56 protein-coding genes and 1 riboswitch (2 of these 57 only partly in view) are annotated in these 57,671 nt (G+C 38.9%); of the genes, 43 read left to right on the top strand and 13 right to left on the bottom strand.

From position 1 onward, the window contains the following. Positions 1-122: the final stretch of an MFS transporter gene (locus BN6559_RS08560; RefSeq protein WP_110954328.1), read on the top strand. The gene continues 1,168 nt to the left of window position 1, outside the view; the window shows 122 of its 1,290 coding nt (coding positions 1,169-1,290); its start codon lies off the left edge, out of view; it ends in the stop codon at positions 120-122. Positions 123-403: 281 nt separating this feature from the next. On the opposite strand, the gene BN6559_RS08555 is transcribed toward BN6559_RS08560, so the two are convergent. Then, a complete protein-coding gene (locus tag BN6559_RS08555; protein WP_110954327.1) occupies positions 404-1,468 on the bottom strand; it encodes a hypothetical protein in 1,065 nt (354 codons plus the stop codon). Positions 1,469-1,639: 171 nt separating this feature from the next. Between BN6559_RS08555 and BN6559_RS08550 the strand changes: the two genes are divergently transcribed. Further along, on the top strand, positions 1,640-1,831 hold the full coding sequence (locus tag BN6559_RS08550) for a hypothetical protein (RefSeq protein WP_110954326.1): 192 nt from the start codon (positions 1,640-1,642) through the stop codon (positions 1,829-1,831). A 46-nt stretch (positions 1,832-1,877) separates the two neighbouring features. Here the strand turns inward: BN6559_RS08550 and BN6559_RS08545 are convergent, their stop codons facing one another. The 3 genes from BN6559_RS08545 to BN6559_RS08535 all read right to left on the bottom strand — a co-directional run bounded on the left by BN6559_RS08545 (position 1,878) and on the right by BN6559_RS08535 (position 4,318). Next, positions 1,878-2,375 (bottom strand): nucleoside recognition domain-containing protein, encoded by a 498-nt coding sequence (locus BN6559_RS08545; RefSeq protein ID WP_110954325.1) that lies wholly within the window; start codon positions 2,373-2,375, stop codon positions 1,878-1,880. Continuing rightward, on the bottom strand, positions 2,375-3,037 hold the full coding sequence (locus BN6559_RS08540) for a nucleoside recognition domain-containing protein (RefSeq protein WP_110954324.1): 663 nt from the start codon (positions 3,035-3,037) through the stop codon (positions 2,375-2,377). The genes BN6559_RS08545 and BN6559_RS08540 overlap by 1 nt, the downstream gene beginning before the upstream one ends. Before the next feature lie 108 nt (positions 3,038-3,145). Continuing rightward, entirely contained in the window at positions 3,146-4,318 is a 1,173-nt protein-coding gene (locus tag BN6559_RS08535) for a M20 family metallopeptidase (protein WP_110954323.1), read from the bottom strand. 295 nt (positions 4,319-4,613) lie between these two features. On the opposite strand from BN6559_RS08535, the gene BN6559_RS08530 reads away from it, so the two are divergent. The 15 genes from BN6559_RS08530 (at position 4,614) to BN6559_RS08460 (ending at position 20,478) form a co-directional block, all read left to right on the top strand. After that, the gene (locus BN6559_RS08530) at positions 4,614-5,288 is read left to right on the top strand and encodes a GntR family transcriptional regulator (RefSeq protein ID WP_110954322.1); all 675 of its coding nucleotides are present in this window, start codon (positions 4,614-4,616) and stop codon (positions 5,286-5,288) included. 18 nt (positions 5,289-5,306) lie between these two features. Next, a complete protein-coding gene (locus BN6559_RS08525) occupies positions 5,307-7,670 on the top strand; it encodes a glycyl radical protein (protein WP_199883863.1) in 2,364 nt (787 codons plus the stop codon). Then, positions 7,657-8,556, top strand: coding sequence for a glycyl-radical enzyme activating protein (locus BN6559_RS08520; RefSeq protein ID WP_110954320.1), 900 nt, complete (start codon positions 7,657-7,659; stop codon positions 8,554-8,556). Before BN6559_RS08525 ends, BN6559_RS08520 begins: the two co-directional genes overlap by 14 nt. A gap of 183 nt (positions 8,557-8,739) precedes the next feature. After that, complete coding sequence (locus tag BN6559_RS08515) at positions 8,740-9,123, top strand: CidA/LrgA family protein (protein WP_110954319.1); 384 nt, start codon at positions 8,740-8,742, stop codon at positions 9,121-9,123. After that, positions 9,107-9,805 (top strand): LrgB family protein, encoded by a 699-nt coding sequence (locus BN6559_RS08510; RefSeq protein ID WP_110954318.1) that lies wholly within the window; start codon positions 9,107-9,109, stop codon positions 9,803-9,805. The genes BN6559_RS08515 and BN6559_RS08510 overlap by 17 nt, the downstream gene beginning before the upstream one ends. Before the next feature lie 3 nt (positions 9,806-9,808). Continuing rightward, on the top strand, positions 9,809-10,594 hold the full coding sequence (locus BN6559_RS08505) for a sulfite exporter TauE/SafE family protein (RefSeq protein ID WP_199883862.1): 786 nt from the start codon (positions 9,809-9,811) through the stop codon (positions 10,592-10,594). Between the two features lie 698 nt (positions 10,595-11,292). Next, positions 11,293-12,249 (top strand): phosphoglycerate dehydrogenase, encoded by a 957-nt coding sequence (locus BN6559_RS08500; RefSeq protein ID WP_110954317.1) that lies wholly within the window; start codon positions 11,293-11,295, stop codon positions 12,247-12,249. Positions 12,250-12,266: 17 nt separating this feature from the next. Next, positions 12,267-12,914 carry a bifunctional 4-hydroxy-2-oxoglutarate aldolase/2-dehydro-3-deoxy-phosphogluconate aldolase gene (locus BN6559_RS08495; protein WP_110954316.1) on the top strand — a complete coding sequence of 216 codons (648 nt, stop codon included), beginning with the start codon at positions 12,267-12,269 and terminating at the stop codon, positions 12,912-12,914. Between the two features lie 28 nt (positions 12,915-12,942). After that, complete coding sequence (locus BN6559_RS08490; protein WP_110954315.1) at positions 12,943-13,380, top strand: PTS sugar transporter subunit IIA; 438 nt, start codon at positions 12,943-12,945, stop codon at positions 13,378-13,380. A 21-nt stretch (positions 13,381-13,401) separates the two neighbouring features. Then, the gene (locus tag BN6559_RS08485; protein WP_110954314.1) at positions 13,402-13,884 is read left to right on the top strand and encodes a PTS system mannose/fructose/N-acetylgalactosamine-transporter subunit IIB; all 483 of its coding nucleotides are present in this window, start codon (positions 13,402-13,404) and stop codon (positions 13,882-13,884) included. Between the two features lie 87 nt (positions 13,885-13,971). Beyond that, positions 13,972-14,742, top strand: a complete 771-nt coding sequence (locus BN6559_RS08480; RefSeq protein ID WP_110954313.1) for a PTS mannose/fructose/sorbose/N-acetylgalactosamine transporter subunit IIC — start codon at positions 13,972-13,974, stop codon at positions 14,740-14,742. Continuing rightward, the gene (locus BN6559_RS08475; RefSeq protein WP_110954312.1) at positions 14,742-15,572 is read left to right on the top strand and encodes a PTS system mannose/fructose/sorbose family transporter subunit IID; all 831 of its coding nucleotides are present in this window, start codon (positions 14,742-14,744) and stop codon (positions 15,570-15,572) included. The genes BN6559_RS08480 and BN6559_RS08475 overlap by 1 nt, the downstream gene beginning before the upstream one ends. Before the next feature lie 99 nt (positions 15,573-15,671). After that, the gene (locus BN6559_RS08470) at positions 15,672-16,730 is read left to right on the top strand and encodes an Ldh family oxidoreductase (RefSeq protein WP_110954311.1); all 1,059 of its coding nucleotides are present in this window, start codon (positions 15,672-15,674) and stop codon (positions 16,728-16,730) included. Between the two features lie 93 nt (positions 16,731-16,823). Then, positions 16,824-19,637: a sigma-54-dependent transcriptional regulator gene (locus BN6559_RS08465; protein WP_199883861.1), complete on the top strand. Its 2,814-nt coding sequence runs from the start codon at positions 16,824-16,826 to the stop codon at positions 19,635-19,637. Positions 19,638-19,662: 25 nt separating this feature from the next. Continuing rightward, the gene (locus tag BN6559_RS08460) at positions 19,663-20,478 is read left to right on the top strand and encodes a Cof-type HAD-IIB family hydrolase (RefSeq protein ID WP_110954310.1); all 816 of its coding nucleotides are present in this window, start codon (positions 19,663-19,665) and stop codon (positions 20,476-20,478) included. 12 nt (positions 20,479-20,490) lie between these two features. Here BN6559_RS08460 and BN6559_RS08455 read toward each other — a convergent pair whose 3' ends face one another. The 4 genes from BN6559_RS08455 to BN6559_RS08440 all read right to left on the bottom strand — a co-directional run bounded on the left by BN6559_RS08455 (position 20,491) and on the right by BN6559_RS08440 (position 23,583). Next, positions 20,491-21,393, bottom strand: coding sequence for a DMT family transporter (locus BN6559_RS08455; RefSeq protein WP_110954309.1), 903 nt, complete (start codon positions 21,391-21,393; stop codon positions 20,491-20,493). A gap of 123 nt (positions 21,394-21,516) precedes the next feature. Beyond that, on the bottom strand, positions 21,517-22,158 hold the full coding sequence (locus BN6559_RS08450) for an HAD family hydrolase (RefSeq protein WP_110954308.1): 642 nt from the start codon (positions 22,156-22,158) through the stop codon (positions 21,517-21,519). Positions 22,159-22,178: 20 nt separating this feature from the next. Further along, entirely contained in the window at positions 22,179-22,817 is a 639-nt protein-coding gene (locus tag BN6559_RS08445; protein WP_110954307.1) for an HAD family hydrolase, read from the bottom strand. 229 nt (positions 22,818-23,046) lie between these two features. Further along, complete coding sequence (locus tag BN6559_RS08440) at positions 23,047-23,583, bottom strand: flavin reductase family protein (protein ID WP_110954306.1); 537 nt, start codon at positions 23,581-23,583, stop codon at positions 23,047-23,049. Positions 23,584-23,687: 104 nt separating this feature from the next. On the opposite strand from BN6559_RS08440, the gene BN6559_RS08435 reads away from it, so the two are divergent. Then, entirely contained in the window at positions 23,688-24,023 is a 336-nt protein-coding gene (locus tag BN6559_RS08435) for a winged helix-turn-helix transcriptional regulator (RefSeq protein ID WP_110954305.1), read from the top strand. A 4-nt stretch (positions 24,024-24,027) separates the two neighbouring features. Here the strand turns inward: BN6559_RS08435 and BN6559_RS08430 are convergent, their stop codons facing one another. After that, positions 24,028-24,957, bottom strand: coding sequence for a DMT family transporter (locus BN6559_RS08430; RefSeq protein ID WP_110954304.1), 930 nt, complete (start codon positions 24,955-24,957; stop codon positions 24,028-24,030). A 357-nt stretch (positions 24,958-25,314) separates the two neighbouring features. On the opposite strand from BN6559_RS08430, the gene BN6559_RS08425 reads away from it, so the two are divergent. Continuing rightward, entirely contained in the window at positions 25,315-25,947 is a 633-nt protein-coding gene (locus tag BN6559_RS08425; RefSeq protein WP_110954303.1) for a flavin reductase, read from the top strand. Positions 25,948-25,987: 40 nt separating this feature from the next. Here BN6559_RS08425 and BN6559_RS08420 read toward each other — a convergent pair whose 3' ends face one another. After that, a complete protein-coding gene (locus BN6559_RS08420; RefSeq protein WP_110954302.1) occupies positions 25,988-26,404 on the bottom strand; it encodes a nitrous oxide-stimulated promoter family protein in 417 nt (138 codons plus the stop codon). A 169-nt stretch (positions 26,405-26,573) separates the two neighbouring features. Continuing rightward, a riboswitch (SAM riboswitch) is annotated at positions 26,574-26,675 on the top strand. A gap of 140 nt (positions 26,676-26,815) precedes the next feature. Between BN6559_RS08420 and BN6559_RS08415 the strand changes: the two genes are divergently transcribed. The 16 genes from BN6559_RS08415 (at position 26,816) to rsmI (ending at position 44,824) form a co-directional block, all read left to right on the top strand. Beyond that, the gene (locus BN6559_RS08415) at positions 26,816-27,586 is read left to right on the top strand and encodes a MetQ/NlpA family ABC transporter substrate-binding protein (protein WP_456060954.1); all 771 of its coding nucleotides are present in this window, start codon (positions 26,816-26,818) and stop codon (positions 27,584-27,586) included. Positions 27,587-27,611: 25 nt separating this feature from the next. Further along, positions 27,612-28,649, top strand: a complete 1,038-nt coding sequence (locus BN6559_RS08410) for a methionine ABC transporter ATP-binding protein (protein WP_110954300.1) — start codon at positions 27,612-27,614, stop codon at positions 28,647-28,649. Continuing rightward, complete coding sequence (locus tag BN6559_RS08405) at positions 28,639-29,292, top strand: methionine ABC transporter permease (protein ID WP_110954299.1); 654 nt, start codon at positions 28,639-28,641, stop codon at positions 29,290-29,292. The genes BN6559_RS08410 and BN6559_RS08405 overlap by 11 nt, the downstream gene beginning before the upstream one ends. Before the next feature lie 151 nt (positions 29,293-29,443). Continuing rightward, on the top strand, positions 29,444-30,274 hold the full coding sequence (locus BN6559_RS08400; protein ID WP_110954298.1) for a MetQ/NlpA family ABC transporter substrate-binding protein: 831 nt from the start codon (positions 29,444-29,446) through the stop codon (positions 30,272-30,274). A 385-nt stretch (positions 30,275-30,659) separates the two neighbouring features. Next, positions 30,660-31,841, top strand: a complete 1,182-nt coding sequence (locus BN6559_RS19725; RefSeq protein WP_324609407.1) for a methyl-accepting chemotaxis protein — start codon at positions 30,660-30,662, stop codon at positions 31,839-31,841. A gap of 241 nt (positions 31,842-32,082) precedes the next feature. Beyond that, positions 32,083-35,037, top strand: a complete 2,955-nt coding sequence (locus BN6559_RS08390; RefSeq protein ID WP_199883859.1) for a sigma 54-interacting transcriptional regulator — start codon at positions 32,083-32,085, stop codon at positions 35,035-35,037. Between the two features lie 58 nt (positions 35,038-35,095). Then, complete coding sequence (locus BN6559_RS08385) at positions 35,096-35,476, top strand: hypothetical protein (RefSeq protein WP_110954296.1); 381 nt, start codon at positions 35,096-35,098, stop codon at positions 35,474-35,476. Positions 35,477-35,680: 204 nt separating this feature from the next. After that, positions 35,681-36,820: a type III PLP-dependent enzyme gene (locus tag BN6559_RS08380; protein ID WP_110954295.1), complete on the top strand. Its 1,140-nt coding sequence runs from the start codon at positions 35,681-35,683 to the stop codon at positions 36,818-36,820. A gap of 364 nt (positions 36,821-37,184) precedes the next feature. Then, positions 37,185-38,336 carry a sensor histidine kinase gene (locus BN6559_RS08375; RefSeq protein ID WP_199883858.1) on the top strand — a complete coding sequence of 384 codons (1,152 nt, stop codon included), beginning with the start codon at positions 37,185-37,187 and terminating at the stop codon, positions 38,334-38,336. Between the two features lie 11 nt (positions 38,337-38,347). Continuing rightward, positions 38,348-39,808 carry an aminotransferase class I/II-fold pyridoxal phosphate-dependent enzyme gene (locus tag BN6559_RS08370; RefSeq protein ID WP_110954293.1) on the top strand — a complete coding sequence of 487 codons (1,461 nt, stop codon included), beginning with the start codon at positions 38,348-38,350 and terminating at the stop codon, positions 39,806-39,808. 42 nt (positions 39,809-39,850) lie between these two features. Next, entirely contained in the window at positions 39,851-40,438 is a 588-nt protein-coding gene (locus BN6559_RS08365) for a nucleoside/nucleotide kinase family protein (RefSeq protein ID WP_110954292.1), read from the top strand. A gap of 343 nt (positions 40,439-40,781) precedes the next feature. Continuing rightward, positions 40,782-41,228 (top strand): YaaR family protein, encoded by a 447-nt coding sequence (locus BN6559_RS08360; RefSeq protein ID WP_110954291.1) that lies wholly within the window; start codon positions 40,782-40,784, stop codon positions 41,226-41,228. Beyond that, positions 41,228-42,214, top strand: a complete 987-nt coding sequence (gene holB, locus BN6559_RS08355) for a DNA polymerase III subunit delta' (protein ID WP_110954290.1) — start codon at positions 41,228-41,230, stop codon at positions 42,212-42,214. The genes BN6559_RS08360 and holB overlap by 1 nt, the downstream gene beginning before the upstream one ends. 112 nt (positions 42,215-42,326) lie before the next feature. Continuing rightward, entirely contained in the window at positions 42,327-43,142 is an 816-nt protein-coding gene (locus BN6559_RS08350) for a PSP1 domain-containing protein (protein ID WP_110956335.1), read from the top strand. Beyond that, entirely contained in the window at positions 43,123-43,872 is a 750-nt protein-coding gene (locus BN6559_RS08345; RefSeq protein ID WP_199883857.1) for a tRNA1(Val) (adenine(37)-N6)-methyltransferase, read from the top strand. Before BN6559_RS08350 ends, BN6559_RS08345 begins: the two co-directional genes overlap by 20 nt. A gap of 82 nt (positions 43,873-43,954) precedes the next feature. Continuing rightward, on the top strand, positions 43,955-44,824 hold the full coding sequence (rsmI, locus tag BN6559_RS08340; RefSeq protein ID WP_110954289.1) for a 16S rRNA (cytidine(1402)-2'-O)-methyltransferase: 870 nt from the start codon (positions 43,955-43,957) through the stop codon (positions 44,822-44,824). Between the two features lie 45 nt (positions 44,825-44,869). Here rsmI and BN6559_RS19720 read toward each other — a convergent pair whose 3' ends face one another. Further along, positions 44,870-45,127 (bottom strand): AbrB/MazE/SpoVT family DNA-binding domain-containing protein, encoded by a 258-nt coding sequence (locus BN6559_RS19720; RefSeq protein ID WP_110954288.1) that lies wholly within the window; start codon positions 45,125-45,127, stop codon positions 44,870-44,872. Positions 45,128-45,654: 527 nt separating this feature from the next. Here BN6559_RS19720 and metG point away from each other — a divergent pair. The 7 genes from metG (at position 45,655) to BN6559_RS08300 (ending at position 53,726) form a co-directional block, all read left to right on the top strand. Continuing rightward, positions 45,655-47,598 (top strand): methionine--tRNA ligase, encoded by a 1,944-nt coding sequence (gene metG / locus BN6559_RS08330; RefSeq protein WP_110954287.1) that lies wholly within the window; start codon positions 45,655-45,657, stop codon positions 47,596-47,598. A gap of 2 nt (positions 47,599-47,600) precedes the next feature. Beyond that, entirely contained in the window at positions 47,601-48,374 is a 774-nt protein-coding gene (locus tag BN6559_RS08325) for a TatD family hydrolase (RefSeq protein ID WP_110954286.1), read from the top strand. A 329-nt stretch (positions 48,375-48,703) separates the two neighbouring features. Continuing rightward, positions 48,704-49,678, top strand: coding sequence for a 3D domain-containing protein (locus BN6559_RS08320; protein WP_110954285.1), 975 nt, complete (start codon positions 48,704-48,706; stop codon positions 49,676-49,678). 188 nt (positions 49,679-49,866) lie between these two features. Beyond that, complete coding sequence (gene rnmV / locus BN6559_RS08315; protein WP_110954284.1) at positions 49,867-50,430, top strand: ribonuclease M5; 564 nt, start codon at positions 49,867-49,869, stop codon at positions 50,428-50,430. Next, positions 50,427-51,269 carry a 16S rRNA (adenine(1518)-N(6)/adenine(1519)-N(6))-dimethyltransferase RsmA gene (gene rsmA, locus BN6559_RS08310; protein WP_110954283.1) on the top strand — a complete coding sequence of 281 codons (843 nt, stop codon included), beginning with the start codon at positions 50,427-50,429 and terminating at the stop codon, positions 51,267-51,269. The genes rnmV and rsmA overlap by 4 nt, the downstream gene beginning before the upstream one ends. An 807-nt stretch (positions 51,270-52,076) precedes the next feature. After that, positions 52,077-52,937: an amidohydrolase family protein gene (locus BN6559_RS08305; RefSeq protein ID WP_199883856.1), complete on the top strand. Its 861-nt coding sequence runs from the start codon at positions 52,077-52,079 to the stop codon at positions 52,935-52,937. 36 nt (positions 52,938-52,973) lie between these two features. After that, entirely contained in the window at positions 52,974-53,726 is a 753-nt protein-coding gene (locus BN6559_RS08300; RefSeq protein WP_110956333.1) for an exodeoxyribonuclease III, read from the top strand. Positions 53,727-53,911: 185 nt separating this feature from the next. On the opposite strand, the gene BN6559_RS08295 is transcribed toward BN6559_RS08300, so the two are convergent. Beyond that, the gene (locus BN6559_RS08295) at positions 53,912-54,619 is read right to left on the bottom strand and encodes a hypothetical protein (protein ID WP_110954281.1); all 708 of its coding nucleotides are present in this window, start codon (positions 54,617-54,619) and stop codon (positions 53,912-53,914) included. A 599-nt stretch (positions 54,620-55,218) separates the two neighbouring features. On the opposite strand from BN6559_RS08295, the gene BN6559_RS08290 reads away from it, so the two are divergent. Then, entirely contained in the window at positions 55,219-56,574 is a 1,356-nt protein-coding gene (locus BN6559_RS08290; protein WP_110954280.1) for an NAD(P)-dependent oxidoreductase, read from the top strand. Between the two features lie 140 nt (positions 56,575-56,714). Here the strand turns inward: BN6559_RS08290 and cydC are convergent, their stop codons facing one another. Further along, a protein-coding gene (gene cydC / locus BN6559_RS08285) for a thiol reductant ABC exporter subunit CydC (RefSeq protein ID WP_110954279.1) crosses the window boundary here: on the bottom strand, positions 56,715-57,671 show its 3' portion. It continues 771 nt past the right edge of the window; the window shows 957 of its 1,728 coding nt (coding positions 772-1,728); the start codon falls outside the window, past its right edge — the gene reads right to left on this strand; it ends in the stop codon at positions 56,715-56,717.

Raw genomic sequence — 57,671 nt, 5'->3', positions numbered from 1 at the left:
CAACGGGTTCATTCAATATGGCATTGTTGCTTTCCGCAGCTCTTTTAATTGTTGGTATCTTAAACTATGCATTCTTACTTGGTAAAGTAAAACATATCGAAGTAGAAAAAACAGCAGCTTAAATTTAGTATAATATTCACAAAAATCCTAGAATGAAATGAAAAAATCCCAGACAAAATGTGAGAACATTTGTCTGGGATTTTTAATAGGTGAATAGGGAATTTTAAGATAACAAAATCTAGTTGTGTTGTATTGTGCGCTGATCTAATCATTTTTCGTTTTTGGATAAACCCACTGATTTTTTGAGTAGTCAAATAGATCGGTAGATTGGACGGCATTTGACTGATCGATTGTTTTATGATGTTTTTACTGGTTGAAGTACTATCTTATACATTTTAAGTGATTAATTCTTTGCTTTATTTATTAAATTATCTATTTGTAAATTCGTATTGTCAGCTTGATTCCGAAGAGAATTTATCTCTTGCATTGTTTGAGGACTTTCATTATCTAACCATTCAATGTTTTTTTGTAATTGTTGTATTCTTAGTTCGGCTACTTTTTGACGTAGATTATATAATTCTTTTGCTGCTTCTGGAACTGTAAGTTTATTCAGTTCAGCTAGTCTGTCGTTCCAATTTGTCAGTAGTTCGTTTTCAATAATTTCTTTTAATTGTTTCTTTGTATTAGCGTCAGCAAGATTTGAGCTAACGATAATAGAATTTATCTTTTCGCTTGATTCTTTACCCTGATTATTATATTTATCTATGATTGGTTGCGTATCTTCTATATATTTTTTTATTTGCTCATTTTTTACTTTTTCAATGGCTAATATGTATTCTTTAAAATTTGATATTTCTGCAAGTTGCCATGTACCATCGTCTAATTCTCTCATTTTAACATCAAGTGTAAATTCTTGGTTTGCTTCTTTATCAAATATTTTCAAACCAACAGTTGCTATTTTTCCGTCTTTTTTGGTATATGCAACACCTTTAAAAGAAGAATTTTTTAAACCTGATTTATCAGTTAATTTATTAGGATCTATTTTAGGCTGATTTCCTTTTGCAACATCGGTTTCTTGATTGTCTTCCCAGTTCCCGGTTTCAACGAAGCGAGTTAAACCGTCTTTTAAACCGCTTACTACAGGGGCTTTAAACATTTTAACGAATCCATTTACAAAAGTCATTGCTTCTGGAGTAATTGATTTATCAGTTTCAATCATTACAGCCATAAGATCGTCATATCCTCGAGATAAAACACTATCCAAATCAACATGTTTATTAAATTTTGCAACATCATGTCTCTCTACAGAATCTTTAATTAAATTCAAAGAATAGGATGGCGTTTTGATAAAATAAAGAAAGTACCATGCGAGACCCCCAAATATAATGATTAAGAGTACCGATATTGAAAGTAGCTTTCTATTGTATTTTGGTTTTGAATCTTCATTTATTTGCGTATTTGTTTCCATTATTTAATCTCCTAACAGTATTTAATTGAGAGTCAAGCTGATTCTACTATTGATTCTATAGACAGGATTGTCTGCATTGTTCAGCTATCTTCAAGTGAATTAAGAAACCTCCAATGTTAGTATGATCATGATGTCGCAAGTCAATATCATAAGCCTAGGAGGTTATCCTACATGCATGGTTCAAGTTTATCATATACAAAATGGAAATTCCAGTATCATGTAGATTCATACCAAAGTACAGAAGAAGAACTTTATACGGAAAATAAAGTTGGATGTGCGGGAAAGAGTGCTGAAAGTGCGTACTGTAAGCAATTTAAAGCAGTTAAGGATAATTTTGCAAACAAAAATCCCGGATCAATGTGAGAACATTTTCCGGGATTTTTGTTATGTCGATAAAGGATGATTGTGCTTATGCAGATATGCCCATAAGGTTTAAAACAATACGAACTAGAAGCATAGAAACAGCCGCATCAAAAAGCGGAATGAACAGAAGTAAGGGATGCCATTTGGCATTTGTACCAGAAGCAACGACAACGCGGACGAAGTGTCCGACGAGTGTTCCCATTGTTATGGTTGCCGGGAATAAAATGGTTACCTGTGCGGCATTGATGACGCCTTCAGCGTAGAGCGAAGCGGCAGTGGATGCTCCGGCAGCCTTGGCAAAGAAAGCGGCGACGAGTGAGACAACCGCTTCACCGGGAAGTCCGAAAATGGCCATGAATGGGCCCATAAAATTACCGAGCGTGGTCATAAGACCAGTGATTTTTAAGAACATGATGAGTACATAAGCTAGGATCATAGCTGGAATGATTCTTTCTACGCCTAGATAGAATCCATTTTTAGCACCAAAACAGAATTCTTCAATTAAGGTTCTTTTAGGAGAAATGGCAACGGTCTCTGTTGACATTATGCGATACCTCCCATTGAAATATTTGTTTCTTGTGGATCAGATTCTTTTACCGTTTGACGCGCAAGTATCAATCTTACGATGTTTGCACCTAATACTTTTACAAATAATTCTATCGCAAGAATAGCACCAATTGGCAGGAGGGCAATTCCCAATAAAGGAGCACCGCAGTCAATTGTATTGGTAAGTGTTGCAGAAGCCGCATACTGATAAGATACGAAAATAGTCCTTTCATCATCCGTTAATTTTCCATCGTCATGCAGTTGTTTGGTCATTGCCGAGCCGACATCGGAGCTGGTCATACTGCTCACAAGTGCAAGTCCGGTTACACCGGGAACTCCCATTAAAGGCTTTAGGATAGGACGAATGAGTTTTTCTGCAGCGAGCAGTGCTCCTAAAGATTCTACAACGCGAATCAAGCCCAAGGCGAACATAACAGTCGGGATTAAGGTTAAACCGAAAAGAAATCCTTCTCTTGCGCCAGTTCCTCCCTTGCCTGAAAATGCGCCCAAGTCACCGATTTTACCAAAAGCGCCGATTAATGTTTGAAAATCAATTGCGCTCCAGGCACCGGCATGTGCTAAGACTCCAGAAAAAGAGATTACGATAAATAGGAAGGATAACCAGCCTCGCCAAGTTAATTTGTGCTCAACGTCTGTCATAAGAAACACTCCTCAATCTTTATTTTTATCCAAAGATTTTGCTGGCTTTACTCCAACTCGTTAGGTAGCTGTAAAGACAGGTGATCATGGAATAAATTCTTCTGCTTTTTAAGATTCTATCGATTTCAATTTGAGTATGGTTGCAACTGTTAGTTTGGCTCTTTCAAACAAGGTATCAATGACTGCGAATTCATCTTTGCTGTGATTGCGGCCGCCTTTGACGCCCATAGCGCATACAGTTGGAACACCGGCTAAAACCGTATAGGCTGAATCAGAAGCACCGCCAACTGTTTTTGGATAAGGTGTACCTAGATTCTCATCTTCTGCAGCTTGTTTTACAATTTCGAATAATTGCAGTGAGGTATTCGTTTTTTTCATTGCCGTTAATTCGACTTTTTTAGAGAATGTTGTTGTAGTACCGGCAATGTAGGTTCGATTCACAATTTTTTCAATTTGCGCTAAGGCTTCCGGTAAATGTGCCGGATCTAGAAATCTTAAATCAACTGTAATTTTTGCATAATCGGGCGTTGCATTGGCGACTGTTCCGCCTTCTATTACGCCGACATTGAACGTATTGCCTTTTTCAAAATCAGTTAATTTTTCTATATCAATAATTTTGTGAGCGATTTCTAAAATTGCACTGCGCCCATTTTCGGGGTCATTGCCAACGTGAGCGGCGATGCCGAATACTTCGAGGCAAAATTGAAACATACCTTTTCTGGCAATGACGATACCATCGTCCATAAATCCGGTTTCAAAATTGAAGGCGGCGATTGCTCCTTTGGATTCCTGGACAATATATTCTCCTGCATTTGAAAATAAATGACCGTTTTCTTCATCGCCAAGGAGAACAATTTTAATTGGCAATGTTTTATAGCCGATTTCATGAAGTGCCTTTAGTGCATAAAGGAGGATCACAATGCCACCTTTCATGTCCAGCACACCTGGGCCGTAAGCGCGCCCGTCTTTGATTGCAAAAGGTCGTTGGGCAGCAGTACCATCCGCAAAAACAGTGTCCATATGTCCGGTGAAAATAATGTAAGGCTCTTTTGTCGTGTCCCCATATTCTGCAATTAGCATATTGCCGGATTTTTCGAACTCAACAAATCGTATGTTGCAGCCGAGTTCTTCAAATAATATTGCCAGCTTCTTGCCGACGATATCGACACCTGGTTTATTCAGTGCACCACATTCTAAATTGACAAGGTCTTTCCATAATTGGATCATTTCATTTTGTTTTGTGTCGATGAAATCAAATGCTTTGCGTTTGTCATAGCCCATATTTCTCAATCTCGCTTTCGAATTTATTTTCATGAAAAATAAAAATGACGCTATTGTTTCTTTAGCTTAGATACAATAGCGTCATTGCTTTTTATTCGTATGAAGTTTTGGGGGTGAAAAAATATTGTTAAATGAATTTGACTTATGGACAAATGATAGCTGATAAATTTTATCGTGTCAATATAGAATTTATCATGTACATTGTATTCTTTCGAAATTCTGAAAATTCGATTGTATACTGTATATTTTCGAAAACAATATATCGAATTAAAAAAAGTTATAGTATATTAACAACATGAAAACAAATTATTTTAAAACAACAGATAAATTGGGAAGAATGACGATACCGTTAAAAGTTGGGAATCAATTGCGGCAGCTTATCTTGTCAGGTGAACTGCTCGGGGGAACTCCTTTAAAGCAAGAAGAACTTGCATTGCAGTTTAACGTGAGTATGAGTGCGCTGAGAGAGGCATTGAAGACGTTGGAATCCGAAGGGTTGGTAAAGTTTTATCCGAATCGAGGTGCCGTTGTAACTGAGCTGTCGGCTGAGGAAGCACAGGAGATTTTTCAAATTCGAATTTTGTTGGAACTTGGTGCATTGGAATTTGCATTGCCACAGATCGAAGAAGAAGATTTAGAAAAAGCCGAGAGGATTTTGGCATTGCTAGAGAAGGAGGAAAATTTTGATCGATGGAGTGAACTTAACTGCTTGTTTCACGAGCATCTTTATGAAGCTTCAGGGAAAACGAGATTACTGGATATGATTCGTGTGTTGCATAATAATGTGGAACGTTATATGCGCCTTTACTTAAAAGAAATGCATTACCAAGATCAATCGCAAACGGAGCATCGATCGCTGTTAGAGGCCTGTAAGCAAAGGGATATAAAAAAAGCGAAGAAGTTATTAAAAACGCATATGGAATACGCAAGTAAAATGCTTAGTAAATATTTGTTAAACAGCGAAAAATAAGGGGAAGGGTGATCGATCATGAGCCAAAGAATTGATAAATTTAAAGAGATTTATGTAAATACGAAGCCGGCGATTAGTGTACAAAGAGCGATTGCTTTTACAAAGTCGCATCAAGAAACGGAAGGAGAAGCTGTTATTATTAGAAGAGCAAAAGCCTTTCGTGAAGTTTGTAAAACGATTCCGGTCACAATTTTTGATCAAGAATGGATTGTCGGTTCAATTGGTGAGTTTAGACGCAACGGAATTATATGTCCGGAATATTCTTGGCAATGGGTAGATCAAGAGATGGATCGTTTTGAAAATCGTACCCAAGATCCGTATTTGATTGATGAAACAGCAAAAAAAACTTTAAGAGAAGATATTTTTCCTTATTGGAAAGGTAAGTCACTGGAAGAAACCTTTCTTTCACGCTTAAATAAGAAGACTGCAAAACTTCTGATTGATACAGGCATTATTGATAACGATTCAAAATGGCGCAGTGCAGTTGGTGAGGTTACTGCCGATTATCAAGATTTAGTATTTAAGAAAGGGTTTGGCGGATTTAAAGCTGAGGCGCAGACCAAATTAGATGGGATCGAGCCGATCTCGAAAGAAAATATTGAAAAAATCGAGTTTTATCAAAGTGCGATTCTTGTTTGTGAAGGAATCATCACACTGGCAAATCGGTATGCAGAAAAAGCGCTGGCTTTGGCTGAAAGTGAACAAGATGATGAAAGGAAGCAGGAACTTTTGGTGATTGCAGCCATTTGTCAGCGTGTTCCGGAGAATCCGCCGACTACGTTTGCAGAAGCAATCCAAACGGTTTGGTTTACGCAGATCGGCTCGATTCTTTCAGAGAATTCTTTGGCACTTAATTTAGGGCGTTTTGATCAGTATATGTACCCATATTATGAAGCAGACTTGAAAGCTGGGCGGATTACGAAAGAGCGTGCGCAGGACTTGATTGATGCGCTTTGGATCAAATTATCAGAATGGGTGTGGGCGATTTCCAGCAATACGGCAAAATTTTTTGCGGGATATAATTCTTTTCAAAATTTAACGGTAGGTGGCAGACGTCGTGATGGACGTGATGGAACGAATGCGATTTCTTATATGTGCTTGAAGGCAAGTGAGCATGTAAAAACACATCAACCGGGGCTGAGTGTGCGTATTCATCCGGATTGTCCGCCGGAGTTTTTGATGGCAGTTTGTAAATTAATTCGTGTAGGTACAGGATTTCCTGCGGTGCACAATGATCGTGTAGGTTCAGAAATGCTGATGGCGGCAGGGCTTTCCCCGGAAGATGCCCGTGATTGGAGCAATTGTGGTTGTGTTGTACCGCATTTTAGAAAAGTTGGCGAATGGACTTCGGCTGTTAATATTAATTTTGCTGCGGCAATTGAGTATACTTTGAATCGAGGTCAAAGCAATATCACTGATGAAATCATGGGATTAGAAACTGATCTGGGAATATTAAGCAGCTATGAGGCAGTAAAAGAGGCCTTTTTTGCGCAGTTGGCAAATCTGATCAAACATTCTGTAATCGGCAGTGTTACGGCGCAGCAAATTCATGCTGAGATGGTGCCGCGCCCATATCTGTCAATGCTAGTAGATGGATGTATGGAAAAAGGGAAAGATTTGAGCCGTGGCGGGGCAATCTATAATTTAGGGCCGGTTCTTACGGGAATTGGTGTTGCCGATGCTGCAAATTCGTTAGCAATGATAAAAAAATTGGTGTTTGAAGAAAGGAAATATACGTTAATACAAATTCGCGAAGCGATGAAAGCTGATTGGCTCGGGCATGAGGAAATGCGTAAAGATGCAATTGCTTGTCCGAAATACGGCAATGATGATGATTATGTTGATACAATTGCGATTGAGATTACAGATTTTTATCATAACGAAATCGTCGGGTATAAAGATTTCTTCGGCTCTCCTTTTAATTCAGCCTTTATGGGAATTTCTAATTATATTCCGGCCGGAGCTGTGATCGGTGCAACACCGGATGGCAGAAAATCTGGTTCACCGTTGACAGAAGGTGTATCTCCGCATGCTGGTACTGATTTGACCAGTCCTACAGCAGCAATGCGTTCGGCGGCAAAAATCAATCACGATATGCATACGGGAGGCACTTTGCTCAATGTTAAATTTTCGCCGGCACTATTAGAATCGGAGCGTAACCTTAAGAATCTTGCCTCACTGATTCGAGCGTATTTTGCATTGGGGGCGTTTCATGTACAGTTTAATGTAATCTCGACCGAAATTTTACGTGAAGCACAGGCAGATCCGGAAAAATACAAAGACCTATTGGTCCGTGTGGCAGGTTACAGTACGCAGTTTGTGAATTTATCACGGGATGCACAAGAAGCGATTATTGAGCGGACGACGTATGAAACCCTTTAATGTTTTTCAAGTGCAACGCTGGTCTGTTCATGATGGTGATGGAATTCGGACGACGGTGTTTTTTAAGGGATGTCCGCTGCGGTGTAAATGGTGTGCCAATCCGGAATCTTGGCTTCAGAAACTAGAGATTATGTTTTATCCACAGAAATGTACGCAATGCGGGCGTTGTCTAGCGGTGTGTAAGCATAATGCAATCGTGCAGCGGCCCGACGGAAAGATACACTTTGTGCGGGAAAACTGTGTGTATTGCCGTAAGTGTCTTCCTGTGTGCTTGGTCGGAGCTCGCAAGTGTATTGGGGAATCTGTTACAGTAGACGATGTTATGCATATGATTCGCAAAGATTGTATCTTTTATCAGGAATCTGGCGGCGGTGTCACTTTTTCGGGTGGTGAACCGTTCATGCAAAGTGATACTTTAAGACAGTTGGTAAAGGCGTGTCAGGAGATTGGAATAGATACAGCAGTAGAGACGAGTGCGTATTTTGATTTTAAGGAAAACCGCGATATTATCGCAGCGTTCGATACGATTTTTATTGATCTGAAGCATATGGATGATAAAGCGCATCGATTGCTGACCGGTGTCAGCAATCAAAAAATCTTAGAGAATATCATTGAAATTTCTAAAGTTCATCACAATGTGATCTTACGCGTTCCTATCATAGCAGAGGTCAATGCAACTACTGAAAATATGCACAATATGTGCCAATTTTTACAGGCGCATACGAAAGTGCAACAGGTTGAATTATTGCCGTATCATACGTTAGGGCAGCATAAAATGGAAGCGCTTGGAATCGATGTCGAGGCATATAAAACGCCAGCGGAAGCAGATATTAGAAATTTAGAAGCAATCATTGTTTCATACGGTTTTACTGTAATTCATTTTTAATTAGGGTGTGTCTGAAAACTAGTGGAATGGTCAATGACGAGTGATTTTTGTGTCAGACGAGGCAAAACTTCGCAGGAATAATGATCTTTATTTCAAGAAGTTTTAACGAAGTATGGCGCAAAAAGCATCGTCAGTGGCCGTTTTGATAGTTTTCAGACACGCCCCAGGATAGGAGTGAAAGAGATGAAAATATTGGTACAGATCGGCATTGTATTTTTATTGGTGGCTTGCGCTGATATTCTTTCACGCCTTTTGCCACTTGCTGTTCCAGTAAGCGTGATCGGCATTCTTCTCTTACTGGCTTGTTTGATGTTAAATATTATTAAAATAAATTATATTGAAGATATTGCAAATTTCTTTTTACACAATATGGGGTTCTTTTTTATTGCTGCCGGCGTATCTATGATTGGTAAGTATACTTTAATTGAAAACATCTTATTACAGTATGCGGTTATTACCTTAATTTCGACGTTGTTGACTTTCGCAATGACTGGAATTGCTGTAAAATTGGTACTGTATTTGCAAAATAAAATGAGGAAGAATAAGCAACATGGAACAAATCATTGATAGCCCAATGTTACCAATTGCCATTGTGGGAATTTGTATTTTCGCATATCAAATCGGAATCTATATTTATCAGAAAACAAAACTGCAATTATTAAATCCGTTATTTATTGCCATTGTATTTATTGTTTGTGGTATGCAGCTGTTTGATATCTCTTTGGATACATTTAATAAGGGCGGAACAATTCTTAATGTTTTATTGTGCCCGGCTACGATTATGTTTGCTTTACCTATGTATAAGCAGCGTAAAACGATTCGTAGAAATATTGTACCGATTTTTGTTGGTAGTGCTGTTGGGTCTATCACAAGTATGTACAGTATTTATATGTTGTGTTCTTTTATGGGGGTTGATCAGCAGGTAGCTGTTTCCATGGTGCCGAAAACGACGACAGCGGCGATTGCTATGGATATATCGAGTATTTTAGGCGGTATTCCGGCATTAACCGTTGCATCCGTCATTTGTACGGGGATATTAGGCACGATGCTGATACCGTTTGCGTTGAAATTCTTTCGAATACAGCATAGTATTGCCATAGGAATTGCGATTGGAACATCAAGTCATGCTTTGGGCAGTGCAAAAGCAGTAGAAATTGGTGAAACTGAAGGTGCATTAGCCGGAATTGCTGTTGTTGTAACAGGTCTAGTTTCAGTTGTTATTGCCTTAGGAATTTCCATGTTTGCATAGAAAATGGAGGAGAGTCGTATTATTATAACAGCGGTTATGTTTTTTTTGCTTGGCAGTGTAGTGGGTGCTTTTGGTACTTTGGTAGGGATTGGCGGTGGGCTGATTTTAGTACCCGTGTTTTTGTGGGTGTTTGGTTATCCTGCACAGCAAACGATTGGCACATCACTATTTATTGTATTGTTAAATGCTATATCGGGGACTTGGGCTTATATTCAGCAGAAAAAAGTCTTTTTTCATGCGGCGATTCGATTTGGGTTGGCAACGATACCGGGGGCTTTTTTAGGCAGTTATATTGCAACGTATTTTACGGGTGCAACATTTAGTTTGACGTTTGGTATTTTTCTTGTACTTATGGCACTTGTCATGTATTTTAAGTCTTCAAAGGAACAAGCAGTGCATTCTTTTGATCCTAGGACTTTTCGTTATAACAGTCTTTTGGGAATTGTAAGCAGTCTTGGGGTTGGTTTTATTTCAAGTATTTTGGGCGTTGGCGGCGGTATTATTCATGTGCCAATGATGATTTATTTGCTTGGCTTTCCGACGCATGTGGCAACGGCGACCTCTACTTGTGTGCTTGCACTATCGAGTTTTGTCGGCGTAATTTCTCATTTTATATTAGGTCATGTTTTATGGGTGCCTGGTTTGTTTATCGGCATAGGTGCGATTTTTGGAGCGCAAATTGGTGCAAAAATTGCCAGTAAAACCAAACCGCGCGCGATTATTACTTTATTGTCATTGATTGTATTCATTATGGGGATTAAGTTTATTATGTCGGGAATCACAGACTAAAACTGATAATTGGGACAGATCGGCGGCGGGTCGGCGATAAGTACCTATCTGCGTCGTTGCATGAAGGCGCTGTTCGTCGACGTACGGCAGTACGACTCCTTCACAGCTCCTTCATGCGCCTAGCATCTAGGCACTTCTCGCCAACCGGCAACCTATCTTGGTACTAGTTTATAAGAGGAACGAATTTCATCAAGGCGTATTCACTTATGTGAATACGCCTTGATGAGGTTACAGTCTAGCTGTCGCATTCTAATGCGGCAGTTTTTTCGTTCACGGCCTTTTCCGGAAAAATACGTTCCGAAGGATGAAAAAATAGTGGCTTGCGTGAAGAAATCCGTTTGTTTGAGCGAAGCGAGTTAAGGATTTTAGCAAGCCACTATTTTTTCAAGTATTTTGGAGGATCGTGGCCTAGACTTTTTGCTCCTTTTGTGGCAATGACAAAAGGAGATCTGCGTGTGGATGGATACATTAGATTTTTATAAATAAAATTTTAATACAAAATCTCCATTTTCACTCTACATAAGTGTTGTTTATTTTAAGATAAAGATACAACAGTGTAGTGTAGTGTAGTATTTCGCTCTGCATACCCCAATCTTTATAAGGTTTTAGTGTAGTGGCACGGTTTTTGCAATTCTATGTAGTCAAGATTCTGAAAAAGATGAAATGAATCGAAGTTGCCATGATAAGGGGTTGAGTAAATGAAGAAAAAAGTTCTCGTTGGATCGAGAGCGAGATCAAGGTCCGCAGAAGCAATGAAAATTCTAGAAGCGCAAGGCTATGAATTGATTTTGAATCCTTATGACCGCACATTAACAGAAGCTGAGTTGGTCGATATGATACAAGGTGCGGATGGAATGATCGCGGGAAGTGATAAGGTAACTGCCGCAGTTTTGGCTGCTGGCGCACCTACGCTTAAAATTGTTGCAAAACAGGGTGTTGGGTATAATACAATCGATGTTGATGCGGCAAAAGAGCATGGCATTGATGTTACGATTACACCGGGGGCGAATAGTAAATCTGTTGCGGATTTGGCTGTGGGCATGATGTTGTCTATCGCAAGAAATATTCCGGCAATGGATCGCAAAATCAGAGATAAAGGCTGGTATCGTCATACAGGCGTAGAGCTTGGAGGCAAAGTGCTTGGAATCGTCGGAATGGGAAATATCGGCGGTGAAGTTGCGAAAAGGGCGTATGCGTTTGGAATGAAAATTTTAGCGTATGATGTATATCCTCGTCAGGACTTTATTGAACAGTATGGTGTAACGTATGTTTCCTTAGATGAACTTTTTAAAGAAGCAGATTTTGTTTCTTTGCATGCACCGGCAATCGAAGAGACCATCGGCATGGTGAATAAAGAACGATTACAGGGCATGAAAAAGACTGCATTTCTCATCAATACGGCGCGTGGGGAGCTTGTTGTGGAGGCAGATTTATATGAGGCGCTGCAATCGGGCGTGATTGCCGGTGCGGCACTAGATGTACATCCGCGTGAACCATTGGGAGATTCTCCGTTGTTGGCATTAGAAAATGTTATTTTAACAGCGCATGCTGGTGCATATACCAGAGAAGCGATTGTTGGAGCTGGTGTAATGGCAGCAGAAGAAGTTGCAAGGGTTTTGTCGGGGCAGAAGGCTAAATATTCTGTGATAAAATGATAAAGGGGATAAAGACTATGTGGAAAAAATTAGAGAATTTAAAATCAATCTATGAAACTGGAATGATTGCAATTATTCGGTCTGATGATGCCGAAGATGCTTATAAAATTGCTGAAGCGGCGATTGCCGGTGGAGCAAAGGCATTAGAGATTCCTTTTGCAGTTCCAGATGTATTGCAAATTATTAAAAGATTGACAAGTAAATATAGCAGTCAAGGAATTGTGATTGGTGTTGGTACGGTTTTAGATGCTGAAAACGCGAGTGCAGCTCTTTTAGCCGGTGCAGAAATGTTGGTAAGCTCAAGCTTTAATGAAGATATGATACGTATAGCGAATCGTTATCAGGCGGTTACTGTATCGGGTGCGATGTCTCCGACAGAGATCTCAGATTCTATGGCAGCTGGAGCAGATATCATTAAGTTATTCCCAGCAGATTTTTATGGTCCTAAATATGTAAAAACCTTACGTGCGCCAATGCCAACTGCAGCACTTGTACCTTTCGGCGGTGTAACCCCTGAAAATGTTGGTGAATGGCTAGAAGCTGGATGCGTTGCAGTTGGTGTGGGAAGTTATATTGCGAAGGCACATAAAAAAGATGGAGACTATGGCAAGGTAACGCAGGCAACGCAAGAATTTTTAGCAGCGATTGCCAAAGCTCGTCAATAAGCAAAACGTCTAAATGGAGGAATTTTGTATGTCAGAATATCAACATGCGATTCCAGGAATTCTTGTAATAACACACGGGATTTTTGGAGAGGAACTTATAAAGAGTGCTGAGATGATCGTCGGTGCCCAGGAAAATGTGAAAGCTTTGTCTTTGTTACCGGGAATGGATCCAGCGGATTTAATTATCGATGTGCAGACAATTTTAGATACGATGCCTGAAGGGTCATTGATCATGAGTGATTTGTTTGGCGGCACACCGTCCAATGTTTCGGCGGCCGTCGCAAGTCAGAGAAAAATTGCTGCCGTTGCCGGGGTAAACTTATGCATGCTGATTGAGGCACTTTCTTTACGCTTTAGTATGCGTGGTGAAGAGTTGGCAGAGGCTGTGATACAATCTGGAAAATCAGGTTGTAAAAATATTTTAACAGAGCTTGAAATTCAAAAAGTAGAAGACGATTCAATATAAAAGTAGAAAGAGTGAGTGTAGATGGCTAAAATTTCTTTAATTAGAGTTGATTTTCGATTAATTCATGGACAAGTCGTGGCAAGATGGTTGAAGGATACGCAAGCAACGAAGATTATTATCGTAAATGATAATTTATCAAAGGACCCTGTGATGAGTAATATTTATCGGATGGCAATGCCTTCAGATGTAAAATGCAGTATTGTGGGAATTGATCGTTTTATTGCAGCGTGGAATAAAAATCAATTGGGTGAAGGGAAAGCAATTATTTTATTTAAAGATATTCCTACCACTTACGCAACTTGGGAAAAAGGATTTCCGATTGAAGATTTGCAGATTGGCGGGTTAGGTGCAGGTCCTGGACGCAAAGCGGTGTATTTGAATATGACATTGAATGAAGAAGATAATGAATTGATTAAGAAGATGGTAGAAAAAGTAAACGTATTTTTCCAAGCGACGCCAGAAGATAAGAAAATGGATTATAAATCAGTTAATATAAGTTTCTAATCGTAGAGATAGTGTAGTGATTCCTAGCAAATAAAATAAGGCATTCGTAAAGCTAGATTTTGTAATGATTTGAGGAGGGAATATTTCATGATTGAAGCAATTATGATCGGGATTTTAGGCTGGCTGCAAAGTTCATCGAATCCACTGGGTTGGTGGCTGATTCGCGAGCCGATTATGGCAGGTTTTTGGGTCGGCGTTATTTATGGACAACCGATAGAGGGTATGATCATTGGTGCGGCGATTAATGTGGCATTTTTAGGTTGGAACAGCACAGGTGGAGCGAATCCGTCAGATTTGTATTCAGCTGGACTTTTGGGGACAGCCGTTGCAATTCAAAGTAATATTAGTACGGAACAGGCTGTTGTAATGGCAGTGTCGATCGGTGTTATTGGTAATTATGCATGGATTTTATTTATGTCGGCAAACTCGGCGATTCCTTCTTTGCAGGATAAATGTGCAGAAAAAGGCGATATAAAGAAACTGATGATTCTGCAAGCGGTTCCTTCGCAATTTGTTGTTATTTTAGTAAGAGGGATTCCGGCATTTTTGGCTGCTTATTATGGTCCGCCAGTGATTGAAGGTCTTCTTGCAGCGATTCCTGCTTGGGGGGTTGCAGGTTTTAATACCGTAGGTAAGGTATTACCGGCAGTTGGTATTGCAATGTTATTAAAATATATGGCACGTAAGGACTTATTGGTATTTTTCGGTGTAGGATTTGCAATTAGCGCATTTACGGGAATGAACAATTTATTGTTTGCTGCATTTTTAGGTGCTGCTATGGGATATGTGTATATTTCCTTGCAGCCAGAACCTGCAAATGCTGGTAACCAAATGCATGATGAGGAGGATGAAATATAATGGCAAATAACAAAACAGCTGAAATCGGATTATCTAAACTGGATCTTGAATTTGCAATTTTCCGTTGGTGGATTATGAGCCATTTAGCCTATAATTATCAAAGAATGCAGGCGGGCGGGTTCGCATCTATGATGGGGCCGCTTCTGAAAAAATTATATCCAAATGATCACGATCAGGTTGTAGCTGGTTTAAAACGGCATATGATATTTTTTAATACAGAACCGCGCTGGGGTGCGGTGATTCATGGAATTGTTATTGCTTTGGAAGAACAAAAGGCAAAGGGCGGCGATATTGATGAATCGACGATCATCGATTTGAAATCGTCACTTATGGGACCACTTGCAGGGATTGGTGATACAATTTCTGGTGCGTTGTACAAACCAGTCATTCTCGGTATCTGTTTAGGCTGGGCAGCGTCAGGCAGTATTATGGGGCCGATTGTCTTTGCTTGTGCAATGCTTGGTTATGATTACACGATTACAAGACTTAGTATCAAAAAGGGTTATCAATTGGGGACGACTGCTGTTACTGCAATTTTAGAAGGTGGATTGTTTAAAAAGTTAACAACTTTCTTCTCAATTATGGGCTTGTTTGTTCTCGGGATTATGGTATGTAAATTCATTACAGTGGATTTTGCCTGGGCACCGGTTTTAGGTGGAAAAGAAATTGTAATTAAGGATATGATGGATAAAATCGTACCGAAAATATTGCCGCTTGCAATCACCGTTGTGAGCTGGCAGGCGATTATGCGAGGATACCGCGTCGTTACCGTGCTTTTAGCATTATTTGTTTTCGCTTTAGCCGGTGGTGCATTGGGGCTTATTAAATAAAATACAGATGATATGAGCTAGTAAAATCAATGATTTTGATTTTTACTAGCTCATTGTATAAGAAACAAAGTTTGTAAATTTTAGGAAGGCGGTTACTTTATGAATCATATACTGTTTTCTGAGGAAGAATTAAAAAAGTTTATCATACAATGTTTTTGCAAGGTTGGAGTGCCATTGGATGATAGCGATAAGGTTGCGGATAATTTATTAAAAGCCGAACTTTGGGGAATTTCTACACACGGGATAAGCCGTTTATCTAGATATCTTATGCGCATTAAAAATAATACGATCAATCCAACCCCGAAGATTAAAGTACAAAAACCATGGCCTGCGTTGCTGACCATAGATGGTGATAATGGTCTTGGTGCAGCGGTTATGTGTAAAGCTTTAGATGAGGCATTGCAGATCGCGGATGAATTTGGCATTTGTGCAGTGGGCGTAAATAATAGCAATCATTTTGGCATGGCTGGATTTTATTGTGAGATTGCGGCAAAGAAGAATTATATCAGCATCGGCTTGACAAATGCTTTAGCAGCACTGGCACCTTGGGGTGGAAAGAAGGCTTGCCTGGGAACGAATCCAATTGCTTTTGGTTTTCCGAGAAAAGAGCAGTGTCCAATCATCATAGATATGGCGACGAGTGTCGTTGCGCGAGGTAAAATTATTTCTGCTGCGAAAAAGGGAATTGAAATACCGGAAGGTTGGGCTATGGATCAAAAGGGAAATATAACAACAGATCCTAATGAAGCACTTATGGGCATGATCCTTCCTATGGCGGGTCCAAAAGGGTATGCTCTGTCTATGGCAGTGGATTTGCTAAGTGGTATCATAACGAATGCACAATTTGGCACTGAGGTTGCGGCTTACAAGAATGGGGAGACTAAAGCGGACGTTGGTCATTTTTTTATGATTGTAAAAGCAGATGCATTTATATCGTTAGATTCATATTATGATCGTATCGAAAGTTTTTGTCAGATGATAAAAAATACAGATAAAATAGATGGTGTCAGTGAAATTTACCTTCCTGGTGAACGTGAGCAAAACCTAGAGAAAAGGCTGCGAAAAGAAGGAATTGGTTTATCAAGCGAAATTGTGCAAGAGTTAGAGGAAATATCGAAAGCGTATGGAATAAATTTACGTTCAAAGAATTGCCGTTAGCATGGAGTTGCAGAAGGATTTAGCTTTTATTGCAGGAATTAATTATGATAGAAATAGCGGTTTACTTCGAAGGATAAATAAGGAGTACAGGAAATGGCTAGAATTGATAGAGTAATGGAATATGTAGAGTCCTGTACGGACGAAGCTTCTAGAAAAGGTGTAAATGCGGCTACAGTGGCATTGGAGTTGAATATCCATCGCAGCGATGCATCGGCCGATTTGAATAAATTATATAAATTGGGGTATATCGAAAAAACTGGTACTAGGCCGGTTTTATACTATGCGATTGGCAATCGTGAGCGTACGTATATGCATAAAAAAGTTGAAAAAGAGCCCAATTTAAAAATTCAAAATTTAAAGAAAACTTTGCATACGGTTCAACCAACTGCATTTTCAGGTATTGTTGGCAGTGGTGGCAGTATAAAAGCACAGATAGAATTGGCGAAAGCAGCGATTGTATATCCGCCAAATGGTTTGCATACGTTAATCTGCGGTGAAAGTGGAGTCGGAAAGAATTTACTGGCTGAAGCGATGTGGAAGTATGCAACAGAAATGTGGACGACGAAAGAGTCGGTTCCGTTTATTACGTTTGGTTGTGCCGATTATGCAGATAATGCGCAGCTATTGCTGGCACAATTGTTTGGTTATGTAAAAGGTGCTTTTACAGGAGCGAATGAAGATCATGAAGGCGTGGTAGATCGCGCAAAAGGTGGCATTTTATTTTTAGATGAAATTCATCGCTTGCCTTCGACTGGACAAGAACTACTTTTTATGTTGGTAGATAAAGGCGTTTATCGCCGATTGGGAGAAACGCGGGGAGAGCGGAAGGCACAGTTGATGATTATTGGTGCTACCTCTGAGGATATATCGAGTTCTCTTTTACTCACATTTCGGCGGAGGATTCCTGTGCAGATTACGTTGCCGAGAATTAATGAACGACCGATTAACGAGAGGATTCGTTTAATTGTTCATTTTGTTCGTCAGGAAGCGATTCGCCTAGGGGTACCGATCTTTATTTCCGGACAGGCCTTGGAGACTTTTACGCACTATAATTGTCCGGCAAATATTGGGGAACTCCGTAATGATCTGCAGCTTTGTTGTGCAAAAAGCTATTTATCGAGTTTAGCGGCTGCGCATGATAAATTAACCGTGGATGTTGATGCGATTCCACAGCGGATTTTTTCTATGGTAAGAAATCAAACCGTGCTTGATGATGCAATCAATCGGCTGTTCAGAGAAGGTATTTTGATTGAGCCCGATGGAGAAATGATGATCAACGGAGCAGTTAACGACTATGATTTGCATCGGGATTTATACGAGTATGTGGACAAAAAAATTAATAGTTATCGTAAAATGGAAATATCAGATGAAGAGATCGAAGAAAAAGTCGGCAAAGATTTAGAAAAATATTTTGGCTCCGCTGCGCAATCTTTGGCAAAGGCTGATGCAGCCGATATGCCGGTCAGCATCATAGAGCAGAATATTTGGGAAACGGCCAATGTTTTATTAAATGATGCCGCGAGTAAGTTGAAAAGAAAATATGGTCGAAGAACCTTGGTTGCGCTGGCATTACACTTGCAACAGTTTAGAGAACGCGTGATTTCTGGGCGGATTATTTATAATCCGAATTTAAAAATGATTAAAGCAGAGCATGAAGCGGCATATCAGGTAGTACTGGATCATATCGATTTGTTATCTGCCAAACTGCAGACAGATATATCGCCGGATGAGCTTGGGTTTATTGCGATGTTTTTAATTCATGGCTGTGAAGAACCGCTAAAGCCGAGAATTGGAATGATTATTGCCGCGCATGGACGGGGAACCGCGCAAAGCATGGCGGAAGTTGCAAATAATTTATTAGGAACCGATCATGTGAAAGCATATGATATCCCGCTCAATAGAAGCAACGCACAAACGGTAGAAGAACTGCAAGAGGTGATTATCAAGCGTAATCAAGGCAGTGGTGTGATTGTACTTGTAGATATGGGCTTTTTAGTTACAATGGAAAATATGCTGGTGAAAGAAACTAAAGTGCCGGTTAAAATCATCCCAAATGTAACAACTGCATTGGTACTGGAGGCTGGTCGTCGTGTATTGACGACGGATGAGACTTTGGAGCAGGCCGTTGCGCATATTTATGAAGCGTATGATGAGTATACGATGACATTACGGCAAAGAAGGTATCCTACCAATTCTGTGGCGGAACTAAAAGGGACGATTCTGATTACCTGTGCAAGCGGTGAAGGGGTAGCAGAGCAGATTAAGGAAATTCTACGAAATCATGTGCCGAGTATGAAAGGAATGCACTTTATTACAGCTGGAGCGATGCAAGATGTCGAGGAAATTCAGGGGAATTTAGGGGATAAACTGCATCTGATCATTGGGAGTATTGAGCCAAAAGTGAAACACGTCCCATTTGTTCATGTCAGTGAATTATTCTCTAAAGAAGGATTGAAACGTGTCGAGAATTTGTTGCAGCTTGACATCCTAGAGGGAGAATTACCAATTGAAGAGAGACCTGTGATAACGGATGTTTATGAAGTGTTAGCGGGGCAATTGAGTAAGTTTGTCAAAAGTTTGTCTGTGAAAAAAGTTGCTGTATGTTGTAAAAACTTGGTTGAAAAAATAGCGGAGTACTTTTTTGATGAGGCAATTACACAAGATGCAATGATTCGTATTTATTTACATGCGGCGTGTATGTTTGATCGGGTTCATTCGAAGCAAGCGTTGCAAACACCGGATTGGAGTCAGCAGATTCAAAAGGAAAGACAGGATGAATTTTTGTATTTGCAGAGGGTTGTAGGCAATGAAGGAATGAAGCTATTGCTTGAGGTGCCGGATGCCGAGATTTGTTATTTTTTAAGCAGTTTGCCAAGCAGAGTTCATGTAAAAGATGATGTAAAATAAGTTTGAAATCAATGGAGTCGATAAGATGAAAATAGATTGTTGTGTATGTGATCTTGATGGTACACTGCTAAATTCTAAAGGAGAAATCAGCTTTGAAAATATGCAGGCCTTGCAAGAGCTAAAAAAACATGGTGTAAAGATTGTTTTGGCGACAGGGCGAAATGATGTGTATGTAAAAGCTTTATCGGCTCAGATTGGAATTGAAGAGCCGATTATTGCCTGTAATGGTGCTTTGGTGCGAAGCCCGATGACAAATGAAATTTTATATCATAAATATATGGAAAAGAGATTTGTGGAAAAGATGATATGCTATTGTTTCGACAACGGATATGATTTCACGGCTAGTGTGTGTGATCATATGTTTTGTGCGGCAAACAGTGAGCGGGTAAATATTTTTCATCATTATAATGAAAAAGTGCCGAAAGATTTTAAAATATCAATTTGTACGATGGAAAAAGTTGAGGATTTGCCGACGGAACAAGTGTTAAAAATGTTCATTTGGAAACTTTCTGATCAGCAAGTGGCTAAGCTAAAGCAACGTTACAATCCGAGTGGGAAAAACACGTTTGTGATATCTGAAAAAAATGGGCTGGATATTACCGATAAAGCTGTAAATAAGGGAGCGGCGGTAAGAATCTTGGCTGAAAAGTATCAGATTAAACCCGAGCGGATTGCGGTGTTTGGTGATCATCATAATGATATTAGCATGATGCGGATGGCCGGATACTCTTTTGCTATGGAAAATGCTGAGCCAGAAGTAAAAGAAGCGGCAAGCTATGTTACAAAGACAAACGATGAACATGGTGTCGCATATGCAATAAAAAACTACTTGCTCGTTTGAGCAAGTAGTTTTTTATTGTTTTTTAGCTAAGAGAAATACGGTTGCCATTATGGATAATCCACCGATATAATCAATCCACCCAAAAGGTGTATGAAGACAATAGATGGAAAGAAGAACAGCTGAAAGTGGCTCCATGGATGCAAGTGTACTAGTTTCTGTCGGCAGGATGTATTTAATACTTTCTAAATAGGAGTAGAAAGCGATAACGGTGCCAAACAAGATGATGAAACATATAACGAAGAAGGTGTCGATATCCCAAATACCGCTGAATTTCCAAGGCGGATTGATTGGACTCATAATGATTCCGCCCGTGAGCATTCCCCAACCAATGACAAGCGGTGAACGCCAATGGCTGAGCAGATATTTAGGTTGTAATGTATAGAAAGCAGCGCAAAAAGCTGAGGCAATACCCCAAAATAATGCGAGTGGGGAGATCGCGAGGTTACGAAAATCGCCTTTGGTTACGAGTAAGAATGTACCGAGCATCGCCAAAAAGATCGAAATCTGTTCTAATTTATTGGGCGGCTTTTTATAACGGAGGGCTAAATAGCATGCGACGATGACTGGCATGAGATACTGTAAAATCGTCGCTGTGGCTGCATTACCGTGTTGAATGGCGGCGAAATATGTATATTGTACGCCTAGCATGCCAAAGATACTAAATAAAAGTAATTGACAGCGATCGTGCTTGATCTTCCAGATATAAAAGAGATTGGCACGGTTCTTTATAAAATCGTAAAGCAATAATAAAAGCCCGGAGGTAAGCAGTCGTACGACAACCAGCCATTCTGGGCTTAAGTGTTTATAATGAAATAAATATTGTGCGGCAACACCCGAGGCTCCCCAAAGGATTGCACCAAGTAATACAAGGACAATTCCTTTTTTACGACAATTGATTTGTTCTACTTCAGTCATAGTGATATCTACTTTCTTTCTTGTATGATGTACTTAATCATAGTATAGAATAAAGTGGCAGTCAATCAAAATAAACCAGATGATAGATAGGCGAATGTATAGATCATCTGGTTTTTATTTAATTTATTTTAAGTTGAAAATATCAATTGCAGGAATCGAATCTACAATAAAATCTGCTTGACGCAGGTCTTGATTTCCAGAACTAAGGTTTTGAAATCCGATACAAGTCATACCGGCTTTTTTTGCGGCAATAGATCCGTTTTTAGAATCTTCAAGTACGACGCAATCCGCTGGCGAAATCTGAAGCCTTTGGGCCGTTTCTAAAAATATATCCGGTGCAGGTTTTCCCTGCGCGACTTCTTGTCCACTGACGATCAAGTTGAAATAATTATCGAGTTTAAGTTGACGCAAGATGATCTCGATAATTTTTTTTGGTGAAGAAGAGGCTACTGCAGTGGCAATATGCTGTTCTTTTAAGGTTTGTAACAACTCTGGAATTCCATCAATCGGTTCAGCTTCTAAATGTTTGAAGGTGCTCCAGACGAGATCACTTTGGTAGGCCAGCATTTCGTCTATTGTTTGAGGTACCTGATATTTTTCTTTTACGATTGCGTATACGCCATGATCTGTCATGCCAACAAATTGGTTAAAATCTTCTGTAGAGACAGTGATGTTAAAATGGTGTAAAGTTTTTTTGTTGATTTCTAAATAAATTGGTTCGCTATCAATAATTACGCCATCCATATCAAATATGAAAGCCTTCATAAAATTACCTCTCTTTATGTTTAAATTTTATTAAGGTCGATTTTACCGATTGTATCTACAATCAGGTCTGCACGGGAGATATCTTGATTGCCGGAATTTAGATTTCTAAAGCCGATACATGTCATACCGGCGTTTTTTGCTGCATTTACGCCATTTGTTGAATCTTCAAGCACAACGCATTCGTTAGGCAAGACACCTAGTTTTTCTGCTGTTACAAGATAAATCTCTGGATCGGGCTTACTGTGTTTTACTTCATTTCCACTGACGAGATGCGCAAAATAATCAGCCAATTTAAATTTATCAACGACTGCTTCAATTATATGTTTCGGTGAGGAAGAAGCAATCGCAGTTGGGATATTGTTTGTTTTTAAATTGGAGAGAAGTTGTCGAATGCCTTTGATTGGTTCAATTTCTGTTTCTATTAAATTTCTAAGCATACTCGCTTGCATATAAGTGATGATTTCTTCTAACGGAGCATTGATTTGCTTATTTTCTTTAATGCTAGAGAAAATAACTTTCATCGTTGATCCCGCGTATTTTTCCATTTCATTACTGGTAATACTCTTGCCAAAATGCGCAACCGTTTTGATCGCCAGCCCTGTGTTAATTGGTTCGCTGTCAATGATTACGCCGTCCATGTCAAAAATAAAAGCCTTCATCTCTATACCTCACTAAAAAATATTTACACATAGGGCTATTTTACAATAGAAAGAAAGGAACTGCAATTGGGATGTTTTTGCTTAAGTAAAATGTGATTCTAGGATAAAGTAATAATGACTGATAAACTATAATAAAAAATATAGACCGAGAATGCTAACCTGATTTACTTGGTTAGCATTCTCGGTCTAATGAGTGGGATTTTTAATTGTCGTATGTAGGTAGCGTATTCTATTCGACGATATAGGCGCTGACGATTTCTCCATAATATGCGATATGGAAGTCTTTATTTGCACCATGGAATGTACTGTCGACATCTTGTGGGTAGAAGGTGTTCTTGATTTCTTCGGGAATTTGCGTGGTATCTTGCTTTTGTTTGTATATCACTTTACATTCAAGTGTTAAAGGCAGTTCCTTAATTGCAGGGACAGAGATATGTTTCGGGTGCTCGAGTGTTAAGTTAAGTTCTTTAATTTTATCAACTGTACGACCGGATTTGGTTCCGCAGATACCTAGTATTTTTTTATCGAATGTTCCGTATGGGACATTGATCGTGAACTCGGGATTTTCTTCAAGTTGTTGTTTGGTAAAGCGATTTTCTCTAACGTAAACGATAAAAATTGGTTTTGCCCATTTGACGCCGAGTGTACCCCAGCCGATCGTCATCGCATTTACCTTGTCAGCAGCTTTTGTAGTTAATAAGATGCCTGTTTTGACGGCCTTCATAATTTCATTGGCATAGTCAAACACTTCAATTTCTTTTTTCATCATCTTATACTCCTTTCCATCTGATAGTTTCAATGATATACTACTATACAAAAGATGGAAAGTACGTACTTTTTTGTGAGATACTATCTATAGGGAGAGTATAAATGGATCATGAAGTGAATATTAAACCTTTTGCCTATGCAATGTCTTTAATTGATGGTAAATGGAAAATGCATATACTATTTTGGCTTTGGAAAAAACGGGTTTTACGGTATGGCGAATTAAAGCGTTCACTCGAAACGGTTACGCATAAAATGCTCAGTACACAACTTAAAGAATTGGAAGCGGATCAGTTAATTGTTCGTAAAGAGTATTCTCAAGTACCTCCAAAGGTTGAATATTCTTTATCTGAAAAAGGGTTAACCCTGATGCCTGTTTTAGAGTGTTTATGTGAATGGGGACATGCGCATATCGATGATCGTCAAATTATTCACAAATAAAATACTACTTTTTGCTAAATAATGCGAGTGTATGATTCAAATTTGCAATGAAAATTCCTGCGATAATGATCATGCCGCCGAAGATTTGGATGGGGAGGATGGTTTCATTTAAAATCAGATAACCGCTGATTACACCAACAACGGGAACACAGTTGAGATAGAGTGTTGTTATGACGACATCAACTGTTTTTAGCGCATAACCATAGAGAAAATAGCCGAGTGCGGAGCAGATGCTTGCCAAGTATAAAATATGGAGAAAAGAGGTTGCCGAAATGGTTTGCCATGTATTGTATTCTAATAACGTGAACGGAATGAGACTCAGCGTTGCGAAAATCGTTTGGTAAGTTAGAATGCAAAGTCCGGAATATTTCTTTTGCATTTTTTTACTGAGTAAAGTATAGATTGCCCAAGCAATCATTGCGCCGATCATGTAGAGATTTCCCTTAAAATTATCGGAGGTAAAATCAATCGTTCCGTTCGCGGTGATCGTCAGGTATGCACCAATAATTCCGATGAAAACGCCAATCGCTTCAAGACCGCTTAGCCTTGCTTTAAAAAACAGCATATTCAATGCGATGGATAGAATGGGTACGAAGGAGGTAATTAATGAAGCATTTGAAGCAGATGTGAATTTAATTCCGGTGTTTTCTAAGTAAAAATATATCGAAATACCGATAAACCCTATAAGTGCGAGGCGCCATTTGTCTGCCGATGCGACAAAGGTGTTTGGTTCAGTTTTTTTGATGATTCCATATAAAATGATCGATGTGATAAAAAAACGAATAAATGCCAGTGTAATAGGTGGTACTTCCTTTAAGACAATTTTTGTGCTGATAAATGAAGTTCCCCAAGCAATCATCGTAATGATCATGGCAAGATTGGCTAATGTAACAGGGGACAATTTCTGTTGTAAGATGCGTAAAATTTTGTACATAAAAATCTCCTATTTACCCTTTTCAGTTTCGTAATTCATTTTTTATCGTTTTACGATTGCAATTGTAGTTTTATTAGATCGTGATATAATAAATGATAATGATAAAATAAACTAGACTAGTGCTTATGCAGAGCGCATTTTAATACGCTCTGCATTGTAATTTATCCGAAAGTTAACGCTTTCTGCATGCAACTTGCGAATATACAGGCTATTGGAAAATGGGGGCGTCATGAATAAAGGCTCATCATGGAGGCTTTGTAATGGATAAATGGGTACTATGTAAACTATGATTATTGGTATCATACTATTTGGGGAACAATTGGTATAGGAATAAATTGCGGTTTAGGAGGTTTTATAATGGATAAATCAGTGCTGTGGAAACTTTCTTATGGTATGTATGCAATCGGGACTTTAGATGAGGAAAGACCAACGGGCTGCATTGTCAATACAGTTGTGCAAATTACCAATGAGGAAGCGCCTATTATTGCAGTCAGCATGAATAAAAACAATTTTACTTATGAGGCTATAAAAGCTACAGGAAAGTTTAGTGTATCTATCATTTCGGAGAAAACAAATCAAAATGTGATCGCTAAGCTAGGTTTTACATCGGGGCGTGATACGGATAAGTTTACCGGCTTTGAATTCATGTATTTCGATGCGTTGCCGGTTGTAAAAGAAAATGTTTGTGGCTATATCGCAGTCGATGTCGTTCATATGCAGGAAACAAAGACACATTTTGTTATTCTGGGACGCGTGAGTAATGCGATGAAGGGAATCGATTTTCCGCCGATGACCTATCAGTATTATCATGATGTAATCAAGGGGAAAGCACCTAAAAATGCACCAACGTATCGAGAAGAGGTCATAACGGACAAATATGTCTGTGGCGTCTGCGGATATATATATGAGGGTGACATTGAAAAAGAAGCAGATGATTTTGTTTGTCCGATTTGTCAGCAACCAAAATCACAATTTAAAAAACAAAGTTAAATAAAATCGGGATATTGCTCCGTCGCAATATCCCGTTTATTTATTTTTTATTTTTTTTCGTATCTTTTTTGTCATCTTTTTTTGCTTCCTTGCGCATGCCATACAGCATATGTTTCATCGTCATGATTGGGTGTTTAAAAAACATTTTTGTTTTAGCGCCACTCATGATAACTAAAAATTCTTTGGTTTGTGCAGTGCCGAAGCAAGGCGTTTTACATTTTTCACAGATCGGTTTTGTAAACCCATAAGGACAACGGTTCATCTTTAGCATGACGGTTGCGAGAAGTGCCGTACATTTAGGGCAAAGTTTTTTACCATTTGAGGATGTACCATGTTTGCTATGGCAGTAAATTCCGAATGCTTTCCGAACGGTTTCTTTTTCTTTTGGAATTATATCTTTTGGAATAACGGCTTGCTGAGCCTGTTTTTTTGCAAAGAATTTTGAGAATATACCCAAGATAATCACACCTATCGTTAAATTTTACAGCATTACTTAAATTTTAAATTGATTTCCGTATAAAAGCAAGGTTATGTAATAAAATATTTCTAATTGTAATATGGAGAATGACTATTGACAATGCTATAGAGAAATGATAGTATCAATACCATAGTTAAATATAGGAGAGCTCTTATCAAGAGTGGTCGAGGGTACTGGCCCAATGACGCCCGGCAACCGGCAGAAATGCAGTGGTGCCAATTCCAGCAGGAATTTTTCCTGAAGATGAGAGAAGAGAAACGTTGATTTTACGGGCTCTTTTCCATAAGGGAAAGGGCTTTTTTGTATTCGCAAAAAAATTTTATTTGGAGGTAGTGTACAATGTCAAAACAACTGAAATTATTGATAATCGCAGTGCTGGCGATCTTCAGCATGGTCGTGTTTGCAGGTTGCGGAGCAGATCAAGATGCTGCTAAATCGGAGAAAAAATCTATTAAAGTGGGCGTGACGGCAGGACCGCATGCTGAAATTCTAGAAGCAGTTAAAAAAGTAGCGGAAAAAGATGGACTTAATGTTGAAATTATTGAATTTAATGATTATGTGCAGCCAAATATGGCACTTAGTCAGGGTGAAATTGATTTAAACAGTTATCAACATCAGCCGTTCTTAGATGCACAGGTAAACGATCGTGGCTATAAGATCGAAAGTGTTGCCAAAACAGTGATTTTCCCAATTGGTATCTATTCGCAGAAGGTAAAAGCGATTGCAGATGTAAAAGATGGTTCTATCGTATCAATTCCAAATGATCCGACAAATGGCGGCCGGGCATTGTTGTTGTTAGAAAAGGTTGGCTTAATTAAACTAAAGCCAAACGCTGGGCTTAGTGCTACTGCAGCAGATATTGCTGAAAATCCTAAAAATCTGCAAATTAAAGAGTTAGAAGCAGCACAAGTACCACTTTCCTTGAAGGACGTGGATCTTGCAGTAATCAATACAAATTTTGCAATTGTAGCAGGGTTAGTGCCAACAAAAGATTCTTTGGCGATGGAAGATGCAAATTCTCCATATGCAAACGTTATTGCAGTGCAGTCTAAAGACAAGGATAATCCAGTGTATAAAAAATTCATAAAAGCATATCAATCGGATGAAGTAAAAGCATTTATTGATGAGCATTTTAAAGGCTCGACAATCGCAGCTTGGTAAGTCGTAAAAGGAGCAGTGAACGTAAGTGATTAAACTTTCTACTATAGAAAAGACATATGATGGTGCATCAGGCCCAATCCACGCGCTTAAGGGGATCAATCTTCATGTAAAGCGCGGCGAGATTTACGGTGTGATTGGACTTAGTGGTGCAGGAAAAAGTACCTTAATTCGTTGTATCAATATGCTGGAAAAACCGACAAAAGGGATAGTCGTCGTGGATGGTGAAGATTTAACTGCAATGAATGCGAGCCAGCTTAGAGCTGCACGTAAAAATATTGGCATGATTTTTCAACATTTTAATTTGTTGTCTTCCGCAACTGTGTATGATAATATTGCGTTTCCTTTGAGACTCATTGGTATGAGTAAGGTAGAAATTGAAAAAAAAGTTTTACCATTATTAGAACTCGTCGGGCTGGCAGATAAAAGAGACCAGTATCCAGCACAGCTTTCTGGTGGTCAGAAGCAGCGTGTAGGGATTGCGAGAGCGCTTGCCAGTGATCCTAAAGTATTGCTTTGTGATGAAGCGACCTCGGCGCTTGATCCGCAAACGACCAAATCTATTCTGGCATTGATAAAGGATATTAACCAAAAATTGCAGTTAACCGTTGTATTGATTACGCATGAGATGCAGGTAATTAAAGAGATCTGTGATAAGGTCGCTGTTATTGAAAATGGGGTAATTGCAGAAGAAGGTACGGTTTTAGAAGTTTTTACAAATCCTCAGGCCGAGATTACAAAAGAATTTATTAGTGTAATTATCAATCGCGATATACCGGAAGCGTTTAAAAATGCCGAGATATCGAAAACTCCAGTTCCAGGCAGTAATTTATTGGTACGGTTATCGTTTATCGGTGATTCGGCAGATGAGCCTGTTATTTCTGGTGTGATTCGTAGATTTCAGGTAGATACAAATATCATTTATGGCAATGTCGATCATATTAAAAATACGCCGTATGGAACTTTGGTACTTGAGATCACAGGTGAAGATGCCGAAATTGAAAAGGCATTGAAATACTTACAAGATAGAAATCTGGGAATTGAGGTGATTGGCTATGTCAGCTGATATGGTTATGTTGCTTGTGAAGGCACTTGGCGAAACAACCTATATGGTCTTCGTATCTTCCCTGATTTCGGCAATCGTAGGAATTCCGCTCGGCGTTATTCTAGTAACTACAGATAAGGGACATATTTTAGAAAATTTGACGATAAATCGCGTTTTGGGCGCTGTTGTTAACGCAGCGAGGTCAACACCGTTTATTATTTTAATGGTAGCAATTATTCCACTTACGAGGATGATTGTTGGCACATCGATTGGTACCACTGCAGCAATGGTGCCACTTACCATTGCTGCCATTCCATTCGTGGGGCGTTTAGTAGAAACTTCTTTAAAAGAAGTTGAGTATGGCGTGATTGAGGCCGCTAAAGCGATGGGGGCAACGCCGATGCAGATTATCTGGCATGTGCTATTGCCGGAAGCAATGCCTTCCTTAATTTCTGGAATTACGATTACGATTATCAGCTTAATTGGCTATTCGGCAATGGCTGGTGCAATCGGCGGCGGTGGGCTAGGAGATCTGGCAATTCGTTATGGATATCAACGTTTCCGCGGTGATGTTATGCTTGCAACCGTCATTATTTTAATTATTCAAGTACAACTGGTGCAATCTATTGGTGATGCGATTTCCAGACGTCTAAACAAACGCTAGAAATAATTCGAAATCTAAGGATGAAAGAGGTTCTCATGCAGGTGCAAGGTAGGGAGACTTTTTTATCTTGAGATAAAGTAAGACTTGGTTTAGAGTATAATTTTTATCTAAATGCTAGTCTGCAGACAAATTATAAATGGGGGTAGGAACAATGAGGAAGATTGGTTTATTGCTTGTTACTTTGTTGATGGTGGTTTTTGCTGTAGCTGGTTGTGGTAAATCTGAGGCTCCGGCAGCGGATAAAGGCGCAGATTCATCTGCAAAAACTGTATTAAAAGTTGGTGCTACAGCAGTACCACACGCTGAAATTTTGGAAGTTGTAAAACCTTTGCTTGCAAAAGAGGGAATTGATTTACAAATTGTTGAGTTCAGTGATTATGTGCAGCCGAATTTAGCAGTTGCGGATAAGGAGTTAGATGCAAACTATTTTCAACATACGCCTTATTTAGAAAAATTTGCTGCAGAACGTAATTTAAAATTAGTCAATGTTGCAGGGATTCATATCGAACCAATGGGGATTTATTCAAAGAAAGTGAAAAAATTAGAGGAACTTGCTGAAGGCAGTTCCGTAGCAATACCAAATGATCCAACCAATGGCGGTCGTGCGTTGGCACTTTTAGCGAAAGCTGGGCTTATTACATTAAAAGATGGCGTTGGAATTAATGGAACTGTTGCTGATGTAGTACAAAATGATAAAAAGTTAAGCTTTAAAGAATTAGAAGCGGCACAGATTCCTCGTTCTTTAGATGATGTTACAATTGCAGTCATAAATACGAACTATGCATTGGAAGCCAATTTGACACCTTCCAAAGATGCGTTGTTTATTGAACAAAACGATTCTCCTTATGTAAATATTCTAGTTGCACGCCAAGGTGATGAAAATCGTCCTGAAATTCAAAAGCTTGTAAAAGCAATGAAATCTGAAGAAGTAAAGAAATTCATCAACGAGAAATATAAAGGGGCGATTTTGCCTGCGTTTTAACTAGTGTGTATACTATGGACAGATAGGTGGCGGGTCGGCGATAAGCATTCATCTGCGTCGTTGCAACAAGGTGTTACTCGTCGACGTACACGAGTACGACTCCTTCACAACCCCTTGCTGCGCCTAGCAGCTGAATACTTCTCACCAACCGGCAACCTATCTTCGTACTAGTTTATAAGTGGACCGGATTTAGTCAGGGGATGCCGCATTTGCAATGTGGCATCCCCTTGTTTTCTGGCCTTTTAATGTATGGATTATAATAAATTGTTATTCTAGAATAACAATAATAAATACAAACTGTATAGACAAAACAAGTATACTCTTACTATAATTTTAATAAAGCGTATAATTTTAGCAAAAAATAAAGAATGTAGGAGTTAACGTTGTGGAAAATATTCGTGTCTTAACAGTTGCAGGTGGTAAAGCAATTGCTGAAGAGCTTTTGGCTGCGATAAAACCGGTTATGGGAAAAAACATGCAAGGAAGAGCTTGTGCTTTTAAAGAAATTGGTCATGACATCACCGAAGATCTTGTCGTATGCGTTTCTTCACGAATAGCAGAAACCTCACAAAAAGTTTCTAGTGACAAACTTGTCGGTGTAGATATGGTACCAGCAGGAGAATTTTTTGTTGCGTTGGCGCAGGTTCCAGCGGGGCAGGATGTGTATGTCTTCAATAACTCAACAAGTTACGCGAAGCAGCTTGTACGTTATTGTGAAGATATGGGAATTCATCATATTAATTTTAAACTGATTCCTTATGATGAAATTTCGGAACGCGAAGTTACTGCAGCGTTGGAAACAGCGGAGTATCTTGTTGGAATTGAAACAATCGTAGGAGCAGGCGGATATTTAACTAAATATCGGCATGTACTAAAATCAAATGTACAATTAATTGTTGCAAAACGAGTGTTGAATGTTGAAGCTGCTTGTGCGCTAATGCGTTGGGTTAGTTTATTCGAATATCGGCAACTAGCGGGGAACGTCCAAAACAGTTCAAATGCGTTATCTGAGCAAATTCATCATATTAGTGAAGTCGTTGCAGCAGTAGGACAAGCATTTGAGGAAGAGACGGCGTCTTTTCGAGCTTTAAATGAAAAAATGAATTTAGGGATAGAGCAGCTGTCGCAAATTAGTGGTTTATCAACAATTCTTGTTGATGCCGCAAAAAATATCGGTAAAATCGTGGATACGATAAAACATATTTCGAGTGAAACAAATTTGCTGGCATTGAATGCTACGATAGAGGCGGCGCGTGTGGGCGAATTAGGACGCGGTTTTTCTGTTGTTGCACGCGAAGTGGGTAAATTGGCAGTTGAAAGTCAAAAATCGACAGAAACGATTTATCGTGCGGTTGAAGAGATTCAAAATTCAACACAAGAGATTGTGCAGCCCTTAAAAGATTTATCTGGAAGTATGACAGCAAATAAAGAATTGTTTGTGAAGATGGCAACAGATTCACAGAAGGAAAGCCAAGCAATACAAGGTATATTCACTGCGTTAGATCATATGAAAGCAAGCAGCAATCATCTGGTAGAAGTCACAAGACAGCTAAGTGAAGTAAAATAAATGAAACTATAAAATAGAGCGATGCATGCAATGAAAGAACTTGGGAGACTGCTGAAGGTAGTCTCCTTTTATATTTGAGAGATTGCATCACAATAAGAGCGTGGTGTTTATTTGTTTTTGCTGGACTCTTTGAAGGTAAAAAGATGAGGATGTTTAAATGTAGAACTTATGGAAGATTAAAATTATGTAGATTCAGATTTTTTACTTTATGAGTTTACATAATCAATCATTCAGGAGGGAAATGATGAGAAAACAAATCCAACAATACATTGCCGAGGAAGATCATAATCAACCATATACGGATACAGCTCTGGCAAAAAAGTTTTTGGTCAGTCGGGAGTATGTTACTTCATTGCGTAAGGAGTTAAAAATACAAGATTCTAGAGAGCGGAAACAAGCCTATATTTATGAGGAAATGCAGCGTATGATGCAGAGGAACAAAGCGTATTCAAAGCAGGAAATGCAGGAAACATTAAGAAAAAAAGGTTATTCTTTATCAATTTATTTACTAAATAAATATATAAAAACAGCGCATATGCGCCAAGACCCCGCAGAAGATTTAGCTTGTGCAGAGCGCGATGAAGAAGAAGGTACAGAGCAGGATGCCTTTGCGAATCTAGTTGGCGTAGGCGGGAGTCTAAATCCCCTGATTCAGCAAGCGAAGGCGACCATGCTCTATCCACCGCATGGCTTACATTGTTTGATTGTTGGCGAGACTGGGGTTGGAAAAAGTGAGTTAGTCGAGGCGATGTATCGCTTTGCTTTAAAAGCGAGAAGTTTGCCGGATAATGCACCGTTTCATGTATTAAATTGCGCAGATTATGCTGAAAATTCACAACTTTTAATCACGCAGCTTTTTGGTGCAGTAAAGGGTGCTTATACTGGTGCGGTAACGGATCGAAAAGGATTGATTGAACAAACGGATGGTGGTATTTTGTTTCTTGATGAAGTACACCGTTTGTCAGCAGAAGGCCAAGAAATGTTATTTCATTTAATTGATAAAGGGAGTTATCGGCGATTAGGTGAAACGTATGCAGCACGGCAGGCAAATGTGCAACTGATTGCGGCAACTACGGAAAATATAGAGACAGCCTTACTTGCTACTTTTAAGCGGCGTATTCCGATGCTGATTCATCTTCCGCCGTTGCTTGATCGTCCATTAACAGAACGGCTTCAGCTTATTCAGAGATTTTTCAGCTATGAATCATCTAGAATGAATGCAAAACTAGAGGTTTCATTGGATGTGATCAAAGCCTTTCTTTTATATGATTGTAAAGGGAATATCGGGCAGCTCAGAAGTGATATTCAAGTGATTTGTGCAAAAAGTTTTTTAAACTATGTCACGAAAAAAGAAGACGCTGTAAAAGTAGATTTGTCGGGGCTTAGCCTATATGTAAAGAAAGGGCTGTTAAAGATTCAAAGTCAAAGGCAGGCACTGGAGAGTCTTGTCTGGAAGGATTTTTTGTTTCATCCTAAACAATGCCAGGTGCCAACTTTGCTTGAGGAGGATGTGTATAGTTTTCCAAAAGAGTTTTATGGATCTATTGAGAAATTACATATGAATTGTATGCAAAAGGGCATGAATGAACAACAGGTCAAGGAATTGGTCGGTGATGAAATAAAACGGAATTTACAGCGGGTTATGGTTCATGTAAAGCATCGATTAGCGCCGTTGAGCTTGCAGGAAGTTGCTAAAGTAATTGGAGATGAAGCGATATATTTAGCCCAAGAAGTTTTAAAAATTGCCGAAGCTGAATTAGGAAAATTGGATGAATCACTTGTCTATTGTTTAGCGATTCATTTAAATGCTACATTTGCCCGATTGAATCAAGGCAAGAAAATTATCAATCCCAATTTGGAAGATGTGAAAAGAAAGTTTAAGCAAGAATATGCGGTTGCGGAAAAAATGGTTGCTTTGATAAAAAAACGTTGTCAGATGGATTTACCTGAGGATGAGACGAGTTATATTGCGTTATATTTACATGGGAATGAGAAAGAAGAAGAAGGAAACGTCGGCGTGGTTGTGGCTACGCATGGAAATGTCGGCGGCAGCATGTTGGAAATTGCCAATAAATTGTTGAATATGACGCATGGAAAACCGTTTAATATGAGCTTTGATGAAAAACCAGGTGCGGCATTAGAACGTTTGAGTGCTGTGGTAAGACACGCGGATGAAGGAAAAGGGGTATTAATTCTTGCAGATTTAGGCTCTTTGCTTACTTTTGGAGAAATGATTCAAGTGCGAACTAAAATTCGGGTAGAGACAATGGATCGCGTGGATACCGTTATGGTGATTGAAGCTTTAAGACGCAGTGTTTTACCGGGATCGAATCTGGCGAATGTGGTGCAGGGGATAGAATCTTTAAATTATCTTTCACCTAAAAATCATATTAAAACGTCTTTGCTTTTACGCAAAAAAGCAATCCTAACGATTTGTTTTACAGGAGAGGGCGTTGCTCTATACTGTAAAGAGCAATTGAAAAAATTGTTTGGTGAAGAATTGCATGAAGTCGTATATTTACATGTTGGCATCATTGGCAGTCAGGATATTGATCAACAAATTGAGAACTTTTCAATGCAATATGATATTGTAGCTGTTGTCGGAAGTGTAGACCCAAAGCTTCGAGGCATTCCCTATTTTTCAGTGAATATGCTGTTGTCAAAGGAAGGCAAAGAACAGTTGGCCGAGTTATTAGCGCATTCGATGCGCAGACCAATGCCGATAGAAGAAAAAGTAAATGCAGTTCCGCAAGTGATTCAGCGTGTGAAGATTCTGCTCTTAGGGAAAGCATATGATACGAAAACCAAAGTGTTGAAAAAAATGTGTCAGTTACTTATAAATGAGAATTATGTAAAAGAAGGGTATGAAAAAGCGGTTTTAGAACGAGAGAAAATGGGGGCATACTTAATACACCAAACAGTAGCGCTGCCGCATGCAGATAGTTCATATGTTTATACATCTGCAATTTTGTTTGCCAAGACTGAAAAACCAATTCTATGGGCGGGAAAAAAGCGCACCCAATTTATCTGCTTGCTTGCACTTGATATGAATGGGAAAGATGACATTAGGTATCTTTATCAACATTTTCAATCTGATGAAGTTATTGCACGATTGAAAACTGCAGTAACTGAAGATGATGTGAGAAAGGTATTGCTTTATAGAGAAAATGTCCAAAAAACAGCGCACTTAAATTGAATTTATTTCATACTATGCAGTAGGCGTTGATACTGTATTTTAAGTGAGGTGTTTTTATATGACCGATAAACGTAAAGAAGAAGATAAACGAGCAAAATGGGAACACCCGGAAATCGATGATTTTCAAGACGATGAAGGGGAAGAGTTTGATGGATATGCTGATGGTCGTAAAGCGAGCAGCAGCAGTGCCAGCAGTTATAGCACATATAGTTCTTCAAAATGTTATCCCGGCAAAAGTTGGGTAGGCGTATGTCACCCTAGAAAAGGCATGTGCTATCCGTATGGATACGGCGGCTATGGTGGATATGGCTGGTATATACATCAACCTCCTGTATTTTATGGATGTTATCCAAGGTATTATTATGGCGGACATGGAATGTATTGTCGCCCTTATGGATTTAATTATGGGATGGGATATGGCTGTTATCCAAGAAGGTAAATGATTCATATCATGACTAACAATATACGTAAAAATTTTTTGCGGTAAAATTTTACGTAGGTATTGTTAGTCTTTATTTTTGCCATAAAATGTTTCGTTTTTATCGTATTTTCTTGCAGGATTTTTCCTTTCGACGGGAAATAATACATAACGCAAAACAATTTATTTGCAGTATGAAAAATTTATTTAGAATGGGAGAGGGATATGAACAGTTTTCGACTAACAAAAGAGGCCGTACATCATTTAGCAAAGGAGTATACGACTCCGCTTTTAGTAGTATCGTTAGAACAAATAGCCTATAATTACCGATTTTTAGAGGAGCATTTACCTAAGGTAAAAGTTTTTTATGCGGTAAAAGCAAATCCGGATGAACGGATTGTAAAGACATTAGCCGATTTGGGATCGCATTTTGATGTAGCTTCAGACGGTGAGATGCTACAGTTGACAAGGATGGGAATTTCAGCTGACCGCATGGTTTATGCAAATCCTTTTAAAACACCAAAGGGACTTGCTGTTGCTAAAAAGACGGGTGTAAATAAATTTACTTTTGATAGTGAAAGCGAAATCTATAAAATGGCAAAGGCTGTACCAGACGGTATGGTTTTATTAAGAGTTCGTGTGGATAATCCAAAAGCTTTAGTGGATTTAAATAAAAAATTTGGTGCAGCACCAGAAGATGTAATCAGTCTTTTGAAGATAGCACGTGCACAAGGGTTAGACGTTGGTGGTTTATGTTTTCATGTCGGCAGCCAATCGCCGACAGCCGAAGCGCATGTTGAAGCGTTGCAAATATGTCGTAAATTATTTGATGAAGCGGAAAAAGAGGGCTTCCATCTGCGGGTTTTGGATATTGGCGGCGGATTGCCGATATCAACCTTGGAAACAGAAGTGGACTTACTTACGATAGCCAAAGAAATTCAGGAAGCACTTGATGCATTATTTCCTGCTACCGAAATTTGGGCGGAGCCTGGACGTTATCTCTGTGGTACCGCAGTTAATTTAATTACGAGTGTAATTGGTGTGCAGTGCAGAAACCATCAACAATGGTATTTCTTAGATGACGGTGTATATGGTACTTTCTCTGGTATTATTTTTGATCATTGGGATTTTGAGCTTGATTCATTTAAAGACGGAGAGCAGAAACCTGTAACTTTTGCTGGACCTAGCTGTGATTCATTGGATGTTTTATTCAGGGATAAAATGAGTCCGGAACTTGAAATTGGCGATGTTTTATTAGTTCCAAATTGCGGGGCGTATACGTCTGCGTCCGCTACAGAATTTAATGGTTTTGCAAAAACGCCAATCATTGCATGGGAGAACGTCAAAAATTTGATTAAAAAATAGAAAAAAATGTTAAAAAATCTGCTCAAAAACGAGCAGATTTTTTAAGTTATCCACTTTTTTATTCACATTCCGGATAAAACTGTGGATAACTATGGATGGATTGACGATTTATGCAGAAAAATTAACCTTAATTCTTGTGGATAACGAGTTATCCACAAAATAGGTCGATTGTTGATAATAAAAATTTACACAGGATGCAGCTGGGAAATTTGACTTGCAGGTATTATGATCATTTTTAGCGAATCAAAAAAATAGAGAAGCGTGCATAGACTATAGAAGCGTCAAATATCAAGAAATTTTTTGTTGCATTTAAAAACACGCAGTGAGCAGGCAGTAGAATTTTGCGAGAATGGATGATAAAAGTATGGCAATCATAGATGAAAAAACATTGGATCAAATCCTTAAAAACACGATGCAGGTAATGGAAGAAAGTAAAACACAGATTTTTGAGATTTATGAAGGTGCACGCAATGAAGTGATTTGTGTACAAAATGATATTGATGTGCTGAAAGAAACCTTGGAAACAACGATTAAGAAAGTCGATGAACTCACTGCCTTAGAGAAGCAGTCAAGGCAACGTCTGATGGATGTAAGCGGTAATTTTAAAACGTATACAGAAGCGGATATTAAACTTTGTTACGATCAAACGAAAGATTTACAGGTTCGTTTGGCAGTTATGCATGAGCAGGAGCAGAATCTGATCAAACAGCGAAATGATTTGGAAATTCGGCTCAGAAAATTGCAAAAAACGGCAGAGAAAGCAAAACAATTGGTTGCGCAGGTTGGTGTCGTTCTAGGCTATTTGACAGCACAATTTAGTGCGGTTGCATCCAAGATGGAAAGTGTGCATCAAGATAAATTATTTGCTCCGCTTGTGATCAAGGCACAGGAGGATGAGCGGCTTAGAGTTTCGCGGGAGATTCATGATGGTCCGGCGCAGCTTATGGCAAATGTAATTTATCGATCAAGTGCTTGTGAACGACTGATTGACAAGGATATAGAAAAAGCGAAAGAGGAACTCAGAGAACTTCGTGAGCAAATTCGTATTTGTTTAAGCGAAACGAGGAAGATTATTTTCGATTTACGGCCAATGACGCTGGATGATTTAGGTCTTATCGCGACGATTCATTATTTTATTAATAAACTAGAACAGCGTGTTGGTCTTACGGTTGATTTTAATGTAATTGGTGCAGAGGCAAAGGTAGCAAGTCATATTGAAATTAGTTTATTTAGAGTGATTCAAGAAGCATTGAATAATGTTCACAAGCATGCGGCAGTGGATCATGCGAAAGTTGTCATTGAATATAATAGCGAATACATATCTGTCGTGATTGAGGATGCCGGGCAGGGCTTTAATCTGAATGAGGTGGATAGTACCCATCGTGAATCGGATTGTTATGGCTTGCTTGGTATGGAAGAACGCGTCAAAATTTTAAAAGGTCAGATGATTGTTGATTCAAAAGCATTTCAAGGAACCAAAATTCGCGTATTGGTACCATTGGTGGATGTAGAATAGAGGCGGAGAGTTTGAGAGAATATAAACAGGTAGAAACACCGTTATTAACAGCGATGCGTACTTATATTGAGGACGGCGCAATTCCATTTCATACGCCTGGACATAAACAGGGCAGGGGTATGCACAAAGTTTTTCGAGATGTCGTTACAGACACAGGCTTAGCAATGGAAGTTTCTTTAATGGCTGAATTAGATGATTTGCATGAACCGCAGACATGTTTAAAAGCAGCCCAAGAATTGATGGCAGCTTTGTATGGAGCCGATGAAAGCTATTTTGTCATCAATGGAACCACAGGAGCGATTCATGCGATGATTCTTGCAGCGGTAAATCCAGGTGATCAGATCATCGTACCGCGCAATGCGCATCGATCCGTGCTCGGCGGGATTATGTTAAGTGGTGCTATACCGATTTTTATGCAGCCGGAGATTGATCAAGAGTTGGGAATTGCAATGGCAGTGACGCCAGAAGAGGTTGCGAAGACGATTGCAAAATACCCACAAGCAAAAGCCGTCCTCATGGTGTATCCGACGTATTATGGTGTGGCTGCAGATTTGCAGAAGGTTGCACAGATCGTTCATGAGAATTCGATGCTTTTGCTCGTGGACGAAGCGCATGGCCCGCATTTTAAATTCTATCCTACCCTGCCAATGCAGGCTTTGGATGCTGGTGCAGATCTCGTGGCGCAAAGTACGCATAAGATCATTGGTGCGATGACACAGAGTTCAGTATTGCATGTAAAAGGGGACCGTGTTGATCTAAATCGTCTGAGGGCAATGCTGAGCTTAGTGCAGTCAACAAGTCCTAACTATTTATTGATGGCTTCTTTGGATGTTGCTCGTATGCAAATGGCGACAGAGGGAACCCAACTGCTGGCCAAAGCGATTGAGCTGTCGAACTGGGCAAGAAAAGAAATTAATAAGATCGATGGATTATATTGTTTTGGTGAAGAAAAAATGACAGCAGGGTTTTATCAATTGGATGTTACAAAATTAACTGTGACTGTTAAGGGGCTGGGACTGAGCGGTACAGAAGCGGAACAAATTTTACGGCATCAGTATAAAATACAAGCAGAGTTATCCGATATTTTCAACGTGTTATTCATTATTTCATATGCAGATCAGCGCAATGAAGTAGAGGGGCTTGTACGGTCGCTTGCCGATTTAGCTGCCAATTATAAAAGGAAGTGTCAGCAAATGAGCCATGAATCGGCTGTATATCCAGCGATTCCAGCTGCGCTGCTGTCGCCGCGCGATGCATTGTTTGCCGATAAACAGACTGTTTTATTTGCAGAAGCTGAAGGTATGGTTTGTGCAGAGATGATTACGTTTTATCCTCCCGGTATTCCGATTATTTGTCCGGGTGAAAAAATTAGCCGTGCAGTCATTGCGTATTGTTTGCAAATGCAGCGGGCTGGTTTGAAAGTCGTTGGGCCAGAAGATGTTCACTTAAGGAAAATTAAAGTTGTGAAGTGAGGCATCATTTGGTAAAGTATACAGGTTGGAGGAAGAGATTACATGGGAAAGATATTTTGTCTTATGGGGAAAAGCAGCTCTGGTAAAGATACAATATTTAAGAAATTACTAAATCAAGAGAGCTTGCAGCTTAAACCGATCATTCTTTATACAACGCGTCCAATTCGTAAAAATGAGCAGCAAGGGCGGGAGTATCATTTTACTGACCTGGATACGATAGAACGCTATACAAGACAAAATAAAGTAATTGAATGCCGCGATTATCATACAGTAAAAGGTGTTTGGACGTATTGTACAATTGATGATGGGCAGATCAATTTAGCCGATAATAGCTATCTAATGATTACGACGTTAGAGGCATATCAAAAATTACAGCAATATTATGGCAGTGATTTTGTGGTGCCGATTTATATTCATGTGACCGATGGCGTCCGTTTAGAGCGAGCACTCAGAAGAGAAAGAAAGCAGATTCATCCAAACTATGATGAAATGTGCAGACGATTTTTGGCAGATAATCAAGACTTTAGTTTGAAAAATTTAAAGGCGGCACATATTCAGCATTTTTATAAAAATCATAACTTGGCAGCTTGCATTAAAGAAATCAAAGAGATGCTGTTGAATGAAATCTAAATCAGATTAGAAAGTTAGTACATTACGATATCTGGCAATTTAAAATTTAAAATTTACAGTGCTTTTGTCAGGCGGTTTCCGCCTATCAGCGATGCCGTCACCGCCTTATATAATTGATATAGGCGGTTTCTTCGTCTTAGGGGACGACAAATTTCATGCGATTTGTCCAATTGCTTTAAATTTGATGGATGACTAGCTCTTTTGTTTTATTGCTTATTTTTAGGAAAACAATTATAATTTAAACTAAGTATATAAAGTACTCGAAGCATAGATGCATTTTGTTTCGATGACGGATATGTAGGATAGATACTTTTAAAATAAATTTTCTGAAAGGCTGTTTTCTATGAAGATTAACAATATGGGTACGAGTAGTTCATTTATCATTAATGAGCATGAAGCAAGTACAACTGTTGACAAAAAAGAAGATGCATTTTCTACGGAACTTAAACGCAATCAAGATGAAATTTCGATAGAGCATTTAAATGATCTATTAAATGAAATTGACGAACAAGGGGCAAAATTGACGGAAACACCGACTTATTCGGAACTTAAGAGTTATCGGGAATTAATTAAATCTTTTATTGGTGAGGCCGTCTCACGTATGTATACAATGCAAACAAAAACAGGCTGGGATAGGCAAGGCAGACAAAAGGTATATACAACGGTAAAACAAGTGGATCGGGTTTTATCTGATATGGCAGAGGATATTAGACTTGGTCAAGCCACGAAATTAAATATTGTTGCAAAACAAGATGCAATTCGCGGTTTGCTTGTCGATTTATATATGTAATGCGCTGGGAAGAATTTGTTGGAAATCAGCAGACGATTGCTCGTCTGCAAAACCTAGCTGCTTTGGATAAATCGCCTCATGCCCTTTTATTTATTGGACCGGAAGGTGTCGGTAAATTCTTGGCAGCAACAATATTTGCAAAGGCGCTTTGCTGTGAAAATGAGCAAAAACCTTGTGGGTGTTGTAAATCGTGTCAAGCATTTACATCGAAAAATCATCCGGATTTTTTTGTGGTCAAACCAGAAGGGCAAACGATAAAAATAGAGCAAATTAGAAAATTGCAAACCGATGTTTCTTTGGCGCCTTATTTGGCTGATAAACGAGTAGTTATCATCGATAAAGCGGATTGTATGACGGTGCAATCGGCAAATAGCTTACTCAAAACCTTAGAAGAACCAACCGGAAATGCGATCTTCATTTTAATTGCTGCCAGCAGGTATCAGATTCTGGATACTATTTTATCGCGTTGTATGCTGGTTACTTTTCAGCCGATTGCCAGTGAACTTTTAGCAGAAGCTCTGCAGCTTAGAGAATGCGATGATAAAACGGCAAATTTAATTGCTAAGCTTGCAGACGGTAGTTTCGGTAAGGCACTTGACTTAATAGAGCAAGAGGGACTGGATATTCGGAATCGTGCTTTCAATATCATGAATCAAATGATGCATTGTGATCTGGAAACTTTCTGGCAGGAAAGTAGAAGCTTGAGTGAAGTAGAACGAACAAATTTAAGTCGAATATTGCTTGATTTAAATAGAATACTACGTGATATACTAATTTTGCATAGTGATACAGAAGGTTCTCTTGTCTATAATCGTGATCTAATTGAGCAACTCAATGTAGAAAGAGAAAGATGGTCAACACGAAAATTGATTTTGGCAATGCATGAAGTAGATCATACTTGGCAGATGTTAAAGTCCAATGTGAATGCAAGATTGGCGATAGAACAGCTATTCATAAAATTGCGGGATTTATCATCCGGCGTGTAGTGCCTCTATATGCTTGTTTCCCAAATGGGTGAAAAGATGTATCATTGTTTTAAGAGAGCTTCTATGAAGTTAAAAATCGCGAAATAAATTTATCATTATAGGAGGCTAGATGTTGTATACAGTAGTAGGAGTACGCTTTAAAAAAGCGGGTAAAATATATTATTTTGATCCTGGCACATTAAAAATCGCTGAGTTTGATGATGTCATTGTAGAAACTGCGCGCGGCGTAGAATATGGACAAGTCGTAATCGGGCCAAGACAGGTGGAAGAAGATCAAATTGTTTCGCCGCTTAAGACGGTACAGCGTAAAGCGACAAAAGCCGATATGGAGAAACTAAAGGAAAATCGTGCGAAAGAACAAGAAGGATTTCAAATTTGCGAGAAAAAAATAGCAGCGCATGGACTTCCTATGAAATTGATTGACGTTGAATATACGTTTGATGTCAATAAAATCATTTTCTATTTTACAGCAGAAGGAAGAATTGATTTTAGAGAACTGGTAAAAGATTTGGCGGCAGTGTTCAGAACGAGAATTGAACTTCGCCAAATTGGTGTACGTGATGAAGCAAAATTAATGGGCGGGATTGGTTGCTGCGGACGTCCGCTTTGTTGTGCAACGTTTCTTGGCGATTTTGAACCAGTTTCAATTCGCATGGCGAAGGAACAAAATCTATCCTTAAATCCAACGAAAATTTCAGGGATTTGTGGTCGGTTGATGTGTTGTTTAAAATATGAAAATGAGTGCTATTGTAATTGTCCGCATAAAAAGATTACTGCACCAAAACAAGGGGCAAGAGTTATTACGCTTGAAGGCGAAGGTAAAGTTATTTCAATTAACAATCAACGAAAGACTGCGACCGTATTATTAGATGACAACAAAACGATTGTTCTCACATGGGAAGATGTTGTTGAAAAAGACGAAATGTAAGATGGACCTGCAACCTGGAGAGCATTTGGATGATTTGTTGATCCAAGATATGAAGATTATTCAGCACGATCAACAATTTAAATTTTCTTTAGATGCTGTATTATTGGCACATTTTGCTATGTTGAAACCTAAAGATAAAGTGGCAGATCTAGGAACTGGTACAGGCGTTATTGCGTTATTGATGGCGGCACGTGGTGCTGCAGCTGTGGAAGGATTTGAAATAAATCCGATTATGACGGATATGGCAAGGCGCAGCGTTCTATACAATGGGTTAGAAAATCGGATTGTCATGCGGGCAATGGATTTACGAAAGATTAAAGCAGAAGTATTGGCAGGTGGCTTTGATTTGGTTGTCAGCAATCCGCCATACAGATCAATTCAAGCGGGGAAAATCAGTTTTCATGATGATATTGCGATTGCTCGGCATGAGATTTTGGCAAATTTACAGGATGTTGTGCATGCTGCAAAGCATTTGCTTAAATTTAAAGGCCGTTTTGCCATGGTGCACTTGCCTGAACGAATTGCTGAAATCATCGTAACAATGCACCAGGCGAATATTGAACCTAAACGGATGCGTATGGTGCAGGGAACCTTGGATAAAAAACCTACAATGGTATTAATCGAAGGTGTTGTTGGTGCAAAACCTGGTATTGATGTTGCGCAATCTTTGATTATATATAAACAGGATGGAACGTATAGTGACGAAGTATTAAAATATTATCAAAAGTAGGCATAAAAAGGGCTGCGGCAAATTTTATTTTGTACGCAGCCTTTCCTTACGATATTTTTATTGAGAATAAAGGAGTGATCTTATGGAATTGTCAAAGACATGTGGAATTTTATATTTATGTGCGACCCCAATCGGGAATTTGGAAGATATGACGTTTAGAGCAGTAAGAATTCTTGGTGAGGCGGATCTGATAGCAGCAGAAGATACCAGGCATACACGGAAATTACTCACCCATTTCACGATACACACACCGTTGACCAGTTATCATGAACATAATAAATTGGAGAAAGGCCCGGAGTTGATTGAACAACTTTTATCGGGAAAGGATATCGTTGTTGTTAGTGATGCCGGACTGCCGGGAATTGCAGATCCAGGCAGTCATCTAGTTGAGCTTGCGATTGAAGCAGGAATTACGGTAACACCGTTGCCGGGGGCAAATGCAGCATTGTCAGGGCTGATTTGTTCGGGGCTTGATACGACACGGTTCACTTTTATTGGGTTTTTACCAAAGACAGCAAAAAAACGTCGTGAAGTTTTAGAAAATTTGGTAGAAAATCAAACAACTTTATTATTTTATGAATCACCGCATCGTTTGAAGGCAACACTAAAAGAATTGATGGAAGTTTTGGGCGATCGCCGCGCAGTTGCCGCACGTGAACTTACGAAAAAATTTGAAGAATTTGTTCGAGGCAATTTATTGAGTTTAAAAGAGCATTTTGATATAAATCAGCCACGCGGTGAATTTTGTCTAATCATTGAAGGCAATGCAACGTGTGCACAGGAAGGTCAAGACACCTTGGCTAAGCAAGTATCGCCATATGAAATGGTTTTGCAGTTGATAGAAGCGGGAATGGATAAAAAAGCAGCAATGAAAGAGACGGCAGTAAAACTTGATTTGGCAAAGCGTGAGGTTTATCAAGCAGTACTAGAAGGCGAAAAAAAAGTACCATAACGAGGCGTTTGCCTTGTATATGGTACTCTCATATGTAGAGATAGATTAATTATCAGACGATTGATTCAGTGCTGTTGCACATTCGGAACAAACATTTTTACCTTTGTATTTTGTAACATGATCAGCATTACCACAGAAAACACAAGCACAAGATGGTTCATATTTGCGAAGAACGATGCGGTCTTGGTCTACATAAATTTCTAAAGCATCTTTTTCTTCAATTGCAAGTGTGCGGCGTAATTCAATTGGAATAACTACCCTACCTAATTCATCTACTTTGCGTACAATACCAGTTGATTTCACAGTAATCTCTCCCTTATTCATTTTCATTCAACAATGTTCGACAAAATCCGTCTAACTAAATAATACCAGATATTGCAATAGGTGTCAACCCTATTTATTCCAAAAAAGTCAGACTTGGTTCGTTTTACATAAAAAAATGAAATTTTCTAATATATTATAGCATAAAATGTAGAAAAGTGTCGAACGATTTTTTTATCCTAGCATAACAAATTTTTATAAAAATTTAATAATTATGGGTTTAAATTCAAAAATTAAGGTATATACTGTAAATTATTGGAGATGTTTGCAGTATAAAAGCTATATGCGTTAAAATGGGTGCATAATATTCCGTTGAAATAGAGTTTTAGGGATGCGGTAGATATTGATGTGAGTTAATTTTGGTGATAATATAAAATGATATGGAGCTTCTATCCAGAAATTTTTACTGTTTAAAAACAGTAAATGTGCGAAAAAGATGGAATTATTTCTTTTTATATGGATAAAAATTTATTTATCTTATCATAGCTATTTTGAAAGGGGTTTATTTAATGAAAAAAAAATCATTCTACATAACAACACCAATTTATTATCCGAGTGACAAATTGCACATTGGACATGCATATTGCACGACAATTGCCGATTCGATTGCTCGTTATAGACGATTGGCAGGATATGATGTTTTATTTTTGACAGGTTCCGATGAACATGGGCAAAAAATTCAACGTAAAGCAGCTGAGCAGGGTGTCACACCAATTCAATATGTAGACAAAATCGTTGCTGGATTTCAAAATTTATGGAAACTTTTAAATATATCGAATGATGACTTTATTCGTACTACAGAAGAAAGACATCATAAAGTAGTACAAGCAATTTTTAAGAGAATTTATGAACAGGGAGATATTTACAAAAGTAATTATGAAGGCCTATATTGTACGCCTTGTGAAACGTTTTGGCTAGAACGTCAATTGGTAGATGGAAAATGTCCAGACTGCGGTCGTCCAGTTGAATCTGTGCAAGAAGAAAGTTACTTTTTCCGGATGTCAAAGTATCAAGACCGTTTACTTGCATTTATTGAAGAAAATCCTGATTTTATCCAACCGACATCACGTCGTAATGAAATGATCAATTTTATTAAGAGCGGATTGGAAGATCTTTGTATCTCAAGAACAACGTTCGATTGGGGCATTCCTGTGCCGATTGACGATAAACATGTAATTTATGTATGGTTTGATGCTTTGACCAACTATATAACAGCTGCCGGATACCTATCTGATGATGAAAAATTTGCAAAATATTGGCCGGCAGATATTCATTTAGTAGGGAAAGAAATTGTTCGATTCCACTCGATTATTTGGCCGATTATTTTAATGGCATTAGGGCTCGAACTGCCGAAAAAGGTCTATGGACATGGCTGGTTGATTGTTGAAGGCGACAAGATGTCAAAATCAAAGGGAAATGTTGTTGATCCAGTCGGGTTAATTGAAGAATTTGGTGCAGATACAATTCGATATTTCTTGCTGCGGGAAATTAATCTTGGCATGGATGGGAATTTTTCACGAGATGCATTGATCCAAAGAATTAATTCCGATCTTGCAAATGATTTAGGCAATTTGCTGCATCGCACTTTGAATATGGCACAGAAATTTAATGATGGAATTTTAGAAGCACCAATACAAGGCGATCCTATAGATGCTTCTTTGATTGAGTTGGCAGAAAAAACTGTGGCAGACTATGAAAAAATGATGGATAACATGGATATCAGTGCAACAATCAAGCTAGTTTGGTCCTTTATCAGCCGCACGAATAAATATATTGACGAAACAGCACCTTGGGCTTTGGCAAAAGATCCGCTGAAAAAAGAACGTTTAAATACAGTGATGTATAATTTAGTTGAAAGTTTGCGCATCATCAGCATTTTGATTTCACCATTTATGCCAACGACTGCACCAAAAATTTGGGCGCAGTTAGGCTTGAACAAAGATTTTACAACGGTGCAAATGGTAGACATAAAAAAATGGGGGCAAACACCGGTTGGAACGAAAATCAACCAACCAGAACAAATTTTCCCGAGAATTGAAGAAGAGAAAGAGCTTGTAACTGAAAAAGCAGCTAAAATAGATAAAAAATCAGGCACAGTAAAGGCTGAAGAAAAGCGCACAGCACCTTCGGAATCTACGGAAATTACAATAGATGAATTTGCAAAAATGGATTTACGTGTTGTAAAAGTATTGGCAGCTGAAAAGGTGCAAAAGGCAGATAAACTTCTTATGTTAACTGTGGATTTAGGAACGGAACAGAGAACCATTATTTCAGGAATCGCGAAGCATTATGCACCGCAAGACTTGATTGGTAAGCATGTTGTTATGATAATTAATTTAAAACCGGCAAAAATTCGCGGTGTTGTATCGCATGGAATGGTACTTGCTGCCTCCATGGATGAAGCATTAAAGGTAGTAGAAGTAGATATGCCGGTTGGTAGTAAGGTGAAATAAAAATGTTATTTGATTCTCATGCACATTTAGACGATGAAAAATTCGATGATGATCGTTTAGCGGTTATTGCACGCGCGAAAGAAAATGGTGTTGGATATTTCATCAATGTTGGCGCGGATATGGAATCTTCTCTGCGATCTATAAAACTTGCGGAAGAACATGAAGAGATTTATGCAGTCGTCGGTGTTCATCCGCATGAAGCTGAAAAAGTGCTCCAATCAGATTATCAACAGCTTGCGGAATGGACGCAGCATAATAAGGTCGTGGGCATTGGCGAAATTGGCTTAGATTATTATTATGATTTATCACCACGACAAACGCAAAAAGAGGTATTTATCCGCCAGTTAGATGTTGCGCGTCAAATGCATATGCCTGTGAGTATTCACAGCCGTGATGCACACGGAGATACGATGGAGATTTTAAAACGCGAAGGCAAGGGGCTTGTTGGCGTTGTACATTGTTTTGCAGGTAGTATGGAAATGGCGAAAGAATTGATTAAAATGGGATGGTATTTGGGGGTAGATGGCCCGGTTACATTTAAAAATGCAGCTAAATTACCGGAAATTATGGCAAGCATTCCATTGGAACGATTGCTGATCGAAACAGACAGTCCTTACCTCACGCCTGTACCATTTCGCGGTAAGCGAAATGAACCTGCCTATGTTCGGCTTGTAGCAGAACATGTAGCTAAATTGCGCAATATAGATTTTGATACTTTCGCCAAAGTGACTACACAAAATGTATGTGATTTGTTTGCAATAAAAATAAAAAAATAAATTTGTAAAATAGAATGAACTGTATCCCAAATATTAGATAATGAAGACCTAATATTTGGTGGTGCAGTTTTTATTTTTATCTATGATTTAATGAAAAAACGGCTGTAAAAATGCAGATAATTTTAGTCAGGAATTTTTATGAATATTATTCCCAGATATTGCATATGATGAGTATGTAACGTGTTGGATAAATTTCAACATCAAATGAACATCTTTTGCATAGATATTTACAATAGAGGAAGAAATTTTTTGGTTAAAAATTGAAGTAATGTTTGACAAAAAAATGTTTACATGATATAATGCGAAAGTTCTTTCGAAGGGGGAATTTAATGAGTATAAAAGCAATATTTTCCAACAAAAAAACACTCATGATCGTAATACTAGTGCTGATTATGGTATTGGTATCAGGCTTTGTTTGGGGACAAAAAAACATTGAAGTGATCGCCGATGGAAACAGCGTGGCTGTAACTACATTAAAAAGCGACCCTAAACAAATTATTGAACAAGCGGGCATTCAACTAGGGCCGCAGGATGAATATCGTTTATCAACAGAAAAAGTAAAAGATAAAACTATGATTACCGTTTATCGCGCTGTTCCTGTAACTGTTACCTATAAGGGTACAAGCAATCAAATGATGACAGGGAAACCAACTGTTGGAGAATTACTTAATGCGTTAGAAATTACAGGTGAGGCAATTAGAGTCGAACCGAATCCGGAAACGAAAATTACAGCAAATGTTAATATAAAAGTGGTTGAAGTATCAGATGAAACCATTGAACGTGAAGAAGAAGAACAATACAAAACAGAGCGTCAACCTGATCCTACAATGGAAACAGGATCAGAAGAACTTGTGCAGTCTGGTGAAAATGGCGTAAAAGCCGTCACTGTCAAAGTCCATTATGATGATGGAGTCAAAGTAAAAGAGGAAGTTATCGGCGAAAAAGTCATAAAACCTGCAACTTCTGAGATTATTAAAGTTGGTACACGTGATACGGTAGATACTTCTCGTGGCGCGATGCGGTTTAGACGTGCGATCTATATGGAAGCAACAGCATATTTGCCTACCGATGGTAACGGCAATGGAATTACGGCTACAGGAATGACTGCCAGACATGGTGTTGTTGCAGTCGATCCGTCTGTAATACCTTTGGGAACGCGGCTATACATACCTGGATATGGTGTGGCAGTTGCAGCTGATACTGGTGGAGCGATCAATGGAAATATTATTGATTTATGTATGGAAACTTATAGCGAGGCGATAAGTTTCGGACGACGTTCCGTGAAAGTTTATATATTAGAATAAAAGACGGGGCTGCCCAAAAGAAATTTTGCGGCAGCTCTTTGTTTGTGTTACGCGTCTTTGCATGTTAAAATAATGAAGTGGAATTTGACAGGTATAGCTTTTATCTGTTTATATGTATCGTCATAGATGGAGAACATCGTACTTACTTATAGATATAAACATGAATTTAAGGGATAGTAGGTTTTAAAATGATAAAAGAGGTTCTGGTAGTAGAGGGCAAACAAGATGTGGTCGCAATCCGTAAGGCTGTAGAGGCGGATTGTATCATAACGGGTGGCTTTAGCTTAAAACCGTATATGATTGAAGATATACGGCAAGCCTATGAAAAGCGTGGTATTATTATCATGACAGATCCGGATGGTGCTGGAGAGAGAATCCGCAGATTTCTTAGTAAACGTTTTCCGAATGCCAAACATGCTTTTGTACCAAAAGAGGAAGCAACAGCCAATAACGACATTGGTATAGAGCAGGCTTCGCCAAATGCAATTCGGGCAGCCTTGGAAAAGGTGCGGTATTTAGAATGGACACCGACACAGCTTTTTACAGCAGCCGACTTAATCGCGGCAGGTTTAAGCGGAATGGACGATGCAACACAAAGGCGAGCAAAAGTTGGTGCAGTTTTAGGGATTGGTTACGCAAATGCTAAAACTTTTTTGAGAAGATTAAATCATTATGGTGTCACCAAAGCAGAGTTTACTCGTGCGGTAACTGTTTTGGATGCCGAGATAGCAGAGGAGATTACGACTGAATGATCCAGCCTACAATCGCAAAACGCGAAGTGACAAAACATATATTAAAAACATTTGATATTCATATGAGCAAAAAATTAGGGCAAAACTTTTTGATTGATGAGAGCATCGTCCATGATATCGTGGATGCTGCAGATATTCAAGAAGGGGAGACGGTACTTGAGATCGGTCCGGGAATTGGGACATTGACGCAAGCATTAGCCGAAGCTAAGGCAAATGTAGTTGCTGTTGAGATTGATAACAGGCTCCCAGAAGTATTGGCAAAGACTTTAGAAGGCTATGAAAATGTTCGCATCGTGCATGGAGATATTTTGAAAGTCAATATTCCTGAGATTGTGCAGAGTGCACAATTTAAGGTTGTTGCGAATTTACCGTATTATATTACAACGCCGATCATTATGGCACTTTTAGAACAGCGTTTGCCAGTGACAAAACTCGTTACAATGGTGCAAAAAGAAGTGGCCGATCGCATGGTCGCTAAACCGGGTAAAAAAGATTATGGTGCGTTGTCGGTGGCTGTGCAATATTACACGGAACCCAAAATTGTAGCAGACGTTCCGCCAAAATCATTTATTCCTTCCCCTGCGGTGGATTCCGTTGTGATCTGCTGTGATGTGCGTACGCAGCCAGCGGTAGAGGTTGAAAGTGAAAAAATGTTTTTTCGTGTAGTCAAAGCAGCGTTTTCCCAACGTCGTAAAACGCTGAACAATGCATTAAAAACGATGGGAATTCCAGTCGAAACAATAAAAATGGCAATCGACAAAGCAGATATTGATGGGACTAGACGTGGTGAAACCCTAAGTTTGCAGGAATTTGCGGCGATTGCGAATCAAATTAAGTAATCTAGGGGACAGATAGGTAGCGGGTTGGCGATAAGCGCCCATCTGCGTCGTTGCCGCCAGATGCTGCTCGTCGACGTACATGAGTACGACTCCTTCGCAACTTCTGGCTGCGCCTAGCAGCTGAACACTTCTCGCCAACCGGCGACCTATCTTCGTACTAATTATAAGTGGAACGGATTTTAGTAACGTATATTCACTTTTGTGAATATACGTTACTTTGTCTACAGTCTGACTGTCGCATTTTAATGCGGCAGTTTTTGTTTTCGTTCCCGGCCTTTTCCGGAAAAACACGTTCCGAAGGATGAAAAAAGAGCAACTTACGTAAAGAAATCCGTTTGTCTGAGCGTAGCGAGTTCAGGATTTTAGTAAGTTGCTCTTTTTTCAAGGGTTTTGGAGGCTTGAGGCTAGTACATTGACTAGGTTGAAATTTAAGGTTAGATTGCGGAGATTTTTTTGTCTTGCTAGGCGGAGGCGTCGCGCATATCGGATATATGTAAGATGACGACAACGAAGCAAGTCAGAAAAAGATACGTAAGATAACCAAAAGTTTAACCTAGTCAATGTACTCATCTTTTTGGTACTTTTGAGGCGATGCCAAAAGTACATCTTCGTATTATGGATACACTAAGGCTATATAAATAAAATCTTACTAAGTACACTTTCTTCCTTATAAAAATATTATGTAAATATAAAATTTATGTAGACTATAGAAACTAAACATTCGTAGCATGCACTGCAAATACATGCTACATTTTTCATCCATATGTTATAATAAAAACAGTAAAGAGCAAACTGAAAGAAGGCAACATGATGAAAATTATTGATGCACATTTACATTTTTCTGCAACACCGCATTTTAAAAATACGGCGTTAAATGCAGGTCATTTAGATACATTAGAACATTTACAACATGTTTTTCATGAACAAAATATTGTTTTGGGAATTGGTATGGGGGTTGATGGCAAAGACAATAATCAACAGATCAGTTATCCACTTACGATAAATTTCGGCAAAGTATCACATCCGAAATTTTTAGTACAGTGTCTGGGGATTGATACAGCTGCGATTACAAAAGAAAATGCGCAAGAAAGTCTTCAAGCATTTGAAGCGAGAGTGAAAGATACAGATGTTGTCGGTTTAAAAGTATATGCCGGATATCAGCATTTTCATGTGAATGATCCTGTATATCATCCTTTTTATACCTTGGCGGAACAGTATGATATTCCTGTCGTTATTCATACGGGAGATACTGCAAATGCTGCTGGATTGTTAAAATACTCTCATCCTTTGACTGTTGATGAGGTTGCGGTAAACTTCCCGCGTGTTCGTTTTGTTATGGCGCATTATGGAAATCCATGGATTGTGGATGCTACGGAAGTGGCGAAAAAAAATCCGAATGTTTATATTGATTTATCAGGTCTGGCTGAGGGTAAATTTTCTGTAGATTGGTTTTATGAAAATTATCACGGTTATTTAGAGCAAATAAAAACATGGCTTACGTATTTATCGCGGTACGACAAAATTATGTATGGTTCAGATTGGCCATTGGTGAATATGCAAAATTATGTAGAGTTGATAAAACGACTGATTCCAGAGGAACATCAGCAGGCCGTGTTTTATGATAATGCAACAAAAGTATTTTCTAAAATAAACGCGTGGTTAAAATAATATAAGTCAGGTCGAAAATGAAGGGAAGTGTGCATGGTGAAAATGATATCTTGGAATGTAAATGGACTTAGAGCTTGTTTGGGAAAAAACTTTATGGAAGTTTTTCAAACGCTCAATGCGGATATTTTTTGTTTACAAGAAACCAAAATGCAGCAAGGACAGGCAGAAGTTCATCTTGACGGCTATCAGCAATATTGGAATAGTGCCGTTAAAAAAGGGTATTCAGGTACAGCTGTATTTACGAAACATACGCCGATCAATGTTCAATATGGTTTAGGTATAGAAGAACATGATCAAGAAGGTCGTGTAATTACACTGGAATTTGACACATTCTATTTAGTTACAGTGTATACACCGAATTCCAAGCGAGAACTGGAGCGTCTCGCTTATAGAATGCAGTGGGAAGATGATTTTCGTTCATATTTGAAGGCTTTAGACGAGAAAAAACCGGTGATTGTTTGTGGAGATTTAAATGTTGCACATCAGGAAATTGATCTGAAAAATCCACAAAGCAACCGTCGTAATGCGGGATTTACGGATGAGGAACGAGAAAAAATGACGATTTTATTGAATGCTGGCTTTACAGATAGTTTTCGTTATTTATATCCCGATAAAACTGGCATCTATAGTTGGTGGTCTTATATGCGGCAAGCACGCGCGAATAATGCAGGGTGGAGAATTGATTATTTCCTCGTTTCCGATCAAATCAAAGATCGCATCCGGCAAGCTAGTATCCATGATGATATGTTGGGGAGTGACCACTGTCCGGTTAGTTTAGAAATATTTTGAGAATGAAATTATAAAGGGGATACACTAAGGTTTTGTTTACAAAAGTCTTAGTGTATCCCCTAAATTATATGCTTTTCTTTTGTCATTACCGCAAAATAGCTAAACCGGTTCCACTGATAAACTAGTACGAAGATGAATGCTTATCGCCGACCCGCGACCTATCTGTCCCAATTTGTAAGTCTTTTTCAAATATCCCAATTGCATTGATCAATCGATGGCGTTGCTTTATCAATATCGCTTAAAATCCAAGAGGCATTGTCATGTGTTGCAGAGAATGCGACTTCTAAACCTTCCTTAAAGGACTCTTCTATTTCCATAAAAGAAAGTGCTTTGTGCATGAAATCTTTTGCAATTAAGGTCGTGCCGTTTGCACCGGCGATTTGTGCTTTGAAACGATAGGCGAAATAAAGATAGCTGTTATGATGAATTGGAATGGATTCATAAACTTCGATTTTTTCATTTACTTCATCAATTGCAACATCAGTTTTCTTTTGCATATGGAGTGTAACCCAACGGTCTGCCCACAGTTCCCCGCGTAAAACGTATTTATATAAAAAATCTGTGCTTTCAGCCAATTCTATGGCTAAATTTATGTAATTCAGAGCGTTCTCCAACTGATCTTTTTGTGTGCGTAAACACGTACTAAGACGTTGCAAAGCAAAGACTTTTTCTTCAACATCTTCAGAATTTTCTTCATCTACTTCGGCCTCAACAATTGTTTTGAAAAGTTCAACGGCCTCATCGGTTTTGTTGAAGTCGGGCATAGCAAGAAAGTGTGCTAATCTGGCACGTGTATGCCAATCATCATAACCGCCATGAAATAAAAAATGCGGTGGTTTTAGTTTGCTTTCCATAACAAGATGAACAAGTTCATCAAATTGTGCTGTATTCATATAAAATCACTCCTGTGCAAATAGTGTACTCAATAAATTATATCATAATACAATCACAGCATTTTAGCAAAAGTAAATAACGCAAGTCATTTTAGTTTTAAATTTTTGCTCAAAAGCTGTTGCGAAAACAGAGCATTGATTTGAGTCGATTCTAGTCAATGTTTGCCTGCAGTCGATATAAAGTTTCATTTGATTTTATAATTGTGCATGATAATAAATGAATATGAGGTGTATGAATAATTATTCAAAAATAAATCGTATAAGAATCTATAGCTGAAATGAAGATAAAAGGCGATTGTTTTTTAATACAAGATCAATGCATAGTTGATATCATTGATTTAAAAGAGCGGATAAAAATACTTGGATTCTTGTATATTATTAAATTGTTTAAATATTATAATTATTATTTCAATTAAAAAGTATGTTAAATTTTTCCCAAAATGAATAAGTTCACAAAATAACTTGCATTTTTATACGTTTTCATCTAGTTATTTAAAGAAAACAATGCTATAATGATGTCTGTAATTTATAATTTCATTGTTATTATTTATGACTTTGTAAAAATGTAGACTGACTTTTAAGGAATAGGGGCATGAAATATGGATGATAAAACTATGGAAATTTATAAAGCAAAAGGTTTTACATTAAAAGAAGCCGTTGCTGAAGCAAAACGTTGTTTGAATTGTGTCAAGCCAACCTGTCGAAGGGGATGTCCAATTGAAAACGAAATTCCGGCGTTTATCAGAGAACTTGCAAATGGGAATCTTGGTCAGGCTAGTGCGGTTATCGCAAGACGCAGTAATCTTCCGGCTGTTTGCGGACGAGTATGTCCGAGAGAGCGACAATGCGAAGGGTCTTGTGTTTTAAATGCAGATGGGCGAGCAATACAAATCGGTAAACTGGAACGGTTTATCGCAGATATGGACGGAGATTTGGAGATTACGCCGCTGCCAAAATTGTGGGAAGAAAAAGGGCGCGTTGCGGTGATTGGGTCAGGTCCGGCTGGACTCACTGTCGCTGGAGACTTAGCGAAAATGGGATTTAAAGTAGCCGTTTTTGATGCGCAATCAGAGCCCGGGGGCGTTTTGATGTATGGAATTCCGGCGTTTCGTTTGTCGAAATCAGTAGTTCGCCGTGAGATCCAAAAAATTGAACGTCTTGGTGTGCAATTTAGAACCAATGTTATGGTAGGGCAGGATTTAACATTAGATGATATTTTCCTGCAAGGTTTTGATGCGGTTTTTGTTGGAACAGGAAATTCAGTTGCAAAAAATTTAAATATTGAAGGAAAAAATTTACCTGGTGTAGTGGAAGCCACCTATTTATTGCAAATGGTTGCCTTAGTAAATCAAGGCAGTGTTGATCGCGAAGAAATTCCGGTTCGCGGCGGAGATCGTGTTGTAATCATTGGCGCCGGAAATGTAGCGATGGATGCTGCGAGAACGGCACAACGTGAGAATGCTGCACAAGTAACTGTCGTCTTTCGTGAGACGGAAAATAAAATAGCTGCATTACCTTCTGAGGTTGAAGTTGCAAAAAGAGAAGGTGTTATTTTCACAGGATTAAAAAGTCCGATAAAGTTTGTTGGCGATACAAAAGTAACTGGAGTCCAATGTGAAATTCGTGAAAAACAAGGGGATAAAGTGGTTGGAACAGGTGAATTTGAAACAATTCCGGCAGATCGGGTGATTATTGCAATTGGTCAAAAGCCAGCTGCACGCATTATTGCTACAACACATGGGATTGAGGTAAATGAAGGTGGCTTTGTGAGAACAAAAGAACGTCCTTACGGTATGACGACAAGACATGGTGTATTTTCTGGTGGCGACGTTGTCCATGGACCGGCAACCGTTGTACGAGCAATGAAAGATGCAAAAAAAGTAGCCTTGGGGATCGCACAATATGTTGAGGCAAAAAAATTAATGGAAGAGTGCGGTCTAAAAATCAAAGAATAAATACAAAGGGGCTGTCGTATTAAATCGTATTTATCCCCCTTTAGTTGATCCATCAATGCGTAAGTGTCCTTTTGGCATTGCCCAAAAGAACGAAAAAGAGGTGCCACACTAATTTGCTTAGTGCAACACCCCTATATTTTTTAAAAATCAATTTTATGATTGTACATTTGATAAAAAATTGCTTGTTTCTGCATTAGTTCTTGAAATGTGCCTTGTTCAACGAATTTTCCATTCTCCATGACGAAGATTTGCTGCATGTTTTCCAGACCGACTAAGCGATGTGTGATGAGCAGAATTGTGTGCGCCTTTAAGGTGTGTTCAATTGTGTGCAGTATGTTTCTTTCGGTAATAGCGTCTAAGCCGGTAGTTGGTTCGTCTAGAAGAAGTATTGGTGCGGGTCTTAGTAGGGCTCTGGCAATGGCGAGCCTTTGTCTCTGACCGCCGGAAAGAAGTTTGCCGTTTTGTCCGACATTTGTTTGTAATCCATCAGGCAGGCTGTTTACAAACTCGCTTAGTTCTGCTTGCTCAATGACGCGCGAAATGTCGTCTGGTGTAGCATGAGGATTGGCAAGACGAAGATTTTCTTCTAGCGTAGTATGGAAAATATGTGTATGCTGTGCAACTACATTAAAATGCTGCCGGATATTTTCAGGCTGATTTGCCTTATATTCTATATCTCCTAGTTTGACGCTGCCACTTTGATATTCCCAAAAACGTAAAAGCACATTGATCAATGTGCTTTTTCCTGCTCCACTCGTACCAACAATGGCGATTTTATCGCCTTTTTTTAATGAGAAGGACAAATTGTGCAGGACTTGATTTTGATTCGGATAAGAAAAATTTAATTCTTTTACATCCAGTGTAAAGTTAGTATCTAAAGTAACATCTTTTTCAGCTTTTACTGATCGCACAGGTGTATCACTCTCAATTATATGAAAAATCTGTTTAGCAGCTGCCATGCTTTCTGCGTAGTAATGCCAGACGGCAGGGAGAACAAGTACCGCTTCAAAGCTGCTTTGCAGTGCTAAAGTCAAAACTGCAAGTGTTACACCACTGATTTGTTCTGTATGAACCATTGGAATGAGCAGGATGAGCAT

The organism is Massilibacillus massiliensis (genome assembly GCF_900086705.1).
GTDB lineage: Bacteria > Bacillota > Negativicutes > FLKF01 > FLKF01 > Massilibacillus > Massilibacillus massiliensis.
The sequence above is the reverse complement of the archived record's forward strand: the minus strand, read 5'-3'. Positions and strand labels throughout refer to the sequence as shown.

Coding starts and splice junctions, on each gene's coding strand:
- BN6559_RS08325 (WP_110954286.1), top strand. CDS start 47,601: ATGTTATTTGATTCTCATGCACATTTAGACGATGAAAAATTCGATGAT.
- BN6559_RS08495 (WP_110954316.1), top strand. CDS start 12,267: ATGTGGAAAAAATTAGAGAATTTAAAATCAATCTATGAAACTGGAATG.
- BN6559_RS08380 (WP_110954295.1), top strand. CDS start 35,681: ATGAACAGTTTTCGACTAACAAAAGAGGCCGTACATCATTTAGCAAAG.
- BN6559_RS08425 (WP_110954303.1), top strand. CDS start 25,315: ATGGATAAATCAGTGCTGTGGAAACTTTCTTATGGTATGTATGCAATC.
- BN6559_RS08545 (WP_110954325.1), bottom strand. CDS start 2,375: ATGTCAACAGAGACCGTTGCCATTTCTCCTAAAAGAACCTTAATTGAA.
- BN6559_RS08480 (WP_110954313.1), top strand. CDS start 13,972: ATGATTGAAGCAATTATGATCGGGATTTTAGGCTGGCTGCAAAGTTCA.
- BN6559_RS08490 (WP_110954315.1), top strand. CDS start 12,943: ATGTCAGAATATCAACATGCGATTCCAGGAATTCTTGTAATAACACAC.
- BN6559_RS08450 (WP_110954308.1), bottom strand. CDS start 22,158: ATGAAGGCTTTCATATTTGATATGGATGGCGTAATTATTGATAGCGAA.
- BN6559_RS08535 (WP_110954323.1), bottom strand. CDS start 4,318: ATGGGCTATGACAAACGCAAAGCATTTGATTTCATCGACACAAAACAA.
- BN6559_RS08390 (WP_199883859.1), top strand. CDS start 32,083: ATGATGAGAAAACAAATCCAACAATACATTGCCGAGGAAGATCATAAT.
- BN6559_RS08505 (WP_199883862.1), top strand. CDS start 9,809: ATGGAGGAGAGTCGTATTATTATAACAGCGGTTATGTTTTTTTTGCTT.
- rnmV (WP_110954284.1), top strand. CDS start 49,867: ATGATAAAAGAGGTTCTGGTAGTAGAGGGCAAACAAGATGTGGTCGCA.
- BN6559_RS08515 (WP_110954319.1), top strand. CDS start 8,740: ATGAAAATATTGGTACAGATCGGCATTGTATTTTTATTGGTGGCTTGC.
- BN6559_RS08500 (WP_110954317.1), top strand. CDS start 11,293: ATGAAGAAAAAAGTTCTCGTTGGATCGAGAGCGAGATCAAGGTCCGCA.
- BN6559_RS08435 (WP_110954305.1), top strand. CDS start 23,688: ATGGATCATGAAGTGAATATTAAACCTTTTGCCTATGCAATGTCTTTA.
- BN6559_RS08305 (WP_199883856.1), top strand. CDS start 52,077: ATGATGAAAATTATTGATGCACATTTACATTTTTCTGCAACACCGCAT.
- BN6559_RS08470 (WP_110954311.1), top strand. CDS start 15,672: ATGAATCATATACTGTTTTCTGAGGAAGAATTAAAAAAGTTTATCATA.
- BN6559_RS08360 (WP_110954291.1), top strand. CDS start 40,782: ATGAAGATTAACAATATGGGTACGAGTAGTTCATTTATCATTAATGAG.
- BN6559_RS08400 (WP_110954298.1), top strand. CDS start 29,444: ATGAGGAAGATTGGTTTATTGCTTGTTACTTTGTTGATGGTGGTTTTT.
- BN6559_RS08290 (WP_110954280.1), top strand. CDS start 55,219: ATGGATGATAAAACTATGGAAATTTATAAAGCAAAAGGTTTTACATTA.
- BN6559_RS08465 (WP_199883861.1), top strand. CDS start 16,824: ATGGCTAGAATTGATAGAGTAATGGAATATGTAGAGTCCTGTACGGAC.
- BN6559_RS08385 (WP_110954296.1), top strand. CDS start 35,096: ATGACCGATAAACGTAAAGAAGAAGATAAACGAGCAAAATGGGAACAC.
- BN6559_RS08530 (WP_110954322.1), top strand. CDS start 4,614: ATGAAAACAAATTATTTTAAAACAACAGATAAATTGGGAAGAATGACG.
- BN6559_RS08460 (WP_110954310.1), top strand. CDS start 19,663: ATGAAAATAGATTGTTGTGTATGTGATCTTGATGGTACACTGCTAAAT.
- BN6559_RS08485 (WP_110954314.1), top strand. CDS start 13,402: ATGGCTAAAATTTCTTTAATTAGAGTTGATTTTCGATTAATTCATGGA.
- BN6559_RS08550 (WP_110954326.1), top strand. CDS start 1,640: ATGCATGGTTCAAGTTTATCATATACAAAATGGAAATTCCAGTATCAT.
- BN6559_RS08430 (WP_110954304.1), bottom strand. CDS start 24,957: ATGTACAAAATTTTACGCATCTTACAACAGAAATTGTCCCCTGTTACA.
- BN6559_RS08405 (WP_110954299.1), top strand. CDS start 28,639: ATGTCAGCTGATATGGTTATGTTGCTTGTGAAGGCACTTGGCGAAACA.
- BN6559_RS08520 (WP_110954320.1), top strand. CDS start 7,657: ATGAAACCCTTTAATGTTTTTCAAGTGCAACGCTGGTCTGTTCATGAT.
- BN6559_RS08320 (WP_110954285.1), top strand. CDS start 48,704: ATGAGTATAAAAGCAATATTTTCCAACAAAAAAACACTCATGATCGTA.
- BN6559_RS08510 (WP_110954318.1), top strand. CDS start 9,107: ATGGAACAAATCATTGATAGCCCAATGTTACCAATTGCCATTGTGGGA.
- BN6559_RS08295 (WP_110954281.1), bottom strand. CDS start 54,619: ATGAATACAGCACAATTTGATGAACTTGTTCATCTTGTTATGGAAAGC.
- metG (WP_110954287.1), top strand. CDS start 45,655: ATGAAAAAAAAATCATTCTACATAACAACACCAATTTATTATCCGAGT.
- holB (WP_110954290.1), top strand. CDS start 41,228: ATGCGCTGGGAAGAATTTGTTGGAAATCAGCAGACGATTGCTCGTCTG.
- BN6559_RS08455 (WP_110954309.1), bottom strand. CDS start 21,393: ATGACTGAAGTAGAACAAATCAATTGTCGTAAAAAAGGAATTGTCCTT.
- rsmI (WP_110954289.1), top strand. CDS start 43,955: ATGGAATTGTCAAAGACATGTGGAATTTTATATTTATGTGCGACCCCA.
- rsmA (WP_110954283.1), top strand. CDS start 50,427: ATGATCCAGCCTACAATCGCAAAACGCGAAGTGACAAAACATATATTA.
- BN6559_RS08540 (WP_110954324.1), bottom strand. CDS start 3,037: ATGACAGACGTTGAGCACAAATTAACTTGGCGAGGCTGGTTATCCTTC.
- BN6559_RS08375 (WP_199883858.1), top strand. CDS start 37,185: ATGGCAATCATAGATGAAAAAACATTGGATCAAATCCTTAAAAACACG.
- BN6559_RS08415 (WP_456060954.1), top strand. CDS start 26,816: ATGGTCGTGTTTGCAGGTTGCGGAGCAGATCAAGATGCTGCTAAATCG.
- BN6559_RS08525 (WP_199883863.1), top strand. CDS start 5,307: ATGAGCCAAAGAATTGATAAATTTAAAGAGATTTATGTAAATACGAAG.
- BN6559_RS08555 (WP_110954327.1), bottom strand. CDS start 1,468: ATGGAAACAAATACGCAAATAAATGAAGATTCAAAACCAAAATACAAT.
- BN6559_RS08475 (WP_110954312.1), top strand. CDS start 14,742: ATGGCAAATAACAAAACAGCTGAAATCGGATTATCTAAACTGGATCTT.
- BN6559_RS08445 (WP_110954307.1), bottom strand. CDS start 22,817: ATGAAGGCTTTTATTTTTGACATGGACGGCGTAATCATTGACAGCGAA.
- BN6559_RS08365 (WP_110954292.1), top strand. CDS start 39,851: ATGGGAAAGATATTTTGTCTTATGGGGAAAAGCAGCTCTGGTAAAGAT.
- BN6559_RS08440 (WP_110954306.1), bottom strand. CDS start 23,583: ATGAAAAAAGAAATTGAAGTGTTTGACTATGCCAATGAAATTATGAAG.